Annotated in this window: 54 protein-coding genes and 1 pseudogene (1 of these 55 running past the window's edge); 18 read left to right on the forward strand and 37 right to left on the reverse strand. The window is 69.1% G+C overall.

Annotated elements, in window-relative coordinates:
- On the forward strand, positions 1–315 hold a 315-nt coding region (locus VF329_11655), incomplete at its 5' end, for a hypothetical protein (protein ID HEX7081661.1).
- 49 nt (positions 316–364) lie between these two features.
- Here the strand turns inward: VF329_11655 and VF329_11660 are convergent.
- Positions 365–742: a hypothetical protein gene (locus VF329_11660; protein HEX7081662.1), complete on the reverse strand. Its 378-nt coding sequence runs from the start codon at positions 740–742 to the stop codon at positions 365–367.
- A gap of 143 nt (positions 743–885) precedes the next feature.
- Between VF329_11660 and VF329_11665 the strand changes: the two genes are divergently transcribed.
- Positions 886–1167: a PQQ-dependent sugar dehydrogenase gene (locus VF329_11665; protein HEX7081663.1), complete on the forward strand. Its 282-nt coding sequence runs from the start codon at positions 886–888 to the stop codon at positions 1165–1167.
- Positions 1168–1182: 15 nt separating this feature from the next.
- Here the strand turns inward: VF329_11665 and VF329_11670 are convergent, their stop codons facing one another.
- Positions 1183–2367 (reverse strand): aminotransferase class V-fold PLP-dependent enzyme, encoded by a 1185-nt coding sequence (locus VF329_11670; GenBank protein ID HEX7081664.1) that lies wholly within the window; start codon positions 2365–2367, stop codon positions 1183–1185.
- Positions 2368–2443: 76 nt separating this feature from the next.
- On the reverse strand, positions 2444–3073 hold the full coding sequence (locus VF329_11675) for a hypothetical protein (protein HEX7081665.1): 630 nt from the start codon (positions 3071–3073) through the stop codon (positions 2444–2446).
- A 291-nt stretch (positions 3074–3364) separates the two neighbouring features.
- On the opposite strand from VF329_11675, the gene VF329_11680 reads away from it, so the two are divergent.
- Positions 3365–3736 carry a glutathione S-transferase N-terminal domain-containing protein gene (locus tag VF329_11680; GenBank protein ID HEX7081666.1) on the forward strand — a complete coding sequence of 124 codons (372 nt, stop codon included), beginning with the start codon at positions 3365–3367 and terminating at the stop codon, positions 3734–3736.
- Between the two features lie 60 nt (positions 3737–3796).
- Here the strand turns inward: VF329_11680 and VF329_11685 are convergent, their stop codons facing one another.
- The 9 genes from VF329_11685 to VF329_11725 form a co-directional block, all read right to left on the reverse strand.
- The gene (locus VF329_11685; GenBank protein ID HEX7081667.1) at positions 3797–4381 is read right to left on the reverse strand and encodes a peroxiredoxin; all 585 of its coding nucleotides are present in this window, start codon (positions 4379–4381) and stop codon (positions 3797–3799) included.
- A gap of 143 nt (positions 4382–4524) precedes the next feature.
- Positions 4525–5292, reverse strand: coding sequence for an ABC transporter permease (locus VF329_11690; GenBank protein ID HEX7081668.1), 768 nt, complete (start codon positions 5290–5292; stop codon positions 4525–4527).
- A gap of 1 nt (position 5293) precedes the next feature.
- On the reverse strand, positions 5294–6274 hold the full coding sequence (locus VF329_11695; GenBank protein ID HEX7081669.1) for an ATP-binding cassette domain-containing protein: 981 nt from the start codon (positions 6272–6274) through the stop codon (positions 5294–5296).
- A gap of 50 nt (positions 6275–6324) precedes the next feature.
- The gene (locus tag VF329_11700) at positions 6325–6894 is read right to left on the reverse strand and encodes a hypothetical protein (GenBank protein HEX7081670.1); all 570 of its coding nucleotides are present in this window, start codon (positions 6892–6894) and stop codon (positions 6325–6327) included.
- Positions 6895–6930: 36 nt separating this feature from the next.
- Positions 6931–8079 (reverse strand): glycosyltransferase, encoded by a 1149-nt coding sequence (locus VF329_11705; protein HEX7081671.1) that lies wholly within the window; start codon positions 8077–8079, stop codon positions 6931–6933.
- A gap of 62 nt (positions 8080–8141) precedes the next feature.
- Entirely contained in the window at positions 8142–8519 is a 378-nt protein-coding gene (locus VF329_11710; protein ID HEX7081672.1) for a carboxymuconolactone decarboxylase family protein, read from the reverse strand.
- A 37-nt stretch (positions 8520–8556) separates the two neighbouring features.
- Entirely contained in the window at positions 8557–9798 is a 1242-nt protein-coding gene (locus tag VF329_11715; GenBank protein HEX7081673.1) for an ABC transporter substrate-binding protein, read from the reverse strand.
- Between the two features lie 169 nt (positions 9799–9967).
- The gene (locus tag VF329_11720) at positions 9968–10867 is read right to left on the reverse strand and encodes an NAD(P)-dependent oxidoreductase (GenBank protein HEX7081674.1); all 900 of its coding nucleotides are present in this window, start codon (positions 10865–10867) and stop codon (positions 9968–9970) included.
- Positions 10864–11295: a VOC family protein gene (locus VF329_11725; protein ID HEX7081675.1), complete on the reverse strand. Its 432-nt coding sequence runs from the start codon at positions 11293–11295 to the stop codon at positions 10864–10866. The genes VF329_11720 and VF329_11725 overlap by 4 nt, the downstream gene beginning before the upstream one ends.
- Before the next feature lie 85 nt (positions 11296–11380).
- Between VF329_11725 and VF329_11730 the strand changes: the two genes are divergently transcribed.
- Positions 11381–12436, forward strand: a complete 1056-nt coding sequence (locus VF329_11730) for an amidohydrolase family protein (protein HEX7081676.1) — start codon at positions 11381–11383, stop codon at positions 12434–12436.
- Between the two features lie 13 nt (positions 12437–12449).
- Here the strand turns inward: VF329_11730 and VF329_11735 are convergent, their stop codons facing one another.
- Together VF329_11735 and VF329_11740 are read right to left on the reverse strand one after the other, a co-directional pair.
- Positions 12450–14078 carry a carboxylesterase family protein gene (locus VF329_11735; protein ID HEX7081677.1) on the reverse strand — a complete coding sequence of 543 codons (1629 nt, stop codon included), beginning with the start codon at positions 14076–14078 and terminating at the stop codon, positions 12450–12452.
- Positions 14079–14252: 174 nt separating this feature from the next.
- Positions 14253–14633: a DUF488 domain-containing protein gene (locus tag VF329_11740; protein HEX7081678.1), complete on the reverse strand. Its 381-nt coding sequence runs from the start codon at positions 14631–14633 to the stop codon at positions 14253–14255.
- Positions 14634–14712: 79 nt separating this feature from the next.
- On the opposite strand from VF329_11740, the gene VF329_11745 reads away from it, so the two are divergent.
- On the forward strand, positions 14713–15360 hold the full coding sequence (locus VF329_11745; GenBank protein HEX7081679.1) for a glutathione S-transferase family protein: 648 nt from the start codon (positions 14713–14715) through the stop codon (positions 15358–15360).
- Between the two features lie 43 nt (positions 15361–15403).
- Here the strand turns inward: VF329_11745 and VF329_11750 are convergent, their stop codons facing one another.
- Positions 15404–16432, reverse strand: a complete 1029-nt coding sequence (locus VF329_11750; GenBank protein ID HEX7081680.1) for an MBL fold metallo-hydrolase — start codon at positions 16430–16432, stop codon at positions 15404–15406.
- Between the two features lie 31 nt (positions 16433–16463).
- Entirely contained in the window at positions 16464–18218 is a 1755-nt protein-coding gene (locus VF329_11755) for a L,D-transpeptidase family protein (protein HEX7081681.1), read from the reverse strand.
- Between VF329_11755 and VF329_11760 the strand changes: the two genes are divergently transcribed.
- The gene (locus tag VF329_11760; protein HEX7081682.1) at positions 18207–18767 is read left to right on the forward strand and encodes a DUF882 domain-containing protein; all 561 of its coding nucleotides are present in this window, start codon (positions 18207–18209) and stop codon (positions 18765–18767) included. The two genes, VF329_11755 and VF329_11760, sit on opposite strands and share 12 nt — an antisense overlap.
- Before the next feature lie 83 nt (positions 18768–18850).
- On the opposite strand, the gene nhaA is transcribed toward VF329_11760, so the two are convergent.
- The 10 genes and pseudogenes from nhaA to VF329_11810 form a co-directional block, all read right to left on the reverse strand.
- Positions 18851–20707 (reverse strand): Na+/H+ antiporter NhaA, encoded by a 1857-nt coding sequence (nhaA, locus tag VF329_11765; GenBank protein ID HEX7081683.1) that lies wholly within the window; start codon positions 20705–20707, stop codon positions 18851–18853.
- Positions 20704–22371 (reverse strand): acetolactate synthase large subunit, encoded by a 1668-nt coding sequence (ilvB, locus tag VF329_11770; protein HEX7081684.1) that lies wholly within the window; start codon positions 22369–22371, stop codon positions 20704–20706. Before ilvB ends, nhaA begins: the two co-directional genes overlap by 4 nt.
- Positions 22372–22707: 336 nt before the next feature.
- Positions 22708–23187 carry a PH domain-containing protein gene (locus VF329_11775; protein HEX7081685.1) on the reverse strand — a complete coding sequence of 160 codons (480 nt, stop codon included), beginning with the start codon at positions 23185–23187 and terminating at the stop codon, positions 22708–22710.
- 156 nt (positions 23188–23343) lie between these two features.
- Positions 23344–23913, reverse strand: coding sequence for a prolipoprotein diacylglyceryl transferase family protein (locus tag VF329_11780; GenBank protein HEX7081686.1), 570 nt, complete (start codon positions 23911–23913; stop codon positions 23344–23346).
- A gap of 112 nt (positions 23914–24025) precedes the next feature.
- A complete protein-coding gene (locus VF329_11785; GenBank protein ID HEX7081687.1) occupies positions 24026–24643 on the reverse strand; it encodes a GyrI-like domain-containing protein in 618 nt (205 codons plus the stop codon).
- Positions 24644–25056: 413 nt separating this feature from the next.
- A complete protein-coding gene (locus VF329_11790) occupies positions 25057–25674 on the reverse strand; it encodes an HAD family phosphatase (GenBank protein HEX7081688.1) in 618 nt (205 codons plus the stop codon).
- An 87-nt stretch (positions 25675–25761) separates the two neighbouring features.
- Positions 25762–26355 (reverse strand): choice-of-anchor V domain-containing protein, encoded by a 594-nt coding sequence (locus tag VF329_11795; protein HEX7081689.1) that lies wholly within the window; start codon positions 26353–26355, stop codon positions 25762–25764.
- Between the two features lie 17 nt (positions 26356–26372).
- Complete coding sequence (locus VF329_11800; protein HEX7081690.1) at positions 26373–27392, reverse strand: lyase; 1020 nt, start codon at positions 27390–27392, stop codon at positions 26373–26375.
- 418 nt (positions 27393–27810) lie between these two features.
- Positions 27811–27930, reverse strand: a pseudogene (locus VF329_11805) (DUF6152 family protein).
- A gap of 63 nt (positions 27931–27993) precedes the next feature.
- Positions 27994–28809, reverse strand: coding sequence for a hypothetical protein (locus tag VF329_11810; GenBank protein ID HEX7081691.1), 816 nt, complete (start codon positions 28807–28809; stop codon positions 27994–27996).
- A gap of 173 nt (positions 28810–28982) precedes the next feature.
- Here VF329_11810 and VF329_11815 point away from each other — a divergent pair, with 173 nt between their 5' ends.
- Positions 28983–29507 (forward strand): hypothetical protein, encoded by a 525-nt coding sequence (locus tag VF329_11815; protein ID HEX7081692.1) that lies wholly within the window; start codon positions 28983–28985, stop codon positions 29505–29507.
- Between the two features lie 6 nt (positions 29508–29513).
- On the opposite strand, the gene VF329_11820 is transcribed toward VF329_11815, so the two are convergent.
- The 4 genes from VF329_11820 to VF329_11835 form a co-directional block, all read right to left on the reverse strand.
- Entirely contained in the window at positions 29514–30485 is a 972-nt protein-coding gene (locus VF329_11820) for an alpha/beta hydrolase (GenBank protein HEX7081693.1), read from the reverse strand.
- Positions 30486–30558: 73 nt separating this feature from the next.
- On the reverse strand, positions 30559–32409 hold the full coding sequence (gene recQ / locus VF329_11825; protein HEX7081694.1) for a DNA helicase RecQ: 1851 nt from the start codon (positions 32407–32409) through the stop codon (positions 30559–30561).
- Positions 32410–32431: 22 nt separating this feature from the next.
- Complete coding sequence (locus tag VF329_11830) at positions 32432–33940, reverse strand: BamA/TamA family outer membrane protein (GenBank protein ID HEX7081695.1); 1509 nt, start codon at positions 33938–33940, stop codon at positions 32432–32434.
- Positions 33941–34022: 82 nt separating this feature from the next.
- On the reverse strand, positions 34023–37154 hold the full coding sequence (locus VF329_11835) for a BamA/TamA family outer membrane protein (protein ID HEX7081696.1): 3132 nt from the start codon (positions 37152–37154) through the stop codon (positions 34023–34025).
- A gap of 193 nt (positions 37155–37347) precedes the next feature.
- Between VF329_11835 and murJ the strand changes: the two genes are divergently transcribed.
- From murJ to VF329_11855, 4 genes are all read left to right on the forward strand, one after another.
- Positions 37348–39111 (forward strand): murein biosynthesis integral membrane protein MurJ, encoded by a 1764-nt coding sequence (gene murJ / locus VF329_11840; GenBank protein HEX7081697.1) that lies wholly within the window; start codon positions 37348–37350, stop codon positions 39109–39111.
- Between the two features lie 295 nt (positions 39112–39406).
- Positions 39407–39694, forward strand: a complete 288-nt coding sequence (locus VF329_11845) for a hypothetical protein (protein HEX7081698.1) — start codon at positions 39407–39409, stop codon at positions 39692–39694.
- Positions 39695–39792: 98 nt separating this feature from the next.
- Positions 39793–40713: a DMT family transporter gene (locus VF329_11850; GenBank protein ID HEX7081699.1), complete on the forward strand. Its 921-nt coding sequence runs from the start codon at positions 39793–39795 to the stop codon at positions 40711–40713.
- A 221-nt stretch (positions 40714–40934) separates the two neighbouring features.
- Positions 40935–42107, forward strand: coding sequence for an alpha/beta hydrolase (locus VF329_11855; protein HEX7081700.1), 1173 nt, complete (start codon positions 40935–40937; stop codon positions 42105–42107).
- A gap of 28 nt (positions 42108–42135) precedes the next feature.
- Here VF329_11855 and VF329_11860 read toward each other — a convergent pair whose 3' ends face one another.
- Positions 42136–42813, reverse strand: a complete 678-nt coding sequence (locus VF329_11860) for a thiol:disulfide interchange protein DsbA/DsbL (GenBank protein ID HEX7081701.1) — start codon at positions 42811–42813, stop codon at positions 42136–42138.
- A gap of 271 nt (positions 42814–43084) precedes the next feature.
- Here VF329_11860 and VF329_11865 point away from each other — a divergent pair, with 271 nt between their 5' ends.
- Positions 43085–44134 (forward strand): hypothetical protein, encoded by a 1050-nt coding sequence (locus tag VF329_11865; protein ID HEX7081702.1) that lies wholly within the window; start codon positions 43085–43087, stop codon positions 44132–44134.
- A gap of 28 nt (positions 44135–44162) precedes the next feature.
- Here VF329_11865 and rdgC read toward each other — a convergent pair whose 3' ends face one another.
- Complete coding sequence (gene rdgC, locus VF329_11870; GenBank protein ID HEX7081703.1) at positions 44163–45068, reverse strand: recombination-associated protein RdgC; 906 nt, start codon at positions 45066–45068, stop codon at positions 44163–44165.
- 232 nt (positions 45069–45300) lie between these two features.
- Here rdgC and VF329_11875 point away from each other — a divergent pair, with 232 nt between their 5' ends.
- The 4 genes from VF329_11875 to VF329_11890 all read left to right on the forward strand — a co-directional run bounded on the left by VF329_11875 (position 45301) and on the right by VF329_11890 (position 49171).
- Positions 45301–46047 carry a pyridoxine 5'-phosphate synthase gene (locus VF329_11875; protein HEX7081704.1) on the forward strand — a complete coding sequence of 249 codons (747 nt, stop codon included), beginning with the start codon at positions 45301–45303 and terminating at the stop codon, positions 46045–46047.
- A 29-nt stretch (positions 46048–46076) separates the two neighbouring features.
- Entirely contained in the window at positions 46077–46796 is a 720-nt protein-coding gene (locus VF329_11880) for a hypothetical protein (GenBank protein HEX7081705.1), read from the forward strand.
- 174 nt (positions 46797–46970) lie between these two features.
- The gene (locus tag VF329_11885; protein ID HEX7081706.1) at positions 46971–48605 is read left to right on the forward strand and encodes an MATE family efflux transporter; all 1635 of its coding nucleotides are present in this window, start codon (positions 46971–46973) and stop codon (positions 48603–48605) included.
- Positions 48606–48856: 251 nt separating this feature from the next.
- The gene (locus VF329_11890) at positions 48857–49171 is read left to right on the forward strand and encodes a DUF1840 domain-containing protein (GenBank protein ID HEX7081707.1); all 315 of its coding nucleotides are present in this window, start codon (positions 48857–48859) and stop codon (positions 49169–49171) included.
- Positions 49172–49255: 84 nt separating this feature from the next.
- On the opposite strand, the gene VF329_11895 is transcribed toward VF329_11890, so the two are convergent.
- From VF329_11895 to VF329_11915, 5 genes are all read right to left on the reverse strand, one after another.
- Complete coding sequence (locus tag VF329_11895; GenBank protein ID HEX7081708.1) at positions 49256–49813, reverse strand: hemerythrin domain-containing protein; 558 nt, start codon at positions 49811–49813, stop codon at positions 49256–49258.
- A gap of 232 nt (positions 49814–50045) precedes the next feature.
- A complete protein-coding gene (locus VF329_11900) occupies positions 50046–51293 on the reverse strand; it encodes an MFS transporter (GenBank protein HEX7081709.1) in 1248 nt (415 codons plus the stop codon).
- 78 nt (positions 51294–51371) lie between these two features.
- Positions 51372–51749: a diacylglycerol kinase gene (locus VF329_11905; GenBank protein HEX7081710.1), complete on the reverse strand. Its 378-nt coding sequence runs from the start codon at positions 51747–51749 to the stop codon at positions 51372–51374.
- Between the two features lie 16 nt (positions 51750–51765).
- Positions 51766–53283, reverse strand: a complete 1518-nt coding sequence (locus VF329_11910) for a cytochrome c peroxidase (protein HEX7081711.1) — start codon at positions 53281–53283, stop codon at positions 51766–51768.
- Between the two features lie 161 nt (positions 53284–53444).
- A complete protein-coding gene (locus VF329_11915) occupies positions 53445–54020 on the reverse strand; it encodes an outer membrane beta-barrel protein (protein ID HEX7081712.1) in 576 nt (191 codons plus the stop codon).
- A gap of 418 nt (positions 54021–54438) precedes the next feature.
- Here VF329_11915 and glyA point away from each other — a divergent pair, with 418 nt between their 5' ends.
- Both glyA and VF329_11925 read left to right on the forward strand, forming a co-directional pair.
- Positions 54439–55692, forward strand: a complete 1254-nt coding sequence (gene glyA, locus VF329_11920) for a serine hydroxymethyltransferase (GenBank protein HEX7081713.1) — start codon at positions 54439–54441, stop codon at positions 55690–55692.
- Positions 55693–55711: 19 nt separating this feature from the next.
- A protein-coding gene (locus tag VF329_11925) for a prolyl oligopeptidase family serine peptidase (protein HEX7081714.1) crosses the window boundary here: on the forward strand, positions 55712–56903 show its 5' portion. The gene runs 947 nt beyond the window's last position; 1192 of the gene's 2139 nt are visible here — the first part of the coding sequence; its start codon is at positions 55712–55714; its stop codon lies beyond the right edge, outside the window.

Below are 56903 nucleotides of genomic sequence, written 5' to 3' on the forward strand. Positions count from 1 at the left end.
GGCGCAGCCGTCTGCGCCCCGGGCGGGCCGGCGGCCGCGGCGTGCGCGTTGCTCGCCGGCGCCGGGGCCTGGCTCGCCGCCGACTGGGCGCTGCTCGAATTCGAGGAGCACCGGCACCGCGCCGAGCTCGAGGCCGCGCTCGAGGAGGGGCTCGAGACGCTGCGCGCGCAGATCGAGGCGGAGCTTCTAGGCGCGTACGAGGCGATCGTCGGCGCTCACTACGACGACGTGCGGCGAGAGATCGAGCGAAGCTTCGTGCCGGCGCACGCGGGCGAGGCGGCCGCGCGGGCGGGCGACGCGGCGGCCGGAGGTTGATCGAGCGCGGCCGCGCGGTCCCCGCCCGGCCCGTCTGCCTCGATGCTTCTCAGCGGGCGTCGGCTTCCGCCGGCCGGAAGAACTCGCGCGATTGATCGAGCGCTTCCACGAGCCGCTCCAGCCGGGCGATCCGGATCTCGCAGGGCTCCGACGACGGCGCCTTCAACAGCTCGAGGGCTTGGGCGCGCCGCTCGGCGAATGCCTGCAGCTGGAGATCCGCCTCGCGCGAGTCGAGCTCTCCTCGATGGCCGGCTTCGCGAGCCAACCGCGCGGTATGGCGGCAGAGCGCCGCGATCATCCTCTCGAGCGCATGCAGCTCGAGCCGCGCGGTCGCCTGCGGGTCGGGGTTATCGACGGGCATGCGCGGATGGTACTGCACTTCGAGGTGCTGGGCGGCGTGACGCAGCGCTAATATCGAGATTCTCATGATCTCGGAGGCACGACCATGCTCCATCGTTCGAAGGCCGTCGCGTCCGCGCTGCTCCTCGCGGCGTGCGGCGCCGGGGACGACGCGGTGCTCGCGCAGAGCACGGCGTTCGCCGTCGCCGAGAAGGCTCGGTTCGACGAGCCGTGGTCGATGGCGTTTCTGCCGGCAGGTGCCGAAGGTCGAAGGCCAAGGGCACGGGCGAGGAATTTCCCGACTGGCACGGGAATGCGTTCATCGGCGGGCTGTCGTCGCAGGCGCTCGTGCGGGTCGAGATCGAAGGCGAATCGGCCCGCGAGGCGGAGCGCTTCGACGTGGGCCGCGGCATTCGTGCGGTGGAGCAGGGCCGGGACGGCGCGATCTGGATTCTCGAGCACGGGGAGCGCGGCTCGGGCGGCCGGCCGCTGCAGCTGACCGCACGCAACTGAGTTTGCCGCCGGCGCTCATCGCCGCTCGAGGATCTCGGCGAGCGCGTCCGCCGCGCGATCGATCTCGTCCTCGGTGTTGTAGTAGTGCGGCGCGAGCCGCAGCCACGCCGAGACGCTCTTGTCGTCCGCATCGAGAACGGCAGACGAGCGGGGCTGAGCCGACGTGTTGATCCCGCGGTTGCGGAGAGCGCGCACGATCTCGCCGGGGGCGCGATCCCCGGTCGCGACGGCGACGATGCCGCAGAGCTCGGCGCCGCGGTCGAGCAGCCGCAGGCCTCGGATCTGGCGGAGCCGGCCGCGCAGCCGGTCGGCCAGGAGGCGAATGCGCTCGCGGATCGCGTCGAGCCCGATGGCCGTCGCGTAACGGGCCGCTTCGCCCGTGCCGAGCACGAGCGCCCACGCGAACTCGAAGTTCTCGTAGCGCTTCGCATCCCGCGCGGGCCGATACTCGTCCGGGCCGATCCATTCCGCGCTCCAGAGGTCCATGAAGAGCGGCTCGAGACCGAGGCCGAGCGCGCGGTCGGACACGTACAGGAAGCCGGCTCCGCGGGGGCCGCGGAGAAACTTGCGCGAGGTCGCCGACAGGAAGTCGCAGTGCACGTCGCGCACGTCGACCGGCATTTGGCCGACCGACTGGCAGGCATCCACGAGATAGAGGATGCCCTCGTCGCGGCACACGGCGCCGATCGCTGCGACGTCCTGAACCAGGCCCGAGCTCGTCGGCACATGAGTGACGCAGACGAGCTTCGGCCGGCGGCGGCGAATCAGCTCCGCGGCCGCGGCCGCGTCCACTCCGCCTTCCGGGCGATCCGGCGCGCGGACCAGCTCGATCCCGGCCCGCCGCCGCAGCGACAGCAGCTGAATCTGGTTCGACGCATAGTCGTTGCGCGTGGTGACGACGACGTCGCCCGGCGCGAACGGGACGGACGACAGCGCCTGGATGTACGCGGCCGTCGCGTTCTCCGTGAACGCGACGTTCTCGGGCTTCGCGCCGATGAGGTCCGCGACGGAACGATACGCCGCTCGGATCTCGTCGGCGCGCGCGTCCGCGGCCTCGTAGCCGCCGATGCGGCTCTCGAGCGCGATGTGCGCCTGCACCGCGCGGACCACGGGGTCCGGCATCAAGGACGCGCCGCAGTTGTTCAGATGGATGCGCTCGCGACAGCCGGGTGTCTCGGCGCGCAGCTTTTCGATGTCCACGGCGGGGCGCTTCGGCGGAATCGAAACGCCCCGCGGACCGAATCGGCCCGCGGGGCGTTTGCGATGCGGCAGGCCGTCAGTCGGCGGCGAAGCAGTAGAGCAGCCCGGCGCCGCCCGTGGCTGCGAGACTCTCCATCGAGCAGCCCCGCGAGGGGTGCACCGAGTTCCACGAGTTCACGCCGGGGTCGCGGCCCTTGCGGTCGGCATGGCCGAGCATCGCTTGCGCATCGTCGCTGCCGTCCGTCCAGTCGTTGCACGTGAGCTCGTTCGCCGTCCCGTCCGGGTTCGACCCGGTGAGAATGTCGTGCTGCAGAGGCTGCGGGCCGCCGATGTAGTTCGGCGACTTGCCCTGCTCGGTCAACGCGGTCTCCGGCGTGAGGTTGTTCTCGCCGTGAAGCTGCTCGAGGTTCTCGGCGATCAGCTCCCCTTTGACGTTGTACCACGGGCCGTCGCCGATGCGATCACGAGCGTCCACGTCGCTGGTGCTGAGATAGGCGCGCCATGTCTTGTCGCCGGCGCCGACGGCCTCGGCGAGCGCCTGGCAGTGCGCGTCGGCGCCCTCGAGGCCGCCGAGGTCTCCGCCTTTCCCCGGGTTGCTGCTCGTGACGAAGAAGCTCATGTTGTCCGCCGGCTCCTGTGCGAGCGCGGCGACCGTGCCTCCCGCGAGAAGCGCGACTGCCGCCGCAAGACGTTTTACGTGAATCATTTTTCGCTTTCCCCTTCTCGTTGTTTGACTCGTTGTTCCATGAATTGCCGCGCGCGCGGCGCGGCCGGAATCCGCAAACCGGAATCGGAGTCCGCCGTTTCGCTGCTTCATCCGCGGGCCCGACGTTATAGAAGGCTCCGGACCGGGTCAATCGGGCGGCCCTTTGTGCGCAAAGGCCGCGTTCGTCCGCGGCGGCGCGGACGTGCCAAGCGTTGCGGAAGACCGGGCTGCCCGCGGCGCGGCGCGGCGTATATCCTCTCGACGATCCGCGTTCGACATGGAGGAGAAGCCGTGCCTGCTCAGCCGTTCAAGGCCAAGGCCTATCTCAAGGAAGGCTGCCCGTTCTCGTTCAAGTTCCTGCTCTTCATGACCGAGGCCGGGCTGCTCGATCGGATCGAGATCGTCCGCCTGCGCCCCGACGATCCGAGCTTCGAGGAAACGAAGGCGCGGCTCGCGGAGGGGCTCGGCAAGCGCGCGACGTTCCCGACCGTCGAGGTCGAGCCGGGCCGCTACATGTCCGACTCCGATCGGCTCATCGAGCATTTCGCCGAGCGATACGGCGCCCGGCCGGACGAGATGCCGGTGCTGTCGTTCTACAAGCAGACGATCTTCCCGCAGGTGGTCGAGCTGCACCGGCGGAAAGAGGCGGAGGGGCGGGAATAGCGCGAAAGGGGGCCGAGAAAGGGGCGGGTTCCCCTTTCCCCGGCTCCCTCGTAACTCGCGTCAGCGGCTCGCCTGCTGCTGAAGGCGCTGCACGGCCTCGAGCGACTTCTGCACGTTCTCCGCCGGCTGGATTCCGCCGATCGTCTCGGCGATCTTTCCGTCCGGCGTGACGATGAACGTCGTGCGCTCGGCGAAGCCGTGATCGATCTCCACGCCGCGCGTGTCCTTCATGCCGGGACGGCCGTCGCGCACCTGGAGCTGGTAGGACTTCGCAATCTCGCCGTCCGCGTCCGACGCGACCGCGAGCTTGCCGGCGCAGTAGTTCGGATCCGCCGAGAAGTCGTTGAGCCGCTCGATGCTGTCGAGCGACACGCCGATCACCGTGGCCCCCGCGGCATTGAACGCCTCCATGTTCTCGGCGAACTCGTGCGCCTGAATGTTGCAGCCTTGCGTGTAGGCCGACGGATAGAAGTAGACGACGACCGGACCGTCCTCGAGCGCCTCCTGCAGCGAGTAATCGAAGGCCTTGCCGTTCAGCGACGCCTTCGCTTCGAACAGCGGCGCCGTGTCACCGGCTTCGAGCGCCGCCCAGGCGGGCAATGCGACGACGGTGGATCCCAAGAGACCGAGTAGGAGCTTGTTCATGTTCGAGCCTTCGTTGTTGGGGTTGAACCGACGAGCGGCCAGGCGGCCGAGACCCAATCCTGTCGCCGCCCGCCGCTTAAGGCAAGCCCCGATGCGGAGGGCGGCCCCCCGGGAGGCCGTGGAGGCCGGGCGGGCGCGCTTCTCTACCGAACGCTGCGGGCGAAGGCCCGCGCCGCCCAGACGACCGCGAGCAGCGCGAGGACGGCCGTGATCGAGAGGCCCTGCCACACCCGGTCGTCGCCGAGCTGCCCGGCGAAGAGCGCGCGCGTGCCTTCCACGGCCCACGAGAACGGGTTGAACGCGGCGATGCGCCTGAGCCAATCCGGCGCGAGCGCGAGCGGAAGCAGGATGCCGGAGAGCAGGAACACCGGCTGCGCGATCGTGTTCATCAGCGGCGCGAGCGCGTCCTCGGACCGCACTTTCAACGACACGCCGTACGAGAGGGCCGACGTCATCAGCGCGATCAGCGCGAGCATCAGATAGGCGAGCAGCAGGTCGCCGAGCCGGACGACGAGACCGAACGGCACGGCGAGGACGGTGATGATCGCCGCCTGCACGACGAGGACCGACGCGTCGCGCAGCGACCTTCCGAGCAGCAGCGCGTAGCGGCTGACCGGGGTCACGCGGGAGCGCTCGATGATGCCCGCGCGCAGCTCCGCGATCAGTCCGAAGCCTTGAAACAGCCCGCCGAAGATCGCGATCAGCACGAGCAGCCCCGGCACGAAGACTCGATAGACGTCCGCCCGGGTCTCGAGCCCGAGCGGACCCTCCAGCGCAGGCTGGAGCAGCGGAGCGAACAGCAGCAGGTACATCACCGGCTGGAAGATCCCGATGAACACCCACACCGGCTGGCGCAGCTGCAGCAGCGCCTGACGCTGAAAGATCAGCCACGTGTCGCGAAGCAGCTTCACCTCAGCTCTCCCTCAGGGAACGTCCCGTCTTCGCGAGGAACACGTCGTCGAGGCTCGGACGGTGCACCTCGATGGAGTGCAAAGCGATCCCCGCCTGATCGAGCGCTCTCGCGATCTGCGGGATCGCGGTAGCGCCGCTGTCGACGTAGAGCCTGAGCCCCTCGTCGTGCGTCTCGAGCTTGCGCACGTACGGCTGCGGCTCGAGCGCGGCGGCCGCGGCTTGCACCCTCGCGGCCGTCTCGGCGAGCTCGGCCGCCGAGCCGAGCCCGACGGACACCACTTCGCCCGAGATCTCGCGCTTCAATGCGGCCGGCGTGCCTTCGGCGACGATCTCGCCGTGATCGATGATCGCGACGCGGTCGCAGAGCGCGTCCGCCTCGTCGAGGTAATGCGTCGTGATGAAGACGGTCATGCCTTCCGTGCGCAAGCGGCGAATCTCGTCCCACATCCGCGCGCGGCTCTGCGGGTCGAGGCCGGTGGTCGGCTCGTCGAGGAACAGGACCTTCGGCGAATGAATCACGCCGAGCGCGATGTCCACGCGGCGCCGCTGCCCGCCGGAGTAAATCTTGCACTTGCGGTCCGCATACTCCGTGAGCTGAAAGGCGTCGAGCGCCGCGGTCGCGCGCGCGTGCGCTTCGGCCTTGCCGATGCCGTGCATCCGCGCCTGCAGCACGAGCTCCTCCCGCGCCGTGACCTCGCCCCACGTGCTGCCGCCCTGGGCGACGTAGCCGATCCGGCGGCGCACCTCGCCGGGCGAACGCAGCAGGTCGGCGCCGGCGATCGTCGCGCGGCCGTCGTCCGGCGTGATCAGCGTGGCGAGCATCCGCAGCGTCGTCGTCTTGCCGGCGCCGTTCGGGCCGAGAAAGCCGAAGATCTCGCCTTCGTCGACGCGGAGGTCCACGCCGCGCACGGCTTCCACCGTGTTGACCGCGCGGCCCTGCCGCGCGCGAAAGGTCTTGCGTAAGCCTTCGGTTTCGATCATCGCCGGGTCCGTCCCGCGGGAAGGAGCGGGGCATTCTAGCGTGCAGACGGTCAGGGGCCCGAGGGTTCGAGCGGAGCGGTCAAAAATATTTCGCGGATCTCGACGTCGTCGGGGACGAGGCTCGGGTCGTGCGTTTGCCACCATCCGGGCTGCACGCGCTCGCGATCGAGGAGGAAGGTCGCCGATAGCGCCGGCACGCGAATGCCGAGGTTTCCCTCGCCGCCGATCAGGCGGCCGAGCGCGTAGCTCGCGCGCAAGTCGCCGACGGTGTCGCCCACGCCGACGCCGTGCTCCGTCTCGAGCGCGGCGTCGCGGATGCGGATGCGGAACACGCGCAGCGTGCCGTCCTGCTCGATCAGCTCGGCGACGAGCGCGTCGGGCCGAGTCGTGCCTTCCGGCATGAGCTCGAACGCGGGCGCCGGCATGCCCTCGAGCCTGAGGTCGACTCGCTGTCTGCGCTCGGGCGGATAGGCCTCCTCGAGCGCCTCGGCCGAGACGCCGATGCGCACGTCCCCGACTCCCCCGGCCTCGATCGTCGGCGGTGCTTTCGAGCACGCGGCGAGGCTCGCCGATACGACCAGCGTGATGCCTGCACGCTTCGCGGCACGGCCGAGCGTCATGTATCACCTCCCTTTGTCGACGGCGGCACGGCGGGCTCACTCCGCTGCGTCGTACGCCCGATCTTTCCAGCGCGCCCGTGTGCCGCGCCAGTAGCTCGCGGCGGAGGCCCACGTCATGGCCAGGAACAGTAGCGCCGCGGGTGCGAGCGTCAACGCCCAGAGCGGCGGCAAGCGATAGAAGCGCACCACGGGCAGATAGGCGACGCTCATCGCGGCGATCGCTGCGGCGCCCGCGGTTGCCGTTCCGGGCGACGGCGCCAGGATCAGCGCGGCGAACGGAGCGCCGAAGACGAGCGCCATCGCGGCCGTCGTCGCGAGCAGCAGCGCGGTCGAATACCGGAGCTGCGTGAACGCCGTGCGCGCCACCATGTGCCAGAAGCCCGTGAGCCCGTACGCGCGCAGGCTGCGCACGGATTGCGAGAGGCCGATCCAGATGCGAAGCTCGCGCCGCTTGACGAGGGAGGCGAGCGTGCAATCGTCGATCAGCGCGCCGCGAAACGCGGCGAAGCCGCCGATGTCGCGCAATGCCGCGGTGGCGACGAGCAGGCAGCCCCCGGCCGCAGCGGCGGTGCGCCGCTCGGGTGCGTTCGCGAGCGCGAACGGATAGAGCAGCTTGAAAAAGAACACGAACGGCGGCGCGAGGAGCCGTTCCACCGGCGTTTCCGAGCGCAGCGTCGCCATGATCGAGACGAGGGCGGCTTCGGACTGCGCGGCGCGCCGGAGGAGGGCGGCGATCATGCCCGGCGCAAGCTCGATGTCGGCGTCGAGGAGCAGCACGTGCTCGCGATCGACGGCGGCGAAGCCTTGATCGAGCGCCCACAGCTTGCCGCTCCAACCCGGGGGCCGCGGACGTCCGGCGATGACGCGCACGGTCAACGGACAGGCGTCACGGCCGCCGGCTGCCGCGTGCCGAGCGAATCGCCGGGCGATCGCGGCCGTGCCGTCGCTCGACTCGTCGTCGACGACGACGACCTCGAGGCGCGGGCCTTGGCGCGTCAAGGCCGTCAGCGTCCGCTCGATCACGGCCGCCTCGTTGCGGGCCGGGATCAGCACGGTCACGCCGCCGAGGTCCGGGCGCTCGGGCACCGCTTCGATGCGCTCGCGGACGCGGTGCGGCTGCCACGGCGCGAACAGCACCGCGAGCCACGCGGCGAGCGCGATGCCCGCTGCGACGGCGAGGATCACGTTTCGCTTCGAAAAATGGTGTCAGACACCTTTTTCGACAAAATCGTGTCTGACACCTTTTTTCATTTTTCCAGCTCGGCGAGGGCCTCCTTCGCGACCCGGAACGAGTCGACGGCGGCCGGGACGCCGGAGTAGATGCCGACCTGCAGCAGCACTTCGCGGATCTCCTCCTTCGTGCAGCCGTTGCGGATCGCGCCTTTCACGTGAATCTTGAGCTCTTGGTGCCGATTGAGCGTGGAGAGCAGCGCGATGTTGATTAGGCTGCGGATCTTCTTCGGCAGCTCCTCGCGGCCCCACACGGCGCCCCAGCAGTACTCGGTCACGAGGCGCTGAAGCGGCATCGTGAAGTCGTCGGCGGAAGCGAGCGACTTCTCGACGTACTCGCTGCCGAGGACCGATTTACGGACGGCGAGGCCGCGTTCGAACAGTTCGTCGTTCATGCGTCGTTTTCTCCTGATTGATGTGTGCGTTCGCCGGTCACCGGCTGGGCCAGACCGGCTGCGCGACCGCGGATTCGGGCGGGTAGACGGTGAGCGGCATGCCGTCCTGCCATTGGATCACGAGAAGCTCCGTATCGATGCGCCGCCCACGCTCGTCGAAGCGTACCCGGTTGCCGGGAAAGAAACGGGCCGGCCCGTCGGTGAGATCCATCGCCCGGAGCGCCTCGGCCACGGCCTGGCGGTCCGCCGCGCCCGCCGCTTCGAGCGCTTCCGCGAGCAGCGCGATGTGCGCGTACGCGCAGAGTGCGTTCTGCGTCATCCACGGCTCGCCGCTGCGCTCGACGTATTCCCGGCTCAGGTCCTCGAGCCCCTTCGCGTTCCAGTTCCCGACCGTCGACATCACCCCCTCGAGCAACGCCGCCGGCATGTTCGCGGCGAGATCCGGGTCGCCCATCGCGCTGCCGTTCGAGACGGTCGGGATGCGCCCCTGGCCCAGGCCGAATTCGCTCATCTTCTCGAGCAAGAGCTTCGCGTCCGCGGTGACGGTCGGCAGCAGCAGCAGAAGATCCGGCCGCGTGGCCCGGACGCGCTGGATCAGCGGCGTCGCGTTCGCGAGCGGCGGCGTGAAGACCTCGTCGACGACGAGGTCGAGGCCCAGCCGCTCCAGCATCCCGCCTTCCTTGATCGGCTTGACGAACGCGACCGACGCCGCGGTGCTGTCCATCACGATGCCGATCCGCTCGGGCCTTTTGCCCGACGCGCTCTCGGCGAGCTCGAGCAGGATCGGCAACGCGGCCTCGGCCTGCCTCACGCCGGTCGGCGAAGTCTGAAAGGTGTAGCGGAAACCGCGATCGGTGATCAGATCCGAGTACGACAGCGTGATCATCGGCAGCTCGGCGCGCTCGGTGACCTCCGAGACCGCGAGCGTGAACGAGCTCAAGTAGGCGCCCGATGCGCCGGCCATGTCCGGATGCTCCGCGACCATGCGTTGCGCGGCGTTCTTCGCACGCTCGACGCTGTCGCCGGCGTCGACGACGACGAGCTCGAGCTTCGCGCCGCCGAGCGACGCGATGCCGCCCCGCGCGTTGACGTGCTCGACGGCCATCGCGGCGCCGACGCGCATCACCTGCCCCTGGCGGGCCCACGGCCCGGAGAGCGGGACGATGAGGCCGACCTTGACGGACTGCGGCGGCGCCTGCGCCAGCGCACCGCCGGCGAACGCCATCAACGAGAGGCCGGCGCATACGCGCCGGCACCAGGCGTGAAGAGATCGTCTCATGGCTCGTTCCTTATCGTCTCGACGGACCGGCGCCCGGAAGCTTACATGCCGAGGTACGCGCGGCGCACGCCGCACACCCCCCGGTCGAAGATTGCAGGAAGCTCTCGAAGAGCTCTAGCGCGTCCACGGTACGAAAGGCGAGGCGTCCTCTCGAGCCGACGCCGGTCCGCTACGCGGATCCCTTGATCTCGACGCCGGCCCACTCCTCGACGACGCGCGCGATCGACGTGAAGTCCGAGTCGGCGCCGAAGCGCGCCTGGGTCACGGCGAGCATTTGCAGCACCGCGCTGCCCGCGACCATCGGGACGCCGAGGTTCTCGGCTTCGTGGATGCAGAGCTTCACGTCCTTGTACGAGAGCCCCGTGGCGAACCCGAAATCGAACGTGCGAGGGAGCACCGCGCGCGGAAACTTGTCCTGCGTGGCGCTGTTGCGGCCGCTGCCGGCGTTGATCACGTCGAGCATCTGCGCGGGGTCGAGGCCCGCCTTGACCCCCATGACGACCGCCTCGGACGAAAGCACGAGCGCCGCGGCCGCGAGCAGATTGTTCGCGAGCTTCATGACCTGGCCCTGGCCGGGCGTCTCGCCGACGTAAAAGAGCTTGCCGAACTGTTTGATCGCGGGCTCGGCGCGCTCGAACGCATCGCGCGGGCCCGACACCATGACCGCGAGCGTGCCGTTCTTCGCGCCGGCGATGCCGCCGCTCACCGGACAATCGACGTAACCGATGTTCTTCTTCGCGAGCTCGGCCGCCACGGTGCGCGCCATCGTCGGGCCGGTCGTGGAGCAATCGAAAACGAGATTCGCGCGCCCGCTCTCGTGCAAGCCTTTCGGCCCGAGCGCGACGGCGTGGACGACGTCCGGCGTCGGCAGGCTCAGGAACACGATTTCGGCGGCAGCCGCGGTCTCGGCCGGCGATCCGGCTGCCCGGGCGCCGAGCGCGACGAGCGCTTCGACGGCCCGCTCGGAGGTATCGTGCACGGTCAGCGAGAAGCCGGCATCGAGCAAGCGCTTCGCCATGTTCGCGCCCATGCGGCCGATGCCGACGAATCCGTAATCCGTGGCGTTCACGTCGCTCCTCTCCCGGATTGCACCGGGACCCGAAAGTTGAGCTCCACCTTGACGCCGCTCGGGTCGCGCACGAAAAGCTGGCGCAGCCCGATGTCGTCGAGGAGATTCTTGCGAGCCGCGATGCCGAGGCGCTCGAGGTGGGCCACCGTCTCGTCGAAATCGGTGGCATTGAACGCGACGTGGTCGACGGTGCCGCTTCCGCCCGTGCCCGAGGACATCGGAATGCCGATGCGCTCCGTGTAGCGGGCGTAGCTCTGTCGCTCCGCGACGTGAATGCAAGGCGTGTCGCCCACGTAGAGCCAATACCCGTCGAACTCGAGCTGCGGGCGAAAGCCGACGCGCATCCCGAGCCCGTCGCAATAGAAGCGCCTCGTGGCCTCGATGTCCTCGCTGATCACGAGGTAATGCTCCAGCTTCGTCAACGGCATCTCGGCGTCATCGATCGACCCGCGGCGGAGTCTACAATACCAAAAAACGACGCGAGCGCTTCTTCGCGCGTATCACGAGGCCGCCATGACCGAGACGAGCATCGACAAGCAGCGTTTTCACCGCATCGCCGCCGAAGAGGCCTACGCCCCGCCGGACCTGATCGAGCGGTACCGGAGGGCGATCCGCGACGGAAGCGTCGCCGATCCCGGGTTCAACAGCCTGATGGGCTACTTTCTGTTCAACGACAGCCCGCGGACGAATGCGATCGTCGAGCGCCTCCAGGACGTCGGCGAGCGGCGCATCCGCGACATGGACGAGAGCGGCATCGCGGAGCAGATCGTCGGGATCACGGCGCCCGGCGTGCAGATCTTCGACGCGGCGACGGCCGCCTCGCTTTCGGTCGTCTATAACGACGAGCTCGCCGAGGCGGTGGCGCGCCACCCGCGCCGGCTACATGCGCTCGCCGCCGTCGCACCGCACGATCCGGCGCACGCCGCCCGCGAGCTCGAGCGGGCGGTCACGCGGCTCGGCATGAAGGGCGCGATCGTGAACTCGCACACGCAAGGCGAGTATCTCGACGACGAGCGCTTTTGGGATCTTTTCGCCGCTGCCGAAGCTCTGGACGTTCCCGTCTACATCCATCCGCAGACGCCGCCGGCGTCGATGATCGGCCCGTTCCTCGAGCGCGGACTCGACGGCGCGATATTCGGCTTCGCCGTCGAAACGGGCCTTCACATGCTGCGGCTGATCGTCAGCGGCGTCTTCGACCGCTTCCCCAAGCTCAAGATCGTCGTCGGCCATCTGGGAGAAGGGATTCCCTACTGGCTCTTCCGCATCGACTTCTTCCACCGCGGCATCGTTCAGACGGGCCGCTACGAGAAGGTGAAGCCGCTTCGAAAGAAGCCGAGCGACTACATGAAGGAAAACTTCTTCGTGACGACGAGCGGCATGGCTTGGGAGCCGCCGATCCTTTACGCACGGCAGGTGCTCGGCGCCGACCGCGTGCTCTACGCGATGGACTATCCGTACCAATACGTGCCGGAAGAGGTCGCGGTGACCGACAACCTCCCGATCAGCGACGCGGAGAAGGTCGCACTCTATCGGCGCAACGCCGAGCGCGTGTTCAAGCTCGCGAGCTGACGCCCGTCCCTTCTCAGCTCTCCCGCTCCGCGCGCAGCGCCGCGAGCGCCTCGCGCTCGGCGCCGTGCGGGTCGTCGACGACTCGGCACTCGTTGTCGAAAATCATCGTCGCGCGCCGCTCGAGGTCGAACGCCGGCCACTCCGGCAGCTCGTCGGTGGCGGGGTTGCCCGTGCGCGCGAAGCTCGCAAAGGCCGAGCTGACCTTCGTCGCGAGAGCGTAGCGGTCCTGGCCGGCGCCCGTCATCGACGCCGCGATCTCGACGTTGTCGAACGCGAACGGAATGTCGAGGCAATGGTAAGCGCGCAGCTTCCCTTCCCGGACCGGCGATTCCCACGTGAAGTAGTACATGTACGCGGGCGCGCGCCCTTGAGCGGCTTTACGCTCGGCCTCGGTGATGACGCCGACGCGGAAGGAGTTGTCCGACGCGAGGATCTGATAAAGCTCGGTGTTGCCGATGCCCGGCCGCCCTTTGCGATAGAGCGCGATCAGATCGCGCGCGGCCGCGTCGTCGGCGCCCGTGGCGCGCTTCACGTTCGCCAGCAGCGCGTCGTCCTCCATCGGCTCGAGCGGCGTCGTCGGGATGAAGTTCACCTCGTGCTCCGTGGTGCCGAACATCATCGGCACACTCGCCGACATCGCGGGCGCGCCCGGCGACCACGGTCCGGCCGGCAGCGTGCGCCCGTCCACGGTGGGGGACAGCCGGAGCCCGCGCGTCTCGGCCATGACGTCGCGTAGGCGCTCCATCGGCAGCTGCCGCATCGCCGCGGCGTCGGCGACGCCGAGCGCCGCGATGAACCGCTCCGCCGTCTCGGTCGCGGCGTCCTTCGACACGCCTTCGACGAGCGCGCCGCTCATCGCGATCGCGCGATGGAAGAGACCCTGCGCGGCCGGCATGCCCATCAGCGCGCTGACCTTCCCGCCGCCGCCCGACTGGCCGAAGATCGTGACGTTGCCCGGGTCGCCGCCGAACTGCTCGATGTTGTCGCGCACCCATTCGAGCGCGGCGACGATGTCGAGCATGCCGACGTTGCTCGCGCCGGCGAATTCCTCGCCTCCGATCTCCTCGAGATACAGATAGCCGAACACGTTCAGCCGGTGCGTGACCGGGACCACGACCACGTCCTGCCGACGGGCGAGGCGCGCGCCGTCGTACAGGAGCCAGTTGCCGGAGCCGCTCGAGTAGCCGCCGCCGTGCAGCCACACCATGACCGGGCGATCGCCGCGGCCGAGGGCCGGAGTGAAGACGTTCAGGTTCAGGCAATCCTCGCCCATCGGCTCGCGCCGATCGAGCGCGAAGACCTCGGAGATCGGGCCCGCGAAATCCTGCGGCGAGCGATGCCCGACCGTCGTGGTCTCGCGCACGCCGCTCCACGGGACCGGCGGCTTCGGCGGCATGAAGCGATTCTCGCCGCCGGTCGACGCGCCGTACGGCACGCCGTAGAAGGCGTTCACGCCCCCGTCGAGCACGACGCCCTGGATCCGACCGGCCGTCGTTTCGACGACGCGGCTTCGGCTCGCGCCGCGGATGTCCTGCGCCCAAACCGTGCCGAAGGGGCCGGCCGCGAGCATTCCGGCACCGGCGATCGTGGAGCCGACGAACGTGCGGCGGTCGATTCGGTGACGATGGAGCAGTGACTTCATTGGCCTTCTCCGTACCCGTGATTTTTAATTGAAAAACCTTCGGTTGAGCGTCTTTATTAATGTTCTAGACGAAAATATGGGGCGGGGCTCTCGACGCTCGGAATGGCGCATTTTTCCCGCAAGGGCGGAAAGCGGTCAAGGCGCGGCGGCCGGCTCCCGTCGCTTTCGTCGCCCCTACTTCGAGCGGCTCAAACGGCGCTCGAGCAAATCCTTCAGCACGACGGCGTTGTTGTGCCGCTCGTCGCGCGCGCCGAAGACCAGAGTGATCGTGCCGCTCCGTGCGAGCGCCACGAGCTGCTCGAACGGCTCCGGATTGGCCGCGAGCTCCGCCTCGTAACGCTTGCGGAACGTCTCCCACCTCGCCGGGTCGTGGCCGAACCACTTGCGAAGCTCGGCGCTCGGCGCGACGTCTTTCAGCCAGCATTCGAGCGCCGCGTCTTCCTTGCTCACGCCCCGCGGCCAGACGCGGTCGACGAGGACCCGCTTGCCGTCGGAGCGCGCCGGCTCGTCATACGCGCGCTTCAGCTTGATCCGCGGTTGCTTGGCTTGCGGCATGGCTCCTTAACAAGGGCGCTTCCCGGCGGCCCCGCCTTCACTCATGATAGGGCCTCGAAGGCCGGAAGGCGACGATCGAATGAAGCGTTTGAAACTCCTCGGCGAGCCGAGTTTCGGCTCCGCCATCGTCGAAGCGCAGCTCGACTGGTACGGGTTCGACTACGACTTCGAAGCGGTCGGGGATCTCTTCCAGTCGGAAGCCGCGCGACAGCGCGTGGGCGGATTCAACCCGCTCGCGCAAGTGCCGACGCTCGTGCTCGCCGACGGCACGGTCATGACCGAGAGCGCGGCGATCACGCTGCACCTCGCCGACGTCGCCGGCGACGCATCGCTAGTCCCGGCGGCCGGCGAGCCCGAGCGGCCGCGGTTTCTTCGCTGGCTGATCTTTCTCGTCGCGAACGTCTACCCGACGTACACGTATGCGGACGACCCGTCGCGCTTCGTGCATCGCGAGGCCGCCGCGCAGGACTTTCGCCGCGCCGTCGACGACTACGCGAAGAGGCTCTATGCAATCCTGGAAGGGGAGGCGTCCGCGCCGTGGTTTCTCGGCGAGCGCTTCTCCGCGCTCGACCTCTACGTATGCACGATGACCCACTGGCGCCCGCGGCCGCCGTGGTTCGCGGAGCACACGCCGAAGCTCGCCGCGATCACCGGCGCGGCCGAGAAGATACCGAAGCTCGAGCGCGCGTGGCGGCGCAACGGGTTCTTGGATTCGACGGCCGCATGAGACTCGGCGTCGACGCGCGCCCGCGCGGCGGGCTCGCGAGCGCTCAAAGCTCCATGAAGTCCCGGCCCACGACGACCTCGCCGGCGAACTGCTTGCGCACGCCCGCGATGTAAGCCTCGTCCGGCAAGTCGGAGAGCGCGCCGGGGACGAGGTGATTCAGCACCAGCATCCGCACGCCGGCCTCGTCGGCCATGCGGCCGACGTCCTCCGTGCTCGAGTGCGTCTCGACGATATGCTGCCAGATGCCTTCGGGGTTGTCGGCATACGCGCCTGCGGCGACCTTCGCGTCGAACGCGCGGCGCTGGGCCGCGATGTCGATCGTCTCGCAGACGAGCACGTCGGCGCCGCGCGCGAGCGTCACGAGCGCTTCCGAGTAGGCCGTGTCGCCCGCGAACACGATGGAACGCGACGGGGTCTCGAAACGATACGCGATCGAGCGATAAGGCATCCTCTCGCGGGCGCTCTCCGGGAAATGCGTGTTCTCCGCGGCCGTGACCGCGACGCGCTCGTCCTCGAAGACGTCCACCGGCGCGCGCGAGGCTTCCACCTCGACGGCGCGGAAAAGGTCGCGCGGCTGCACGCTTCGATCCTCGTCGAGGAGCCGAATCGCGGCGTTCGCCGCGCCGAACTCGATCGCCGCGTCGACGAGCGCGCGTGTCCCGAACGGGCCGTGGACGGTCGTCGGCTCGACCCGTCCGCCCGTCCACTGCCGGCCGAGCAGCGCTGCGAGATCCGCGGTGTGATCGTCGTGCAGGTGCGTGAGAAAGATCTGCGCGACGCCGAGATATCCGAGCCCGCTTTCGATCAGCGCGCCGAGCGTGCCGTAGCCGCAGTCGACGAGATACGGTATGCCGTCGACGACGACGGCGCTCGCCGTCTCGCCGCGCTCCGGCCGGTAGTTCGGTCCGCCTTGCGTGCCGAGCAGGATCAGCCGATCGGATCGGCCGTTCGCCCCCCGTGCGTCCTGCCCGAAAGCGAAGCGGACCGGCGCGCCGGCCGCGAGCATCGCGGACCAGCCCGCGCATCCCAGGAGCTCGAGTGCAAAGCGGCGCCGTGTTCGTCGCATGTTCATCCTCTCTCTTCTCGAAGGCACGGGGCGCGTCTCACGGCGCGGAGGGCGCGAGCGACGCCTCGTAGCCCGCGGGTGGAACGAAGCGAAATTCCTCCTCGAGCGCCTCGAGCACGCGGCCGTCGCGGCCGTAAACGTCGGGCAGCAGGTAGAGCTCTCCGTCCTCGGGGACGACGGTCGCGTAAGTCAGCAGCACGGTCAACGGGCGCGGCAGCGTGATCGTGCGCGAGCGTCCGTCCGCGAGCACGCGGTCGATCGCGGCGCGGTCCCACTCGCCGCTCTCCCGGAGCAGCAGCTCCGCGAGCTCCAGCGGGTTCTCGAGGCGTATGCAACCGGAGCTGAAGGTGCGATCCGATCGCGCGAAGAGCTCGCGCGACGGCGTGTCGTGCATGTACACGTGGTACGGATTCGGGAACATGTACTTGACCTGGCCGAGCGCGTTGTCCGGGCCGGGCAGCTGTCGCAGGATGTACGGAAAATTACGCGCGTTCCAATCGACCTGCTCCGGATCCACCATGTTTCCGGACGTGTCCAGCACGACCATGTTGCGCTTCGCAAGCGCCGTGCGATCGCGGCGAATTTCCGGCAGCAGATCGTTGCGCAGAATGCCGGGCGGCACGGTCCACGAGGGATTGAGCACCAGATAGGTCATGCGCGCGCGGAACATCGGCGTCTGCCGATAGGGCCGCCCGACGACCGCGCGGGTGGTCCACACCTGCCGATCGTTCTCGATCAGCGACACTTGAAAACGTGCGACGTTGGCGACGATGTAGCGCGGCTCCAGGTCGCGAAAGATCCAGCGCACGCGCTCGAGGTTCACGCGCAGCTGATCGATGCGCGCTTCCACCGGCACGTTCAACGCGGCGCGCGTGCGCGGACCCGCGGCACCGTCGACTTCGAGCCCGTGCAGCCGCTGGAATTTCTCGAGCGCCTCCCGCAGGCGTGCGTCGAACACTTCCGCACCCCGGGCCGCTTCCTCCTTCGGAAAGTAGCCCTCGGCGGCCAGGCGGCGGGCAAGCGCCGCAACGGCCGGCGAGCGCATGCCCTCGCGCAACGTTTCCCCGTCGGTGAGCGGATCCCAGCCGCCTGACCGAGCGATCGCGCGATAGTCGGCGAGCGCGCTCATCAGTGCCGCGTAGCGCTCCTCCTGAGGGGCGAGCGCGCGGAGCGCGACGGCCATGTCCGGCGCGTCGATCAGGTTCTGCAAGGCGCTCACGGCGTCGATGCCTTCGAGCGTGCGTGTGAAGTTCCACGTCGGCTCGATCGATTGCGGGTCGACCTTGCCGAAATGCAGATGAAACGCATAACGCGCGAGCGCATCCGTCGCGAGGAGCTCGAGATGCAGATCGGTCCGGGCGGGCAGCTCGTCTTCCGGCCGGTACCGGTGCCGGCGTATCAAAGCCACGTGGTAATCGGCCGGGTCGAGCCCGTGGTCGACGCTCGCGTCGAGCACACGGAGGAGCTCGTCTAGCTTTTCGCCGTTCCAGGCCGGACGAAACCTGCGCCGCTCGTAGAAGCGAATCAGGAAATTCGCGTCGGCGACCGGCACGCCGTCGATCCTCGGCTCGACCGCAAGCGCTTCCACGCGCAGCCGCAGCGGCTCCGACGGGTCGCTCTGCGCATGCGCGCCCGGCCCTCCGAGCAGCGCCCACGTGGCGAGCAGCACGCCGCCGAGCCCCGGCCCGCGGGAGGACGGGCTTGCGAAGCGGGCGCGCTTGCGCGGACGATGAGCTGCACGGGGCGAGGCCCGAAGATCGCCGAGGGAGGTATCGGATCGATGTGCCGTCATTGTCCCGACCTTTCCGAGCGCCGCGTGATCGGGCGCCGCGCGTTGCTCGCGGGCGCAGCGTCCGCGGCCGCTCTCGCGCTCGTTCCGCCGGCGCGGGCAACCGAGGCCCGAACGCTCGCGCTGTATCATACGCATACGCGCGAGCGGCTGCGCATCACGTACTCGGCGAACGGCGTCCACATCCCCGAGGCTTTGCGGGAGATCAGCCGCTTCCTCCGGGATTTCCGCACCGGCGACGTGCATCCGATCGACCCGGCGCTGCTCGACGCGTTGTATGCGCTGCGCGCGCGCACCGGCGGGCGCGGGACTTACGAGATCATCTCCGGCTATCGCTCGCCGAAGACGAACGAGATGCTGCGCAGGACGCGAGGCGGCGGCGTCGCGAAGCGCAGCCTGCACATGGAAGGCAAGGCGATCGACGTGCGCCTGACGGGCGTGCGCACTTCGCGGCTGCGCGCCGAAGCGCTCGCGATGAAGGCCGGCGGCGTGGGCTTCTATCCGGATTCGGATTTCGTGCACGTCGACACCGGCCGCGTGCGGCAGTGGTGAGCCGCGCGCGGAGCGCGTCGGCTCGACGAGATCGCGTCGCCGCTTGTCTGCTCACGTGATCGCGCCGCCGCTCCAACTGCCGGTCAGCTCGCGCCGACCGCGACGCGCTCCTTTTCCTCGACGTCGGCGGACGCGCGCCAGAGCAGCAGCGTGCCGATCGCGGCCGAGAGGCCGGACGCGGTGAACACGGCGATCTTCGCGGCCGTGAAGTCGCTCGCGGCGGGGTAAGCCTCCCCGGCGATGAAGAGCGACATCGTGAACCCGATGCCGGCCAGCGCGCCCGCGCCGGCGAGCTGCCGCCACGTGTAGGCGCTCGGCTTCGCCGCGAGGCCGATGCGCACGGCGGCCGCCGAGAACAGCACGAAGCCGGCGGGCTTACCGACCACGAGACCGAGGACGATCGCGAGCATCAGCCCTTCGTGGCGCGCAACCACGTCGCCCGACAAGGCGACGCCGGCGTTCGCGAGCGCGAAGAGCGGCAGCACGACGAAGCTCGAGCGCGGTGCTGCGTTTCGCAGCAGTCGGTCGGCCGGGCTCAGCAGCCGGTCGTGGATCGCATCGAGAGCGCGAAGCGCCGGCCCGGAAGGGCCGAACCGAAGCTGCTCGCCGCGATGGCGCGCTTCCTCCGTCAGAATCGAGTCGGCCTGCATCGCGAGCGTCTTGTAGTCCGGCGGCGGACGCGTCGGAATGCATGCCGCGAGAATCACGCCGGCGAGCGAAGCGTGCAGCCCGGCGGCATGCACGGCCGCCCAAAGCACGGCGCCGATCGCGAGATAGGGCGAAACCCAATAGACGCCGGAACGATTCAGCAGCACGAGCAGCGCCGTGAGCAGGGCCGCGGCCGACAGAAAGAGCGGCTGCAGGTCGGTGGAGTAGAAGAGGGCGACGACGAGAATCGCGCCGATGTCGTCGACGATGGCCGCCGCCGTCAGAAAGATCCGGAGCTCGATCGGCGCCCGGCTGCCGAGCAGCGCGATGACCGCGACCGCGAAGGCCGTGTCGGTGGCCATCGGCACGCCCCAGCCTCGACTCCAGTCGCCCGTCGGGATCGCGAGCAGATAGAGCACGGCCGGCAAGATCATCCCGCCGATCGATGCGGCGATCGGCAGCGCCGCGGACGCGCGCGAAGCGAGGTGCCCGACCGTCAGCTCGCGCTTGATCTCGAGGCCGACGACGAGGAAGAAGACGGAGAGCACGGCATCGTTCACCCAGTCGCGGATCGACATCGCGAACGACGAGTCGCCGACCGTGAAGCCGAACGGCGTTTGCCAAAAGGCCTCGAAGTCGTCGCCGAGAGCGGAATTCGCGATCGCGAGCGCGAGCACGGTGGCGAGCAGCAGCAGGAGGCCGGCGGCCGGCGCCCACCGCGCAAAGTCGAGCGCGGCCCTGCGGACGCGATAGCCGAGCGTGCCGAGCATCGCGTCGGTGAAGGAGCTTTCGTCCCAAGCCCCGTCATAGCGATGGCCGTTGATGAAGAACGTCGGCGTGTAGCGCACGCCGCTCGCCTGCGCGCTCGCGATGTCGCGATCGACGCGCGCCTTCGCGATCTGCGGCACGTGCAGCGCCCCGTCGTGCGCCGCGCCGAGCCTCTCCGCGACGACGCGGAGGTCGTCGTCGGTCAGCGTCTCCGAGCGGGTCATCAGCGTGACGTGCGCATCCCAGAACTGCTCGGGCGTCCGCGCGGTCTCGACCAGCTCCGCGGCCCGCCGCGCGATCGCGCTGCCCGGGATCGGCCGATGCCGAAACACGTAGCGCAGGCGGCTGCCGAGCTGCGTGCGGACCTCGGCGATGCGCTCGTTGGCCGCGCGGCAATGGGGGCAGTCGTAGCTCCCGTACTCGACGAGCGTGATCGGAGCGTTGGCCGCACCGAGCACATGGTCGTCGTGGTCGTCGACCGGCCGGTCGAGGCGGGCGGTGGCATCGAGCTCTGCGTCGCTCATCCTTCGATCATCTCGCGATTCGCCGCGCCGGGCGGCACCATCGGAAAGACGCGCTCGTCGGTATCGATGCTCGCATGGATCAGACAGGGGCCGGGCGCCGCGAGCGCGGCCGCCAGGGCAAGCCTCGGATCCGCCGCATAATCGAGATCCACCCCGTGCACGCCGAAGGCCTCGGCGATCTTCACGAAATCCGGCGTGGCGCCGAACTTCGCGGCGATGCTGCGGCCTTCGTAGAACAGGCTCTGTTGCTGATGCACGAGGCCGAGCGCGCGGTTGTTCATCAGCACGATCTTCACGTTCGCCTGCTCTTCCGCGGCGGTCGCGAGCTCCTGAAGATTCATCAGGATAGAGCCGTCGCCGGAGAAGCACACGACCTTGCGCTCCGGCTCCGCGAGCGCCGCGCCGATCGCGGCCGGAAGCCCGAAGCCCATCGTGCCGAGGCCGCCGGAGGTGAGCCATTGCCGCGGCCGCGCGAACGGGAACGATTGCGCGACCCACATCTGATGCTGGCCGACGTCCGTCGTGACGATCGCGCCGTCGTCGAGGCATTGCGCGACCGCGGCGACGAGGCCGTACGGCCGGCGAAGGTCGTCGCGGCCCGGCATCCGCAGCGGAAAGTCGGCCTTCAGGGCTGCCACCCGGGCGAGCCACGCGCTGCGCCGCCGGCGCGCGACGCGGCCGGCGATCGCGCGCAGCACGCGGCCTACGTCGTCCGCGATCCCGATCTCCGGCGGTCTGATCTTGCCGAGCTCCGAGGGATCGATGTCGATGTGGATGACTTTCGCGCCCGAGCAGAACGTTGCCGCCTTGCCGGTCGCGCGGTCGTCGAACCGGGCGCCCGCGGCAATCAGCAGGTCGCATTCGTCGAGCGCCATGTTCGTGCAGCGCGCGCCGTGCATCCCGAGCATGCCGAGCGACAGCGGATGCCGAGTCGGAATCGCGCCGAGCGCCGTCAAGGTCGTCACCGCCGGTGCGCCGATCTTATCGGCAAGCTCGACGGCCGTCCCCGCGGCGCCCGACTGAATGACGCCTCCGCCGAGATAGAGGATCGGGCGCGCGGCTGCGTCGATCATCGCCGCGGCCCGCTCGATCGCGTCGTCGTCGAGCGGCGGCAGCGGACCGGGCCCGCCGGGCGCAGACCATTCCGCGACGGCGGCGCGCTCCGTCTGCACGTCCCTCGGCACGTCGATCACGACGGGACCGGGGCGCCCGGACGAGGCGATCGCGAAGGCTCGGGGCACGACGTCGAGCAGCTCCGCGGCCGAGCGCACGAGGAAGCCGTGCTTCGCGACCGGGATCGAGAGCCCGAACGTGTCGACCTCCTGGAACGCGTCGGTGCCGATCAGCGCACGGGGCACCTGGCCCGTGATCGCGACCAGCGGGATCGAGTCGAGCTTCGCGTCGGCGATCGCGGTCAGAAGGTTCGTGGCACCGGGGCCGGAGGAGGCGAGCGCGACGCCGGGCTTGCCCGTCGCGCGCGCGACGCCGTGGGCGATGAAGCCCGCGCCCTGCTCGTGCCTCGCGAGCACGTGACGGATGGACGTCGATCGCGACAGCGCGTCGTAAGTCGGCAGGATCGCGCCGCCGGGTATTCCGGCGACGACCGCGACGCCTTGGCGCTCGAGCAGTCGAGCGATGATTTCCGCTCCGGTCAAGGATTCCATGTCGGCTCCTCGTCGAGGCCGGACGCGAGCCGAGGGGACCGATGCACAACGAAAAAACCCCGCTCGGCTCACGCCGGCGGGGTTGATGATTCGCTGATGTTCTAGCCGTCAGTCCCGCGGGCGCGCTGCACCGAGTGCTCGTACGAGTACGAGCACGAGCGAGACGACGACGAGCGCGGCCGCGCCGCGGCCGGCCTGGAGACGTCGTGCATCGATCGTGGAGCGGGACATCGGGAAGCGGTAACGATTAAGAGCGGTGCATTATCATCGAATGCCCGCGGGCGGGCAACCGATTCGTGAGGGCCGACCGAAGTGTCGCCTATGTCGCGCGGCCGCTCACGCGCTCGCTCGCCCTGTCGAACGACTCGACGTCGCACCCTGAGTGGGGGAGCGGCTAGGTTGACTTTTGCTCGCGCGACGAGCGTTGAGCTCGCGGACAAACAGCTCCTTGTCCTGCGGCGAAATCATGATCGAGCTGCCGCGGCCGTAGTCGATTCGCAATCGGTCGAACGAGAGCGCAGGACTCGACAGCGGATTGCGAGTGGGCGTGACGGAACGGACTTGATGCAGCGGAACTCGCCAACCGAAAGGTCCGCACCGAACAGCGAGATATGAATCCGTCAAAGTGTAGTACGTGGCGCGCAGCATCCAGACGGGCAAACCGACCGGAACAATGAGAAGTGGAATCGCAACGAACGCGAGCGGACCTGCGAAAACCGCCGCGACCACGACCCCGGTTACCGCCGTGACGGCCGTGCCAACGAACACGACTTTGAGCCACGCGTCGACCTTCGAGCGAAAGACCAGCTCCGTCATGACTGCGTTTCCGTGCAACTACAGCCTTCTATATGGGCACGCATGCGGACAGCGCTGCCGAAACGCCGGCAGCAAAGAGTGCCTTGACCCATAGCCTCCGCCCGCGCCAGCAAAGGAGCACACCGACGGATCCCGCCACGATCAGAATCAGCGAGATCATCTCGGCCTGAGTGAGATAGACGCCGAGCATGTCGTGTTCGACGTCCATAGCCAATCGGGAAGCCAGTCGGGTTTCAGCGCCATGTTCGCCGGGATACCCCAATCCCCGTCTCCCGCGAGCTGACACCCGATTCGACCAATCCCGTAGCCCAGCATCATGGCCGGAGCCACGGCATCCAACATTGGTGCTATAGGGATTCCGCGCACCTTCAGGAACGAAATCCCGGCAACGGCGCCGAAGCAGATGCCCCCATATATCGAGAACCCCCCTCGGCTGAAGATCATCGCTAGCGGGTCAGCACTGAATTCACTCGAGTGATCGAAAATGTAGAAAACTCGAGCCCCGACGATGCCCGCAATCGCGGCGACGCCGGCGAGATCCAAAACGATGGTGTGCGTCGCCCGGGCAAGGCTGCCGAGCGACTCCTGCCTGAGTACCTCCCGCCGAGCAACAAGAGCCGCCGATAGTATCGCCGCTGCAACCAGCAACCCGAACGTCGGCAACGGCAGATGCCATTGTGTGCCCAGCACGGCGTTCGCGACGTCTGTGATGTATGGGAAGGTCATTTAGCCTCGCGTCTCACCGCTGTCGCTGTTGCACAGAGCTACGCGCCGCGCGAACGCAGCTGACCAAATCGCGGCGGCGGCATTCGGTTGTTTTGCAGCGCCTCCAGTACCTCTAGGTGCGCTCTGAAAATGGCTGCCGTATCACGGTCCCTAGCTTCTCCGGCGAAGTCCTCCTGAAATCGCTCAGATAAATTTCATGATGTTTACCCGACAACTGCCGCCCGGAGGCCGAGATGAATTCATGTAGCGCCTCTACAGCAGGACCTTCGTCGGCAAAGGACCCGACATGCAGACATTGTGCTGCCTTGCCTTCCTTAAAGCGCTCGAATCGCACTCGCGCTAGTCCGGCGGGGGCCTTCTTCTTGCGAACTCTGGAGATCGCCTTCTCGACAAGACCTTCGGAAACGATATCCGGCTGCATTATCAGTAACGTCCACTTCCAGTTGTCCCTATCTCCTTGGACAAAGGCGCTCATGTCATTCGCCCACCAGAGTCCTTCGAGGGGCATCACGACGTAATCGATGCCATGCGTTTCGTTCTTCACCATGAACTTCAGAGTGTAAGCGACAGAAAACAGCGCTTCGATGGCTTCTGCAAAGCTTTCGGACGCACCCGGGCTACCTTGGCCATCGACCATTAGAAAGCTCATCTCGGGGACATCCACTTCGACGATCTTTTGGGCCGCCGGCCGGTAGAGCGCACTCAACTCCCTCTTATAATCGATCTTCATCGTCGCCAGGGAACGTAGAAGCTGAGTGAGCGCTCGGATCGTTAACGAAGAACAAGGTCCGTTGAGTTGACTTTGTCCGGCTGCATCGCGTCGTCATGCGCCTCGACTAGTTAGGATCAGACGCGACCGTTGATTGAATCCGGTCCGCAAAGTAGGAGACGCGAGGGTAGTACTCGAGCACGCCATAGCGCCCGCGCAGCCCGCCTGTTGGACGCGCGCTCTGCGCCGAGCTTACGCCAACGACGAACAACAGCCCGTCACGGACGAGATACGCAGGCCCGCCGCTGTCCCCTGGACCACTAATTCCTTCAAGTTCCGTGACGTCTGGATAGGTAGGTCCGTCGAATCGAAAACGCAGAATACTCCCCTCGGCGAGTTCCACTCGATTTGTAGCGGCTCTCTTCAGCGACTTGTTAGGCGCCATGCGACAGCAAGTCGAACTGCGCTGCAATACCATCAAGAGCATCGCCCCTCCTGAACTGCATTGCGTGCCAGCCCACTCCTTCTGCGGCGACGACATTCGCCTCGCGGTCATCCAGAAAGAGAATTTGCTCTGGCTCCACGCCGATTCTGCTCTGCACGAGCCGAAAGTACGCCGGATCCGGCTTCCTTAGTCCAACACGGCATGAAAAGAAGCTTCCATCGAAGCGATTCCCCAAGCCCATTTGTGACTCGAGATACGCTGCCCTGTGTTGCTCCTGCGTTGAGGCGAGATAGCAGCGAAAGCCATTTGCGCGGAGCTTCTCGATGAACTTCAAGCAGGGTGAATCAAGATCAGAGTCTGACTCGAACCAGAACTTCAGAAATTCATCCACGGTTCCTGACCACTTCCAGGCTTCCAAATACTGTGGCAACTTGTCGCGGAGGTCTGCTTTCCCCAGGAGACACTCGACGAATGGGCCAGTGAAGAACGGCTGGGTTTCTTCCGCCGTCATTCCAAGAACTCTCGCAAGCTCCGTTCGGAACCGCGACCGCACAATGACGCCGTCAACGTCGAATACGGCCGCTCGGATGTCGACGTGGCTAATCATGGCGCGTAACAGCCGGATGGACCGGATAGACAATTCACCGTATCGCCCGCAGAGGTCGTTCGCGTTCTTCGCGAGATTCTGGCGACTTCAATATCGCGGCGCGCCCGCGGGCGCCGGTCGAATCGTCCACACGCGGCGATGCGTGGCGTCCCCGAACGGAGACTGGTCGTTGTTCCCGGCGTTCGCCCAGAGCTCGACGACGATCGGACCGTCGATCGTTGTCGGGGCGGTCCACTCCACGGACCACTCGGCGACGCCCGGCGTCTCGACGACGGAACCGGCTTCCGTCGATCGCACCTGCGCGCCGTTCGCGGTCGTCTTGGCATCGAGCGCAGCGAAAGCACCGGCGCCGTCGTGCTGGGCGGGAGACTCGGCGTCGCCGGTTGCCGGCGGCGCCGCTTCGTGCCATGCGGAAAGCAGAAACCCGGCGATCGCCATCTCCGGTGCGGTCAATCGCACGGTGAGCCGGTAGTGCGATCCCGGCGTCACCTCTGAAGGGAGTCCCGCGAGGCTCAGCGCCTCGGAGTCTTCGGTCGCCGGCGCGTCGAAGTGGCACTGCACGCAGCCTTCGTTCCCGGCGACCTCCCAAGGCGGGCCGTCCGGAAACGCGGCGGCGAGCGCGGGGCAGGCAAGCGCGGCGGCGGCGATTGCCGCCGCCGGCGCGGCGGACGACGATGTCACGGTCGGTGCAGCCTGCGCTATTCGCTGCCGACGACGGCGCGTGCGAGCGTCTCCTCGTCGGTTCCGAACCAGATGCTGGCCGACGGCATGTGATAGTACATGTGACGCACGGAGCCGCCGCCGGACGGGATCTCGGTCACGGAGATGACCTGCTCAGTCCGCGTGTCGAAGCCGACGAACTGGTTCGGCGTGACGCCCGTCTCGACGACCCAGACGCGATCGCGCTCGTCCGACGCCATGCCGTACGGCCGCGAATCTTCGCCGGAAGGCAGCGCCCATTCAGCGAATTCGTCCGTCTTCGGATCGTAGCTGCCGAGGTACCCCCGCGCGAAGTCGGCGTACCAGATGCGTCCGTCGCTCGTGATCTCGAGCCGCCGCGGCCGCGCGCCTTCGGCGGGAATCACGTGCTCGGTCAGCTCGAGGGTCTCGGGATCCACGGACGCGAGCTTGTTCGTGCCGAGCAGCACGATCCACGGCGTGCCGTCCTCGGCGATCTTGATCCCGTAGGGGCGTGCCCGCGGCGTCGGCACCTCGATCAGATCGACGGAGCGGTCGGCGACGGTGAGCCGGCCGACGAAGTTGCCGCCCTGCACGGTGAACCAGATGTGCTCTTCGCCGTCGTCGAAGACGAGGGTATGCGGATCGCGCGCGGCCGGATTCGGCATCGCGATCATCTCGATCTCGTCCGTCTTCGGATCGTATCGGCCGATGTAGCCTTTCAGGTTCCCGCTGTACCAGACGATCCCGTCCGACCCGACGATCAGGTTGTGCGGGCCGGGCTCGTCCGCAAGGTCGCGTTTGAAGAACTCGCCCGTCGACGGCGTGAAGCGGGCGAGGTAGTGCCCGCGCTGCCCGACGAACCAGACCTCGTCCGGCCCGACCGCGAACGGATCCCGCGCGCGGCCCTCGAACGGAACCTCCCACTCGTCGATCTCTATCGGATTCATCTCCTCGGCCCCGACGCCGGGAGCCGCAAGCCACGCGAACGACAGCGCGGCCGGCGCAACGATACGGAGCGCCTGTGACTTATCGATCATCGAACGACCCTCCAAGCTGCGGTGACGCGACCGGCGCCGAAATACGCCGGATGGCCCGACGGTACTACAAAGCGGTGCCGCTGTCCGCTCCGGTCACGCCGTGCCGCGCGGCGCAAGATCGGAGCGTCGGCTCTGGCGCCGGGACGGCGCGAAGGCTAGACGCCATGGGCCTCACCCGGGATCGCACGAAGGCCAGATCCCGTGGACCCCACCTGGGGCGACGCGAAGGCCAAGCCCCGCGGCCCACTCCCGGGACCGCGCGAAGGCAGGCCCCCGACGGGCCTCACTCCCGGGGCGACGAGAAGACGCGCGTGCCGTCGCCGAGCGTCACCTTGCTCGCGTTGGCGACCTCCGGTGCGTTCCGGGCGCGGAATCCCTCAACGGTAACCCGGTCGCCGGGCTTCAGCGTGTCGTGCTTCTAGCCGCGGCGCATCAGCGTGTTCGGGCTCGCGAGCTCGAAGTCCCAGCTCACCGCCCGGCCGTCCTCGGCGTTTGCGTCGACGTAGAAGCGGGCATGCGGATTCAACCACTCGATCTTCGTGACGGTGCCGACCTCCGGCCGCGCACGGCACGTGCTTCAAGATTTCCAAAGCCGGACTTGCTACGGATCGTAGTGCTGCGACGACTTCTCGTTCTCGTTGCAAATGAACTCGATCAGCTCGGTGTCGAGCATGATCCGCTGGTTCACGCGCACGGTGAACGGCTCCGAGTAGGCCTTCGGGTCGACGATCGTGACGTCGATGTGAAGATGGCCGTAGTCGGGGCGCGTGAAACGCTCGATCATGCGGCCCTCGCTCGTGATCGGGCTGCCGTTCACGTCGAGCCAACCGAGATCCTTGAGCCTCACGGTCTCGACGACGAGCGTGTCGCCTTCCCAGTGACCGACGGAATATCCGTACCACCACGGCAGAACGTCGGGCGGCGGGAGCGGCCGGCCGTCGAGAAAGATTTGCCGGATACCGGAATTGCCCTCGTAGAGGATGACGATGAGATCGTCGGTCTGGATGATCTTGCGCGGCTGCGGATGCATGTGGAGCTGCATCAGACCCATCGGCAGGCAGTGCGCGTCCGGGTTGTCCTTGCTGTCGTTCGCGACCCGCTCGTCGCGCAGCTCCCGGGCCCAGTCGAGGTACGGCAGCTGCCCGCCCTCCATGTTCGCGCCGAGATTGAAGAACGTGGCGCGCGGCGGCGTGCCGGGCGGGGGCTCCTCGTCCCTCGACCCGCGTTCGTTCTCCCAGATGCCCGAGAGATCCGGCTTGCCGTTCGGCATCCGCGGCACCGGCCCTTCGAGATCGGGCTCACCGTCCGCCGTGCGGGGGACGTTCGGCGTGGGATAGGCGGGCCATTGCGCCGATACCGGCGCCGAGAACACCCCGGCGACCGCGATCAGGCCGAGGCAGCCGAGAAATCGTTTCATGGTGCGACCGTGCGACTGAACCCGAGCGAGAAAATACCGTATCCTCGCGCGCAATGCGACTCGGCCGGGCTCGACTATTTTTTAGGCGCCACGCTCTGACGAGCGGCGCTCGGCTTTCCTTCCTCGCGTGGATCTTGTGCTGCGCCGGGGCGGCCGTTGCGCAGCAGACCGACGTGATCGTTTGGAGCGCCGGCCGGCCGCTCGTGTGGTCGGACTTTCGCGGTCCCGTGGATCCGGACGCGCCGCCGCGCACCGCGGCTTCCACGTCGTCGTCGCTCACGCTCGGGTACGAGCTCGAGGTTCGGCAGGATCGACGCTGCACGTTCGTGATCACGAGCATCGAAACGCTTGCGACGTTCGAGCCTTCCGCCTCGTGGGTGAAGCCCGGCCAACGCACCGCGGAGGTCCTCGAGCACGAGCAGGGGCACTTCGACATCACGCAGGTTCACAAGATGATCCCCGATCGGGAGGCGCGCGGCCTCGTCGGCGACGAGCGCCGGTGCCCCAGCGGTGCGGCGATGGAGGCGATTCAGGCCCGTGCGGCCGCGATCGTCGCCGAGGTCCGCGATCGGGTCTGGGCCGACCTTCGCGACGTGCAGGAGCGCTACGACGCGGAGACCGCGCACGGCACGCAGCGCGCCGCGCAGCGCGAATGGAGCGCGCGGATCGAGGAGGCGCTGCGGCGCGGGCGCTGGTAGACGCGCTCAGGCGCGCAGCACGCGCCGCAGCACGGCGTTGCGGTCCGCGACGAACTGCTGCGAGATCTTCGCCTCCGGCCCGAACACGTCGAACGCATGGAACGCGCCGGGATAGACATGGAGCTCGGTCGGCACGCCCGCGTCGATGAGGCGGCGCGCGTAGTCGATGTTCTCGTCGAGGAACGCGTCGATCGAGCCCACCGGGATGTACGCGGGCGGCAGCCCGGAGAGGTCCCGGGCGCGCGCCGGGGCGGCGTACGCCGGGACGTCGCTCGCGCCCGGCGGGCGGCCGACGTACGCGGCCCACGCGTCGATCGCGTTCTGGCGGCTCCAGAACAGCGCGTCCGGCAGCTCCGCGCTCGCGGGCTTCGCGGTGCGATCGTCGAGCGCCGGATAGACGAGCAGCTGGAACGCGGGGCGGACCTCGCCGCGGTCGCGCGCGAGAAGCGCGAGGCCCGCGGCAAGATTCCCGCCGGCGCTCGCGCCGCCGACGGCGATCCGTGCGGGGTCCACGCGGAGCGGGCCGCTTTGCGCCGCGAGCCAGCGCAGCGCGGCATAGCAGTCGTGGAGCGCGGCCGGGTGAGGGTGCTCCGGCGCGAGGCGGTAGTCGACCGACACCACGACGCACCCGACGTCCTTCGCGAGCTGCGCCGTCAGCGCGTCGTCGAGCTCGATGTTGCCGAGGACCCAGCCTCCGCCGTGCATCCAGAGGACCGCAGGCAGCGGCTCGGCACGGCCCGCCGGCCGGTAGACCCGCACCGGGACCTCGGGGTCGCCGTCGAAGCCCGGCGCGCGGCGGTCCTCGGTCTCGACGCCTTCGATCTTCGGCGCTTCCGCCTTGTGCGCGGCGATCATGCCGTCGACGAGCTCGCGCATGCGGGGAATGTCGCCGAGATCGAATCCTCCTCCGGTCGCCTCGAGGAAGCCGTCGAGCGGCGCGACGAGCTCGGGATCGAGAAGCTCTCGGGGGCTTTTCATCGTTCTTCTCCGTGTGGTGCCCGTGTTGTGCTCATCTTGTTCGACTGCACGGAAAAGGCAAGCGCCGCGTCGATCACCCGAAGCGGCGGATCACGTCGAGGAAGCGCTCGCCGTAACGCTCGAGCTTCGCTTGCCCGACGCCGGTGATGCCGAGAAGCTCGCGCTCGGACGCGGGGCGCAGCTCGCTCATCTCGCGCAGCGTCGCGTCGTGGAAGATCACGTAAGGCGGGACGCCTTGCTCGGCGGCGATGACGCGCCGGCAGTCGCGCAGCGCGTCCCACAGCGGGCGATTCTCCGTCGCGAGCTGCTCGATCGGCGCGCGCGCTTTCTTTCGCGGCGCGGCGTCCTTGCGGTCCTCGCGCAGCTCGAGCACGATCTCGCCGCGGAGGAGCGGGCGGCTTTTCGGCGTGAGCGTGAGCGCGCCGAATCGCTCGGGATCGGACCTCACGTACCCGAGGACCGCGAGCTGCCTGACCACCGAGCGCCATTGCCGGCTCGACAGCTCCGTGCCGATACCGAACACAGACAGGCGCTCGTGACGGTGCTGTGCGACCTTCTCGGTGGCGTTGCCGAGCAGCACGTCGACGACGTGAGCCGCGCCGAAGCGCTGACCTGTGCGGTAGACGGCCGAGAGGAGCTTGCGCGCCGCTTCCGTTCCGTCCCATGTGGCAGGCGGGCTCAGGCAGTTGTCGCAGTTGCCGCAGTCCGCAGCCGCCTCCTCGCCGAAATACTCGAGGAGCGGGCGGCGCCGGCACTGCGTCACCTCGCACCACCCGAGGAGGGCGTCGAGCTTGTGACGCTCGCGGCGCTTGTGCTCCTCGTCCGCGGCCGACGACTCGACGATCTGCCGCAGCTGCACGACGTCCTGGAGGCCGTAGACCATCCACGCATCGGCGGGCTCGCCGTCGCGCCCCGCACGGCCCGTCTCCTGGTAGTACGACTCGATGCTCTTCGGCAGGTCGAGATGCGCGACGAAGCGGACGTCCGGCTTGTCGATCCCCATTCCGAACGCGATCGTCGCGACGATGATCACGGCGTCGTCCGTCACGAAGCGCCGCTGGTGCGCGGCGCGCGTCTCCGCGTCGAGACCCGCGTGATAGGGCAGCGCGTCGAAGCCTTGCTCGCGCAGCCATTCGGCGACGCTTTCGACCTTCTTGCGGGAGAGGCAGTACACGATGCCGGCCTCGCCGTCGTGCCCGCGGAGGAACGCGAGGAGCTGGCGGCGCGGATCGGTCTTCGCCTGCACGGTGTAGCGGATGTTCGGGCGGTCGAACGCGCCGACGCAAAGCTCGGGATCCGCGAGCGCGAGGCGCTCGACGATCTCGTCGCGCGTCATCGGCGTGGCCGTGGCCGTCAGCGCGATGCGCGGGACGCCGGGAAAGACCTCGACGAGCCGGCCGAGCGCGAGGTAGTCCTGGCGGAAATCGTGCCCCCACTGCGACACGCAGTGCGCCTCGTCGATCGCGATCACGGCGATCGGCAGGCCGGCCAGGAGCTCGAGCGTGTGCGGCTGCAGGAGGCGCTCGGGCGCCACGTAGAGCAGCGCGAGGGATCCGCTTCGCAATGTGTCGACGATCGTCCGCTGCTCTTGCAGAGGGAGCGTCGAGTTCAGGAACGCGGCCGGAATGCCGAGCTCGCGCAGCGCGCGCACCTGATCTTCCATCAGCGCGATCAGCGGCGACACGACGAGGCCGACGCCCGGCCGCAGCAGCGCGGGAATCTGGTAGCACAGCGACTTGCCGCCGCCGGTCGGCATCAGCACGAGCGCGTCGCGCCCTGCGAGCACGGCCGCGATTGCCTGCTCCTGGCGCCCGCGGAACTCGGCGTAGCCGAACACGTCGCGCAGCAGCCTGCGGGCGTCGTCGAGTGAGGGCGGCAGGACGCTGCGGAGAGGGTCGGGCTGCATGCGGCCGGATGATGCCATACGCGGCGCCGGACATGCGCGCTCAATAGTCGACGCCGATGCTGATTTGGAAGCGCTCGACGTCGTCGCGGAGGAAGGGGTTCGGATGATCGTCGTCGGCGTCGAGCGGGATGCCGTAGCTCACGCGGAGGATCCCGAGCGGGATCGCGACCTCCGCGGCGAGCCCGACGGAGGTGCGAAGCGCCGACGCGTCGAACCCGTAGTCGAGGCGGCGGCCCGCGTCGTCGGTGAAAGCGACGTCCTCGGTGGAGAAGACGTTACCGGCGTCGAGAAAGAAGCCGACCCGCGCGCGGTCCCGCCAGCGCTCCGGCCACGGCGTGAGCAGCTCGAGCTGCGCGCTCAGCAGGAGGTTGCCGCCGTACGGGCGGCCGTTGCCGTCGCGCGGACCGAGCCCGTTCTCGCGGTAGCCGCGCACGGTGAGCGGGCCGCCCGCGAACCAGTTGAGATACGGCGGCAGCGAGGTCGTGTCGCCGCCGTAGGCCGCGCCGAAGCCGAGCCGGCCGCGCAGCCGCGCCGTCCAGCGTGCACCGAGCGGCCGGTAGGCGGTCACGTCGTAATCCGCCACGTAGTACTCCGCGTCGCTGCCCGGCAACGCGAACCCGAAGCTCAACGTCTGCTCGATGCCGCGCTCGGCGAAGATCGGGCGGTCGCGCGTGTCGCGGCGCCAGCCGACCCGCAGATCCGCTTCCGCGATCTGCGTCGTGCGCCCGGCGTCGTCCCGGTCGCCGTTCGCGGCGACCCACTCGAGGAGCTGCGGGCCGGCGCCTGCCGACGGAGCGAGCTCCGCGCGCCGGAGATCGAGCCCGAAACGGATGCTCTGGCAGCAGGCCGTCGTTTGCAGCGATTCGAGGATCTCGTCGAGCACGGGCGAACGGTCGCGTACCTCCGCCGTCGGGAGCCGCGCACGCGCATCGCGGACGAGCCGGCCGAGAGGGCCGGCACTGCGCCCGGCGTCGCCCGAGAGCGCCATCGGGTAGCCGTACTCGAGCGTCACGCCGGCGAGGTCCGCGTCGAGCGGCGACGCGTCCGTCGTGAGGCGCTCGATCCGGCGCGACTCGAGCGCGATCGTCCGGCTGACGCCGCCGCGCCGCGCGTACGGGTCCGTGTACGAGAGCTCGGCGCTCGATCGCAGCTCGCTGCCTTCGAGCGAGAACGCGAGACGCCGCCCGGCGCCCAGAAAGTTCTCGTCGATGTAATACGCGTGCAGGCTCGTTCGAAGCGACTCCGAGTAGCCGCCTCCGCCGCCGTACCGCCGCGCCGGCGACTCCTCGATCGTCACGACGATGTCGACGACGCCGTTCTCCACCGGCCGCAGCGCGGCGCTCGCGCTCGCGACGTACGGCAGCCCTTCGAGGCGACGCAGCGACTCGTCGAGGCTGACGGTGTTCAGATAGGCGCCCTCGAGCTGAAGCATCTCGCGGCGGAGCACGCGATCGTCGATCCCCGTGACGCCTTCGAACTCGATCCGCCGCACGTAAACGCGGCCCTCCGCGACTTGTGCGAGCGCGCCGGCCGCGGGCAGGATCGTCAAGGCGGCGACCAGCGCCGCCCGAGCCGCGCGTCGCCAAGACGCGAATGCGCGCCCGGGCGCCCGCCCGCAGCGCCGCGCAAGCTCACCAGCCGACGCCGAACCGGAAGCCGAACACCGCGTCCTCCTCGGGGCGCTGAAACGGGAATGCATAGTAGAGCTCGAGCGGCAATGCGCCGAGCAGCACGGTGCGCACCGCGAGGCCGGCGCTGACGACGGGGACTCGCTCGATGGTATCGCGCTCGAACGCGAGATCAACCGACTGGCCCGAGCTCCAGGCCGCTCCGGCGTCGATGAAGAAGAGCGCCTCGGTCGGCGCGGCGGGCACGTCGAACAGGCCGAAATCCTCCGTGCCGAGCAGCGCGAGCCGCATCTCGAAGTTGACGACCGCGATGCGGCTGCCGACCAGCCGGTCGAGCTCCGCGCAGGAGGTCATCTCACCGTCGTTCGTGCACTCCGACAGATCGAACGAGTCGAGCTCGTAGCCGCGCATTAGAAATGGGCTGCCGATGTCGAGGAGCGGCAATCGCGGGTCCTCCGCACCGGGGCCGTGACGTCCGACGTGCAGCACGCGCAGCGCGAACGTCAGCGGCTCGTGCAGGAAGTAACGCCGGTAATCTACGAGCGCGGTGTTGAAACGGAGGTCGCCGGACGTCCACTGATTCTCGACTCTGAGGCGAGTGCCGCGTGCCGGGGACACGAGCCCGAAGGTCGAGGTATCGCGCACGAAGGCGAGCGATGCATTGCGGAGGTCGAGCTCGTCCGGCGACGGCAGGCCGATCGTCTCGTGAAATGCCGGCGCGCCGATCGGGAAGACGAACCGCTCGAGCTCGCGCTCGAAGTCGATTCTCGACATGCCGAGCGACACCTCGAGCCGGTTGTTCAGAGAGAACGGATACCGGCCGAGCAGCGAGAGGCTGCCGACCTGCTCGGTGACGATCAGCTGCTCTTGGACGTCGGCCGGAAAGACCTCGCCGTCGATCTCCACGGGCTGCCGCGAGAAGAGCGTCGTGCCCGTGACGTAGGGAATCCGCGAGAGGCTTCCGCCCCATTCGAAGCGGCGCGCCTGGTTCAGGTACGTCACGTCCGCGCCGAGCGTGTCCTCGAAGTCCAACGCGCCGCTCGTGCTGCTGCCGCCGCGGAAGGTCGTCACGATCTGATGGCGGTTGAGCGGATCGTTGAAATAGGCGCTGAACGCGCCGCCGAGGCTCGCGCCGCGGCCGGCCGTGCTGACGACGCCGACCGTGGCCGGCGCGATGTCCGCGAGCCGAATGCGGCCGCGATAGTCGCGGGTCGGATAGTCGCGGTCCGGCGGGGGAAGCCCGAGCGTCGCATCCGCGAGATAGCGTTGCACCACGCTCGGCTCGGCTTCCGCCTCGATCGGCGGCAGCAGCGCGGCCGTGAAGCTCGGCTCGGCTTCGATCGGAACCCCTTCCGGCGCGCGGATGCGGAAGATCTCGAACCCGCCGTCCTCGAGCACCGAGAAGGCGAGGGTGCCGTCCGCCGCGACCGAGAGCGCGGGCGACGTTCCGGTGATGCCCGACACGCCGGTCTTCAGATTCGTGATGCGGACGGTCCGGCCGGCGGCGAAGTCGTACCGGAAGACGTTCGGAACGCCGTCCGGCTCCGCGATGAAGTAGAGGCTCGCGCCGTCCGGGGAGAACTGGGGATCGATGTGCTTGCCGCGCGCGAACAGCGGCAGCACGTCGATCGCTCCGGTCTCGACGTCGAGCACCGCGATCCCGAGGTCGCCGAAGCTCAGCGTCTCGAGGTCCGTGCCTCGTCCGCGGTCCGTGACGAAAGCGATGCGCCGTCCGTCAGGGGAGACGCCCGGCTCGATCGCCGTGTACGGGTCGTTGGTGAGGCGCGTGAGCGCGTTCGTCTCGAGATCCAGCCGATACAGATCGCTCGCGCCGGCAACGATCGCCGAGAACACGATCGAACGCCCGTCCGGGAACCAGGCCGGGTGGCGCATGGCTTCGATCCCGGGGAGATCGATGACGCGCGCGACCTTGCCGCGCTCGACGTCGTAGATCGCAATTCGGCGCTCGCCTTCGTCGAAGACCCCGAGCGCGAACCGTGCGCCGTCCGGCGACCAGGCGACGCTCGACTCGAGGAAGCTCAGATTCTGGAAGTGCCGGTCGGCCTCGGCGTGCAGCAGCCGCTTCGTGATCTTGCCGGTCTCGGTATCCGCGAGGTAGAGCTCGAGCTCGAGCTGGCGCGTGGAGAGGAAGGCGATGCGGCGCCCGTCCGGGCTGAGCGACGGCGCGAGATTCACGGAAGCGCCGGTCGTCTCCGACGTGAGGAGCGGTTCGGCCTCGGCGGCCGGATTCTCGCGCGCGGCGAGGATCGGCGCGTAGGCGTCGCGCAGCGCGCCGTGAAATTCCGCGAGAAGCTCGTCCCGGGAGAGGCCGAGCGTGCTCTCGATGCCGCGCTCGAGACCTCGCGTGAGCGCGCCGAGATAGAGCCGGCGCACCTCGTCGTCGCTCCACCGCCCGGCGACGTATGCCCATAGCGCCTGGCCGTACTGATAAGGGGAGGGCCGCCGCTGCACGAGCCGGTCCGGCTTCGGGAGCAGGTCGTGCCGCACGGCGTCGCGCATCCACAAGGCCGTCGCCGGGTCCACCCGCCCTTGCGACAGATACTCCGCGAGGCCTTCCGTCATCCACAGCGGCAGCTGCTGGATTTGCACGTTCTGGTTGCGCTCGGCGAGCGTCTTCGCGATGTCGAACTGAAACACGTGCACGAGCTCGTGACCGATCACGTGATCGTTGTCCGCGTTCACGCCGGTGAGCGGAAGCACGACTCGATCGAGCAGCGACTCGGTGAAACCGCCGGTGCCTTCGCCGATCAGCCCCGGCGTGACGGTCGTTTGCTGAAAGTCGGCGTGATTCTGATAGACGATGATGCGCTTCTTCTCGCTGAGCTCGTGGTCGAAGAACCGCGAGAGCCGCCCGTACCAGCGTTCCGCGAGCGCGGCGACGTACTCCGCGTGCGGCGCTCCCCGAGGGTAGTAGTGGATCAAGAAATGTTCCGTCTCGAGGATCTCGAACTCGAACCGCTCCCAGAGCACCTTGTTGCGCCCGAAGTATTGGGCCTCGGCGGCGACGGGAAGGAGCGCGGGCAGCGCCGCCGTCGCGGCGAGCAGCACGCCGATGATCACGAGCGGGACCGGACGACGCGGGCGTCCGGTCTGTCGGAGTCGTCGCGGCAGCACGGCATTCCCTCGTAATGTCCCAGCGGTCCTTCGCCGTCGTACGAGCGCGGTGCAGAGCCTCTTGTTCCGATACATGCAAGCGATATGCCTATTGGACCTCGAGTCGACCTCCGGTTCTCCGGTGCGGGCGCGCGACCCGGACTTTTACCCGACGGATCGCTTACTCTTCGGCGTCGCTGTCGAATCAGGTCGAATGATCGAACGGGGAAAATCGCCGCCGGCGCTGCCCGATCCGGTCTTCGGGGCGCCCGAAAACGGGGGCACCGCCGGTACGGGCGCGGCCAGTGCGGCCGGAGCACGCGCCGCTGCCGCGGGCCCTGCCGAGTCGGACGCGGGCGCTGCCGCGGCGGCCGATGCGTCTCGGGGCCGTGCGGCGCTCGTCGCTGCGGGCATCCTGCTCAGCCGTGTCGCAGGCTTCGCCCGCGATCGCGCGCTCGCCGTCTATTTCGGCACGGGCTTGCACGCGGATGTCTTCAGCGCCGGTCTGAGGATGCCGAACGTGCTGCAGAACCTGCTGGGGGAGGGCACGCTCAGCGCGTCGTTCATTCCGGTCTATTCGGAGCTGCTCGAGCAGGGGCGCCTGAAGGAAGCCGGGCGCGTCGCCGGCGCCGCCTTCGCGCTGCTGCTCGTGGTCGCGGCCGCCGTCTCGCTTGTCGGCATCACGCTCGCGCCGTGGATCGTGACCATGTTCGCCCCGGGGTTCGAGGGGGAGCGGCGCGAGCTCACGATCGCGATCACGCGCATTCTCTTCCCGATGACGGGAGTGCTCGTGCTGTCGGCGTGGGCGCTCGGTGTCCTGAACAGCCACCGCAAGTTTTTCGTTCCGTACTTCGCCCCGGTGCTGTGGAACGCGGCGATCGTCGCGGCGCTGATCGCGTTCGCGGGACGGCTCGACCTCGACGGCTTGCTGCTCGCGGCCGCGTGGGGCGCGCTCGTCGGCGGCGGGCTTCAGCTCGCCGTGCAGCTCCCTTGGGTCGTGCGGCTCGACCGCGAGATCAGGCTCGGCGCCGGGCGCGCCGAGCCGGCATTCCGCGAGGCGGTGAGGAACGCGCTCCCGGCGATCGCGGGACGCGGCGTCGTGCAGCTCGGCACGTACGGCGATCTGATCCTCGCGAGCCTGCTCGCGGTCGGGGCGCTCACCCGGCTGCGTTACGCGCAGACCCTCTACATCCTGCCGATCAGCCTCTTCGGGATGAGCGTCGCCGCGGCCGCGCTGCCCGAGCTCGCGCGCGAGCGCGCGAGCGCGGTGAACGCGCTTCGCGCACGAACGGCCGGTGCGGCCCGGCGGGTCGCGTTCTACGTCGTGCCGAGCTTCGTCGCGTTCGCGCTCCTCGGCGACGTGCTCGTCGCGGGCCTCTATCAGGCCGGCCGCTTCGGCTCCGCCGATGTCACGATCGTCTGGCTCACGCTCGCCGCGTACGGCTTGGGGCTCCCCGCGTCGGCCACCACGCGCGTCTACCAGTCGGCGTTCTTCGCGCTCCGCGACACGACGACGCCGGCGCGCGTCGCGGGAATTCGCATCGCGGCGGCGGCCGCCGCCGGCGCCGTGCTGATGACGCAGTTCGAGCCGGTGACGATCGGCCCGATCACGATCCCCGCGGGGATCTTCGGCGGCGCGACGGCCGGCGGCTTGCCGCTCGGGCCCGTCGGCCTCGCGCTCGGCTCCGCCGTCGGCGCGTGGATCGAATGGCGGCTGCTCGCGACGCGGCTCGAACGGCGAATCGGCCCGGTCGCGGCCGGCGCGGGCGCGCTCGCCCGGATGCTCGTCGCGGCACTTGCGGCCGCGGCCGCTGCGCATGCCGTGCGGCTCGCGCTCGGCGGCCTGCATCCGCTGCCCGCGGCCGCGATCGTGGCGACGGTCTTCGGCGCGGTGTATCTCGGCGCGGCTTCCGCGCTCGGCCTCGACGAAGCGCGCGCTCTCGCGGAAGGGATTCGCCGGCGGCTGTCCCGCGGGTGACGCGCGCGAGCTCGCAGACGCGCGAGCTCGCCAGCTACTTCGGCTTTCCCGGTATCGGTGCGATACGGCTACTAGATGACTCGAGGTATCGCCTTCGCGAATGCCTGCTCGTTCCAAGCATCGACGACGGCGCCCGCCGCGATGCATCGAAAAATGTGACGAGCTTCAAACTTCCAAAGACGGTCCTCACGCAAATAAGTCAATCTCCAGGTTTCTCGATGGAGTCAGTCCTTACCGCGGCCGAGAATGAGTGCCATCGGAAAGCTGCGCCCTTCCAGGCGCTGGAGCGAGGACGATGAAGTCGACACACCTGTTTGGCATTGCGCTCGTCGCGGTGTTTTCCTCGGCGGCCGCCTTCGGCGCCGATGCGCCCGCGGGGACTGCCGCGGAGGAGACCGTCGTCACGGCGGCGCCCGAGCCGGATCCCGCGATCGAGGAGATCGTCGTGATCGCCCGGCGTCCGGCCAAGCTCGAGGAGACGATCGCGGCGCCTCCGCCGGTGAACGTGCTCGAGGACCTCGGCCGGCCGAGCGAGCTGGAGGAGCATATCGCGTCGGAGCTCGAGGTCACGCTGAGCTTGTAACCGCCGCTCGCGGCGAATGCCCTTCACGGGCCGGCCTCGCGCCGGCCCGTTTCGTTTCCGGCCCGCCGATCCTTCCCGGCCGGTACAATGCGCGCCCCATGAGCGCCGCACCCCAGACCGCCGCCGCCCGGCCGTCCGCGACTCCCGCCATGCTCGCGGGAGTCGGCACGCTGCTCCTTTGGAGCGGAACGCCGATCGCGAACGAGATCGTCGTGGAATACATGGACGCTTTCACGGCCGGCCTCCTGCGGTCGATCGTGGCAGGCCTGGTCGCCGTCGTGATCGCGCTTGCGCTGCGGCTGCCGTTCCCGAAGTCGCGGCGGGACCGAGCGCTCCTCGCGGTCGCTGGCCTTGCGAGCTTCGCGGCCTGGCCGGTGACGCTGAGCCTCGGCATCGAGCGCACGACCGCCGGCCACGCGGCGCTGATCCTTGCGACGATTCCCGTGATCGCGGTGCTGCTCGCGGCCGCTCTCGAGCGCCGCGTGCCGTCCCTCGGATGGTGGCTCGGCGCGGCGGTCGCGCTCGCCGGGTGCGTCCTCGTCGTCTCCGTCCGGAGCGGCGGGTTGCGCAACCCGGGGGCGGGGCCGACCGCGCTCGGCGATGCGATCGTCTTCGTCGGCGGCGCGATCTGCGCCGTCGGATACGTCGTCGGCGGGCGTCTCTCGCCGCGCCTCGGCACCGCGCCCACGACGTTTTGGGGCCTCTCGCTCGCGATGATCGTGCTGGTCCCGCTGCTGCTCGCGGTGCGGTCGCGCACCGCATGGGCCGACGTGCCGCTCGACGGCTGGCTCGCGATGGGCTGGCTCTCGCTGTTGTCCTCGTGCGCGGCGTACGCCCTGTGGTTCTATGCGCTCGGCCGGGGCGGGATCGGCCGAATGTCGTCGCTGCTGCTCGTGACGCCGGCGGTCACGCTGCTCGGCGCGGCGCTCGTGCTCGGCGAGCGTGTCGGCGGGCTGCTGCTCGTGTGCTGCGCGCTCGTGATCCTCGGCACCTATCTCGCGCAGCGGCACGCGGGCTAGTGTCCTTCTCCGGTCACACGCGTTCGTTCGAAGCGGTTGCGCGAGCGCTGCCGCGGCTCGCGAGCGAGCAACGGCCGTCCCCGCGCGCGCCGATCGCTCGGGGTAACCCCGGGGTGGACATCGACGGCCCGGCGGCCGATGCTATCGGTCGAGACGTCGCCGGCACCGCCGTCAATCGCACTCGACCGCGAGCCCGGACGCGAACGGCCGAAAGCGAAGCAGTGAAGACATCCGCCCGTATAGCGCTCCTCGCCGCGACGTCGCTCGCCCTCGCCGCCGTGCTCTCGAGCTGCGGCGATTCGGCCGTGCCCGGCGCCCGAAGCTGCACCGCGCCCGAAGGTACCGTTCCGTTCGTCTTCGAGTCCGCAGGGCGGGAGCTTTTCGGCTTCGTCGACGTTCCGGACTCGCCCGGCCCGTATCCCGCGATCCTGCTGCTCCATGACAGCGGCCGGACCGACGTCACGCGTGGGCTCGGCGATTTCGCGGCGCTCCGCGACGCGTTTCGGGCCGCGGGCGTCGCGTCCGTCGTCTGGGACAAGGCCGGGAGCGGCTGCAGCGGCGGCCGGTACCGCGGCCTCGCCGATCTCTACGTGCGCGCGGACGACGTGCTCGCCGCGCTCGACGCCCTCCGCGCGATCGAGGCGGTCGACTCCGACCGCGTCGGCGTCTGGGCGCTCGGGGAGGGCGGCTGGGTCGCGCCGATGGCCGCGGTGCGGACCGACGCGATCGAGTTCGTGATCCTTGTCGGCGGCCCGGCCGGCGATCCGATCGACCGGCTCGGCTATACCGTCGGGCGCCGGCTGGAGCGCGCGGGCTACGCGCCGGAGGAGTCGCGCGATATCGTGGACCGGCTCGTGCGCGCGCTCGCGGCGATGCGCGATCAGGCGCCTTACCGAGACTACCAGGCCGCCGTCGCTCCGCTCGCCGAGCATCCGTTGCTCCCGCCGCTCAGCGAGGCCGGCTCCGACGTCTATCCCACCGAGCGACGGTACGACGAGCTACGGGAATCGGCGGCCCTCCACGTGACGCCCGAAGTTTTCCTTCCGGCAGTCGAAGCGCCCGTGCTCGCGATCTGGGGCGATCGCGACAGCGAGGTCGACTGGCGCCGGGCGATGCGTGCGTATCGGGAGGCGTTCGCGAGAGGCGCGAACGCCGATGTCACGATCCGGGTGTTCGAGGGCGCGGACCACGCGATCTGCACCGGCCCCGCGGCGCCGGACGAAACGAGCGAAGCCGACGGCTCGGCGCCGGCCGCGGCGCGATGCCCGCTCGCGGAGGATTATCTCGAGACGATGACGAGCTGGCTCGCCGCGTACGGTTTCACGCGATCGAGCGGCCCGCGGCAGACTCGGGCCGACGCCTCGCCCCGTCCGATCGAGCCGTCGGCCGAATGACGGCCTCCCGCAAGCCGGGATCGTCGGACTAAGGGCTCTTCTCGTGCTCGCGGGCGGCGAGCGCGTCGATGATCGCGAACCAGCGCTCGTACGAGCCGGCCATCGCGCCGTCCGTCAGATACTTTCCGTCGACGATGATGTTCGGCGTGGCCCCGACACGATAGCGCCGGATCAGCTCGTCGGCGCGCTGCACCTTCGTGTGCACGCTGAACGAGTTGAACGTCTTCCTGAAGGTGGCCTCGTCGACGCCGAAGCGGGCGAAGAAGTCGGCGAGCCCGTCCTCCGTATCGAGCAGGTTGTTGTTCACGTGGATCTCTTTGAAGAAGGCCTGGTGCATCTCCTCGACCTTCCCGAGGGCTTCCGCCGTGTAAAACGCCCGCGCGTGAATCCGCGACAGGTCGCTCCAGCTCGCCGGCAGAAGGACCAGGTTGACGTAATCCGCCTTCTGCGCTTTCCACTTCTCGAGATACGGCTCCAGATTGAAGCAGTGCGGGCAGCTGTACTGAAAGACCTCCGCGACCTCGACCTTGCCGTCCGGCGTGCTCGTCGGCTGCGCCGGGTTGATCGCCCTGTAGTCGCGGCCCGCTTCGAGATCGGCGGCCGTCGCCGATTGAGCGCCCGCGATCGGCGCGGCGCCGAGGGCCGCGAGTAGCAGGCCCGCCGCCGCGAAGCGCGACGGGGATGCGAACGGACGAAAGAGCGTCATGGGCGGATTCTCCTGACCGGATGCGCAAGCGGGGCCGATGCTACCCCAAGCCGGCCGGCATAAGAAGGCGAGCAGCGCTCGTCTCGAGCCCCGCACCGGGCGCCGGCTGCCCAGGCCCCGCCGCGGGGCGGCCGAAACCGTTCGAGCGCCAGGCCGGGGCGGCGCTGTCGGCGCGCGGCTACACCTTGTCGCCGGGGGCGAGCGTGTCGAAGATGCGCCACCGTCGAGAGCGGCGCGCCGCCCAGCCGGCGCACGTCGCAGGGAGGAGGGGATGACCGGTCCGTTACGACGGCGTGGTGCGCTGATCGTGCTCGTCGCTTCGATCGGCTGTGCGCGGGCGCAGACCGTGACCTACTCGGATTCGTCGTCCGCGGAGAAGCTGGAGAGCCAGGTCGGCTTCGCGATCGGCGAGGAGGCGTTCTCGCTCGAGGCGGACATGACGCTGGTCGGAGAAGGCGGCGCGACGAGGGTCCTGCCGCGCGTGTCGTCGTCGTGGAGCGGCGGCGACTTCCTCGACGTCGAGACCGTGCTCTTGTACGAGGACATGAACCGCACGCTCGGCCTTTCGAGCTCGGCGCTCGAGACGCGTGTGCAGATCGCTCCCTCCATTCCGTTCGTCGAGCGGCTCGACGCGGAGCTGCGCCGCTCCGCGGGCGCCGCGAACGACACGTTGAGTGTCGCGTTCTCCGAGCTCGAAACCGCCTTCAGCGTGCTCGGCGGCGATCCGCTCGATATGCGCGCCGACGTGACCCTGCTCGCGACGGGGGAAGAGTCCGCAGCCGAGTCGCGCTTGACCTCGACGTGGGGCCTGGGCGAGACGGTCGACGTGAAGTCCGTGCTGCGCGTCGCGGAGGATCCGTCCGTCGCCGGCCCGACGCTCGATACCACGCTCGTCTACGACGCGCCGGTCGCCTTCATCGACAAGATCGAGGGCGAGGTTCGCCGCACGTCGATCGGCGCGGAGCGGCAGTCGCTCGCGCTGCTGTTCCCGGAGCTCTCTACCGGGGACGCCGTTTCGGCGTTCACGATCTCGAGCAAGGCCGTTCTCGAGGAGATGCTGCAAGCGGACGGCGTCGAGACCGTGAGCATGGGGGTCGAGACGAAGCTCTCGGGCTTCATGCCCGACCTCCTCGGCGGGCGCAACGCGCTCAGCTTGAAGCTCGAGCGCATGCTCGACACGCAGATCGCGACCTCGTCGCTCGCCTACGATCACTCGTGGTCGCCGAGCGAGGCCGCGTCGATCGGCTTCAACCTGAAGGTGCTTCGCAATCCGGACGACGTCGAGCCGTCGATGGGCCTCACCTGGTCGACCGAGTTCTGAGCACGCGCGGCTGCGACGCGCGGCGCGTCTACGCAGCCGCGTGCGAGGCGCCGGCACCGAGCGCGCGGCCGATCGCCGCGAGAAGCTCTCGCAGCGCGCCGCTGAGGAGCGCGAGCTCCGCGTCCAAGCGCGCGAGAGGATCCTCGCCCGCCTCGTCCGCGGCAGCCTCCATGCCGTTCAGCTTCAGCTTGCCGAGACCCCCGTTTCGGTCGATCACGCAGCTCAGCATGTTGCCGAACTCGACGCCGAGGTGCGTGAGCTCCATGCCTTCCTTGACGTGCTTGCGGACGGCGGGGTCGGCGAGGTCCATGTCCGCGCAGCGCACGGTGGCCTTCGGGTCGGACGGGTCCTGCATCCGGCATTCCCGGCCGAGCACGAAACCGCGCGGGGCGTCGCCGAGGAAGATGCGCGCGAGCAGCTCGCCGACCGGCCGGTCGAAGGCGAGCGGCGCGACGTCGAGACTTCCCATCGCGGCGCGGACGTGATCGAGAAAGCGCTCCGCGCGGGACTCGGACAACGTCGCGACGGCGATCAGTCCTTCCGACCCGAGGACGAGCCCCGCCGTGCGCTCGGACCGCACGAGCGCCTTCGGCAGGAGCTCGTCGCGGGTTTGCTCGCGAAGCCTGCGCTTCTCGCGGCGGCTCGGCTCTTCCTGCGTCCGCGCGCGATATTCCTCGAGCCGGCTTTCGAGCGCGTCGTCGATCGCGGCAGACGGCAGCAGCCGGGACTGCGTGCGCAGCCTCAGGAGGTCGGCGCCCGCGACACGTCGGCAAAGCGCGCCTTGCGGATCGCCAGTCGGCGGCTCCCACCCGGCGCTCCGTTCCGTGTAGGCGCCGCACGGCCGGAATGCGGCGGCCGCGAGGCGTTCCGAGAGCTGCTGCTCGGAGTCCGGCCAATCACTGCTCAATCGATAGAAGCGAACGCTGCGAAACATCTCGATCCGAGGAAAGCTCGAGGGTAAGGCCGCGCTCCCGCGGGCCTCGAAAGGCCGGGGAGTATCGAGCCTCGCGGCCTTCCTGTCACTCTTGAAAATCGCGGCCAGTTCGCGCAAGGACGGGAAGCGCCGGGCGGCCGCCGCACGTTGATTAACGTGCGCCGTCCTGAGATGCTTGCGCTCGTGCGACCCGTCGCGCCCGCGACGCCCGGCGCCGCCCGTCGAACGAGCCATGCCCGAACGTGCCGTCACGAAGCTCAGCGTCAACCTGAACAAGGTGGCGCTGCTGCGCAACCAGCGCGACGTCGGCTATCCGAGCGTCGTCGAGGCGGCGCGCATCGTGATCGACGCCGGCGCCCATGGCATCACGGTTCATCCGCGGCCGGACGAGCGTCACATTCGCCGCGGCGACGTTTTCGACCTCGCGTCGCTGCTCGAGGAGTACAACGGGCGGATCGAGTTCAACATCGAAGGGAACCCGACCGAGGATTTCATGCGGCTCGTGCTCGACGTGCGGCCCACGCAGGCGACGCTCGTGCCGGACTCGCCGGAGCAGCGCACGTCGGATCACGGCTGGGATTTCCCGGCGCACGGCGGCGCCCTCCGGCCGATCGTCGCGCGCTTGCGCGAGGCCGGCGTTCGCGTTTCGTTGTTCGTCGATCCGGAGATCGACGCGGTAGCGGGTGCGCGCGCCACGGAAGCCGATCGCATCGAGCTCTACACCGAGCCCTACGCCGCCGCGTTCGCGTCCGGCCAGTACGACGCCGTGCTGCGCGCCTACGTCCGCTGCGCGGAGGAAGCGCAGCGCCTCGGGCTCGGCGTGAACGCCGGGCACGATCTGAATCTCGAGAACCTGCCCGCGCTGCGGGCGGCGATTCCGATGCTGGCCGAGGTCAGCATCGGTCACGCGATCACGGCGGACGCGCTGAAGCTCGGCTTCGCCGGCGCCGTGAAGGCTTATCTCGAGGCGTTGCGGTAAGAGCAGAGAAATCTCGAGAGGAGGCGACCATGCGCGGACGAACGCTGATCCTGGGTGCCGCATCCCTCGCCGCGGTCGCGGCCGTCGCCCAGCAAGCCGAGCGCGGGCCGAGGACGCAGCCCGGCACGCAGATGGGCTTGTACGCTCCTCGCCAGCACGAGCTCTACGACGGCCGCTTCATGATCACCGGCCGCGGGGTCTACCAGGTCGGCACGCTTCGGGACGAGCCGCCGTGGGATCACATGGGCAACGACGCGAGCAATCTACGGCCGGTCGACGGCGAGATTCTCATCGACGTGGACGAGATCCGGAACACCGGTACCTTCCGCGCGGAGCTTCAGTTGCCCGAGGGCGACTACGTCGTCGAGCTCGATCGCTTTCACGAGTTCTCGCCTTGTCAGGACGGCGGGATCGCCGCGTACCTGTTCGAGCACGGCAATTCCGGCTGCGGCGACATGAACTGGCCGAAAAGCCTGCTGTTCGTCGCCGGCTGGGGCTATGGCCATGCGACGCTGAACGGCGATCCGCTGTACGAGGATTACGAGATTCACTTCATGGTCACGCAGGGCATGCGCGATCGAGAGACGCTCAAGGTCATGCTCGAGCCGAGCTCCGGCGAGGCGGGAGCGGTGAATCCGGCCGCGCAGCAGCTCGACTTCTACATTCGCAGCCCCGAGCACGACGACCGCAATCATCCGGATCGCCGGGTGTTCGATCATTTCTTCGCGACCGAGGTGACCTGGCGCTGAGCGCTTCCTTCCGCGATGCGGCGTGCGGCCCGGCTTGACCGGCGGCCGCACGAATTGACGCCGCGCCGGCGCCGCTTCACGATACCCGCTTCCGGCCGCCGCGTTCACGCGGCTCCCTGATCCGCCAAACGGGGCTGACGCCGAGAGGCGCTCGTCCCAAGCAAGCCGTTCGCCATGAGCCCGCGGACCCGTCATCGTCCGAGCGCCGCAGATCTTGCGGATCTGCTGAAGCTCGCCGCTCCGATCGTGCTGATCCAGGTCGGCATGATGCTGATGGGCGTGGTGGACACGATCATGGTCGGCCGCCTCTCTGCGGTCGCGCTCGCCGCGGTCGCGCTCGCCAACCTGTACAGCTTCGGGATCATGATCTTCGGGCTCGGTGTGCTGCTCGGGCTCGACCCGATCGTGTCGCAGGCGCTCGGCGCACGCGACGAGGAGGCGGTCGGCCGGGCGCTTCAGCGCGGGCTCGTGCTGTCGGCCGTGCTGACCGTGCCGATCTCGCTCCTGCTGACGACCGTGGAGCCCGTGCTGACGCTCGCCGGGCAGCCGCCGGAGGTGGTGCCGCTCGCCGCGGGTTACGTGTATCGAGTCCTGCCCGGCGTGTGGCCGTTCTACGCGTTCGTCGTCCTGCGTCAGACGCTGCAGGCGCACCGGCGCACCGCGCCGATCGTCGTGACGATCGTGGCGGCGAACGTCGTGAACGCCGCGTTGAATTACGTTTTGATCTTCGGCCACTTCGGGTTTCCGGAGCTCGGCGTGCTCGGCTCGGCGTGGGCGACGTGCATCAGCCGCTGGGTGATGGCTCTTCAGCTGCTCGCGCTCGGCGGGCGGCACCTGAGCGCCCACTTGCGGCGCGTCGCGCCGCACGTGCTCGACCCGAAGCCGCTCGGGCGGATGCTGTGGATCGGCGCTCCGATCGGCGCGCAGATGATGCTCGAGTTCGGCGCTTTCGCGGCGGTCGCGCTGCTGATGGGGCGGCTCGGCGTCGTCGAGGTCGCGGCGCATCAAGTCGCGATCAATCTCGCGTCGTTGACCTTCATGGTTCCGCTCGGCGTCTCGTCCGCGGCGGCCGTGATCATCGGCCACGCGGTCGGGAGGCAGGACGCGCCCGGCGTTCGGCGGGCGATGCTCGCCGCGCTTCTCGTCGGCGCCGCGTTCATGTCGCTCACCGCCGCGCTGTTCATCGGCGCGCCCGGCCGGCTCGCGGCGCTGTATACGAGCGATGCCGCGGTTCTCGCGCTGGCCGCGGTGCTGCTGCCGATTGCGGGCGTGTTCCAGATCTTCGACGGATTGCAGGTCGTCTCGCTCGGGCTGCTGCGCGGTCTCGGCGATACCCGCGTTCCGATGATCGTCAACGTCGTGGGTTTCTGGTGCTGCGGGATCCCGGCGAGCCTCGTGCTCGGCTTCGGCGTCGATCTCGGCGCCGTCGGTCTGTGGTGGGGCCTCGTGCTCGGGCTGGCGGCCGTGGCCGCGATTCTCGTGCTGCGGTTGAGGCACAGGGCGTCGCGCGAGCTCGTGCGCGTCGTGATCGACGATCGGCCGGTCCCCGCGGCGCAAGCGGGCCGTGCGCGGTCGCACCCGCAGCGCGGCGCGCGACTCGAGACGACCGGTGCGTCGGCGAGCGCGGGCGCGTCAGCGCCGATCGAGCAGGTCGATGTCGCGCAGCCGGCCTTGGTCGAAAACGAGGTAAGCGCGGAACTGCCCCGGCGAGCGGTCGTAGGTCCAATATTCGACCGAGGTCGTGCCGACGACGTATGTGGCGCCGAGCACGCCGCGGGCTCTGATCGGCACCGACGAGACCTCCCGTGAATCCGGCTCGCCGCACCTCGCGAGCACCTCGGAAGCGGTCATACCGGTGTCGACGATCGAGCCGTTGCAACGAAAGACGTCCCGGGCGTCGGCGGTCGCCGCGACCGCCGCAAACGCCGCGAGCGCGCAGCCGACCCAAAGCTTCGCTGCATGCATGGCGCCTGACCTCCTACGCTTGACACCGCCCCGGCACGAATATTGAGATAGGGCGGACGCGCGAAAGTTGCGGACGACGAAAAAGTCGAATCACGATGCTGGTGACCTTCAAGACCAAAGCATACGCGAATATCACGATGTTCGGGGACGTGGCCGTGAAGCTCCTGCGGATGATGGGCCACAGCGGCACCGTCCCGAGCGCGATCCTCGCCGACGACGTGCCGGCCGCGCTCGAGCGGCTGAAGCGGGCCGTCGCCGAGGAGAAGAGCAGAGCGGCGGCCGAGCCCCGGGACGAGCGGCCCGACGACGAGCAGGAGCCGCCCGTGAGCCTTGCCAACCGTGCGTTGCCGCTGATCGAGCTGCTCGAGGCCGCGGTGGAGCGGCATGCCGACGTGATGTGGGAGAGCTGACGCGGCCCACGCGAACGGGATTGCGGCGCCCGTCCGTGGACTCCGACGACGGCTCCGGCCCCGATGCGCGGGAGCGCGGCCGGCTCAGCCCCGATCCAGCATCAGCGGAATGATCAAGTCTTCCTCGTCGTCGAGGTGGCGCGCGAGCCGGCGAATCAGCAGCAGGCTCGCGTCCGAGTAGCGCTCGGCCGCGCCGCGCACGTGGTGGCGATCGTGCTCGGATGCCGCGACGGCGCCGAGCAGTGCGTTGACCGCTTCCACGACCGCCGCCATTCCCGCGTGCAGCGTCTGGTGATCGCGCTCGAGCGTCTCGAAGCCTCGCGCGAGGCTCGGCTCGGCCGCTCGAAAATATGGGAAGTAGTGAAAATCTTCGATCTGATGGTGGCCGTGCAGATGCGCAAGCAGATTCTGCAATGCGGGCGCGGTGCTCGCCGCGAATCGCCGCGCGTCGAGCCGCTCGGCCCGGTATTCGGCGGCCAAGGACTCGAGCGCATCGCACTGGCGGCGAAACGCGTCGTGCCGTTCCAGCCAGAACTGCGCGATCGCGGAGCCGCGCGCTCTCCAGGTTTCGCGCGGATACCGCCGCAGCAGGTCGAGAAGCTCCTCCGGCCAGCCCGCGCGCTCGTCGATGTCCAAGCTCAATCGATCACCCGTGACGCAACGGACGTCCGAGCAGGCGAGCGAAAGTCTCGCCGCCGGACGGGTCGACGGATTCTGCCAGAACCAAGGCGCCGGGGTGCCGTGCGACGTCGGAGAGAAGGGAGAGGCAAGAGCGACGGCGCATCGGGGGAAAATCGGGGGGGAGACGATTTGGACGCGGCCGCCGCTCCTGCCCATATCGGCATGAGCAAGGATCGTGCCATCGTCCGCGCGCTCACGGCTGCGATGGTGTGCCCGGCTCGTCGGCCGGCGCGATCATCTCGAGCGCGCTCTGGGACGTGCGTGCGAGCATGACGAACGGCTCCTGCTCCTCCGGCGGGCGCGCGCGCCGCAGCCGCATTCGCACGAGGATGAAGACCGCAAGGGCGCTCTGCATCGCCGCGAGGAACCCAAGATATCCATACCCGGCGAGATATTGGATCAGCGGTCCGGCGAGCAGCGGCCCCGCGGCGGCGCCGATGCCGTAGACGAGCAGCAGGCCGCTCGCGGTCGCGACGAAATCGGCCGGCGCCGCGAAATCGTTCGCGTGGGCCACGCAGAGCGGGTAGAGGCTGAATGCGCCGCCGCCGTAGAGGAACATCAGCGCGAGCAGGCCGGGCACCGATTGGCGGGCGAGCATCAGCGCGAGCGCTGCGAACAGCGCGGCGCCGAGCGCCACGGTCAGGATGACCGTGCGCCGGTCCCAGCGGTCGGAGGCTTGACCGATCGGCCACTGGAGGGCGACGCCGCCGAGCAGCACGAGGCTCATGAACAGGGCCACCTGGCCCGTGCCGAGGCCGACGCGCGTCGCGAAGACGGGCCCGAGCGCGAAGAACGCGCCGTTCGCGAGGCCCGCCACCAGCGTGCCGGCGACGCCGAGCGGCGAGATTCTCCACAGCCGCGCGAGATCGAGCTGCACGGACGAGATCAGGGCCGGGTGAGGGACGCGCGTCAGCACGACCGGCACGAGCCCGATCGACAGCAGCGCGCCGGCGATGATGAAGGCGGTGCTGATCGAGTCGGCGCCGAGCAGGATCAGATATTGTCCGCCGGCGAGCGCGACCAGCGAGATGACCTGATAGAGCGCGAAGACGCGCCCGCGCGCCTCGTTCGTCGCGCGCTCGTTCAGCCAGCTCTCGATCACCATGTAGAGCCCGACCATGCACCCGCCGGTCACGAAACGCAGCGCGGCCCAGACGGCCGCGTCGATCAGCAGCGGATGCAGCAGCACGGCCGACGCCGCGGTCGCCGCGAACGCGGAGAACGCGCGTACGTGGCCCGCGTCCCGAACGATCTTCGGGCAGACGTACGTGCCGACGACGTAGCCGACGAAATACGCGGACATCACGAGACCGGTGAGCGTGCTGGAGAAGCCCAGCTGGTCGGCGCGCAGCGCGAGCGCAGTGCCGAGCAATCCGCTGCCGGCGACGATCAGGCACGTGCCGAGCAGCAGCGCGAGCAGCGCGTTGACGACGGCAGTCACCTTCGTCCTCCACGGCGTCGCGGAGCGCGCGTCACCGGCGGAGAGGCGGGGCGGGGCGGGCGGCGAAGCAGCACGGGCCTAGCGGAGCCGTTCCCACAGCAAGACGCCCCAGACCACGGCCGCGAGCACCAGGCTCATGAAGACCGCGGCCGAGCCGAGGTCCTTCGCCCGTGCCGCGAGCAGATGGCGGTCGGTCCCGACGCGATCCACGGCCGCCTCGACGGCCGAGTTCAGCAGCTCAACGATCAGCACGAGGAGGCAGGAGCCGATCAGCATGAGCTTCTCCACGGCGCTCGTGCCGACCCACGCGGCGGCCGGGATCAGGAACGCCGCGGCAATGCACTCCTGTCTGAACGCGGGCTCGTGGAGCCACGCCGCGCGCAGGCCGGCGAGCGAGAACAGCGTCGCGTCGAAGACGCGGCGGAGGCCGGTGTTGCGAGGCTTCGCGAGCGTCATGGCGTGCCCGGCACCTCTAATGCACCTCTGCGACGGCGGGCGGCGAGCGGTTCGCGGCGGCGTCGCGGGCGGTCAGGCGATAGCGTGCGCCGGGCGCGCCTTCGGGATCGATGTAGGAGGAGCGCGTCGGCAGCGCGATCACGCGGCCGTCGCGCTCGAGCACGTAGTCGACCACGCCGGTGTCGTCGGCCGGCTCCCGCCAGCGAAGCCGCACGCCGCCCGCGGTGATCGCGGCGGTGAGCTCGGAAGGCCGTTCCGGCGGCGCCGTGTCGTCCGGATGCCGTTCGCTGCGCAGGCGCGGACGGTCGAACGGAAAGCGCTCGTCGCGCACGCGCGGGTCGGTCAGCGCGTTCTCGAGGAATGCGAGAATGTCCCGCTCCGTGATCGAGCTCATGTTGAACGTGTACGTGCCCGCGCCCGGGATGTCGTCGCGCTCGGGGAACGGCGTTCCCGCGACGTAGAAGCCTATCGCCGCGCCGAGATGCGCGAATTGCCCGGTGTGCATGAAGCGCTTGCGCAGTCCCACGTTGCGCAGGCTCGGCACCTTCATGTCGCCCGCATCTTCCGGGTCGCCGGTGACCGCCCCGCGGCCGAGGTCGTACTCCGCGGGGCGCACGCCGATGTTGAAGAAATCGTTGTTCGTGAAGAGCGGCGGGGTGTGGCAATTCGCGCAGCGCAGCGACTGAAACGCTTCCCAGCCGTAGATCTCGCTTTCGCTCATCGCGTCGGCATCGCCCGCGCGATAGCGATCCCAGGGCGTGCGGTCGGCGACGAGAGTGCGCTCGTAGGTCGCGATCGCGAACGCGATGCGCGCGGGCGTGATCGCCGGATCGCCGAACGCGTGCGCGAAGAGAGAGGGGTACCCGTCGTGCGAGCGCAGAGCGGCCGCGACGTCAGCGGGCAAATCCGTGGCGAGCGCGAGCGGCTCGACGCGACCGAGCTTCGTCGTGAGCTCTTTCCACGTGCGCCCGGCTTTGGCCATCTCCGCGTCGTTCATCAGCGTGGCGACGACCTGGCCCTCGAGCGCGCCGTGCCGGTCGATCAGCACGGCGCCGGTGCTCGGATCCATGAAGCGGCCGCCGACGCGGCCGTCCCAGAAGAGCTCTTCCGCCCACAGCGCGCCGAAATTCGACGGGCTCGTGCGGCCGGTCACTCGAGGTGCGCGCCCGAAGAGCGGGTCGTCGAGCGGCTGCCCGAGCGCATCGAGACTCGCGATCCCGGGCGAGCCGAGCACGTCGTCGACGGTTCCCGGGTCCCGCCCGGGATGTCGTCCGGCGCGAGGGTCCGCGCCGCCGCTCGCCGGACGGTGGCAGGTTCCGCACGCGACCGTGTTGTCGCTCGAGAGCTGCTCGTCCCAGAACAGGATCTTGCCGAGCACCCGCTTCGGCTCGGTGATCGGGTTCGCTGCGGGCACGGGCACCGGAGGCAACGCCGCGGCCGTCACGACGGGAAGGATCGCGGCGAGCACGACGAACGGCGCCGGACACGAGCTTCCCAGCTTTTTCCAGGACGACGCGAAAGGCGGCGCGATCATCGTGCCGCATTGTATGGGCGCCGCGCGTTCAAGCCGAACCGAATCGACGCGGATTTCCGAGCCGGCAGAAAAAAGAACGCCGCGAGGGCCGAGGAGGCCGCTCGCGGCGAGATCCGGCGCCGGCGCGCGCGACGGCGCGGCCGGCCGGGAGGGTCAGTGACTCAGTTACCGAACTCGGCGCGGATGCCGAGGTTCCAGCCGGTCCAGTCGTCGTTGAAGTCGAGCCCGAAGCCGGCCGCGACGCTGTCGGTGAAGTAATAACGGCCGCCGAACGACAGGAACGTATCCGAGTCGTCGAAATCGACGTAGCGGAGGCCGCCCTGAAGCTCGATGTCGTCGTGCACGCGGCTGCGCAGGCCGACGCCGAGCCCGAGGCCGTCGTCATCGGCGCTGATCGCGCCGGCGTCCGCCTCGGCGTGCATCCAGGCCAGCTCGCCGACGAGATCGAGCCGGGGGTTCAGCCCCCAACGCATGCCGGCGCCGAGGTCGTACTTGGTGCCGTCGACGTCGACATCATCGTAGTCTTCGGTCGCGTAGCCAGCGAACAGGAAAACGCTGTCCGACACCGCCAACGAGCCCTTGACGCCGAAGCCGTTGCCGTCGATGTCCACCAGACCGAAGTCCTCCTCGACGCTCGTGTACGTCGCCTCGACGTACGTGTAGTCCAGGCTCTGCTCCTGCGCGACGGCGGCGAGCGGCAGCATCGCGCCGGCAAACAACAACTTCCGAATTCCCATTTCCTTCTCCCTTGGCCGCATCCTGATTGGGCGGGCGCGGAATCCTAGCCGCGCCGCATGGGCCGTCGATGTGACCGCCGTCGCAATGCCTTCGCCGCGGTTGCCTTTCCGCACCGATCGGCCGAAAGCCCGCGCCGGCACTCGCCCTCGGGCGCATCGCACCGGGACTCGGCGGGTGAAAAAAACGTGAATTCGTACGCATTTCCGGCGACCGGCCGATGCGCAGCCGGCGTTATGTCACCGGCGACCGCGGCGCCCGTCCATGTTGTACGATTGCGACAACGCGCTTCCGCGGCGCACGCGGAGAGAGCCCCCGGGGCGCCTTTTTCCGCACCGGTGCCGTTTCGTTAGAATGGCGCTCCCCGCCGGCGGGCCCGCCGCCGCCATTTGCCAAGGACTCGTCAAGCAGAGGAGCCATATGTCCGAGATGCCCGCCCTTGCCGCCACGGACCCGGAAATCCACGCGCTGATCCTCGAGGAGACTCGCAGACAAGCCGAATACATCCGGCTGATCCCGTCCGAGAATTACGCCTCGCAGGCGGTGATGGAGGCGACCGGCTCGATCCTGAACAACAAGTACTCGGAGGGATATCCGGGCCGGCGCTACTACGAGGGCCAGGACTACATCGACCAGGTGGAGAGGCTCGCGATCGAGCGCGCGAAGGCGCTTTTCGGCGCGGAGCACGCGAACGTCCAGCCGTACTCCGGCTCGCCGGCGAACCAGGCCGTCTACCTCGCTCTCGTGAAGCCCGGCGAGACCGTGATGGGGCTCGGCCTGCCTTTCGGCGGCCACCTGACGCACGGCTGGGGCGTGAATTTCTCCGGCATTCACTACCGGTCCGTCCAATACGAGGTCGACCGCGAGACGCATCGCGTCGATCTCGACCACGTCGAAGCCCTCGCGCGCAAGGCGCGGCCGAAGATGATCATGTGCGGCGGGACGGCGTATCCGCGCTTGTGGGATTTCGAGGGCTTCGCGCGGGTCGCGGATGCCGTGGGCGCGATCCTCGTCGCCGACATCGCGCACATCGCCGGTCTCGTCGCCGCGGGCGCCCACCCGAGCCCCTTTCCGCACGCGAAGATCGTGACGACGACGACGCACAAGACGCTGCGCGGGCCTCGCGGCGGCATGATCCTTTGCGATGCCGAGTACGCGAAGGAGATCGACCGCGCGGTCTTCCCGGGACTTCAGGGCGGTCCGCACAATCACACGACGGCCGCGATCGCCGTCGCGTTGAAGGAAGCGGCTGGCGACGACTTCAAGCGCTACGCGCACCAGGTCGTTGCGAACGCGAAGGCCCTCGCCGAGGCGCTGAAGGAGCGCGGATTCGACTTGATCTCGGGCGGGACGGACAATCACCTCATCCTGATCGACGTGACGCCTCGCGGCATCAACGGCAAGCCGGCCGCGAAGGCGCTCCACCGCGCGGGCATCGAGTGCAACTACAACACGATTCCGTTCGATCGCCGCAAGCCGTTCGACCCGAGCGGGCTGCGCATCGGCACGCCGTCGATCACCTCGCGCGGGATGAAGGAGCGCGAGATGCCGCTGATCGCCGATTGGATCGATCGCGCGATCTCGGCCGCGAGCGACGAGGCTGCGCTCGAGACGATCCGTGCGGAGATCAGAGAGTTCTGTGCCGGCTTCCCGGCGCCCGGCATTCGAGTTTGACGATGCTGACGGAGCGAACATGACGACACCGCCGATCGAAAAGGGCACGCGAGCGCGAATGGCCCGGCCCGCCGCGGCGCTGCTTGCCGGCGGGCTGCTCGCGGGGCTCGCCGCGCACGCCCAGGACGACCCGTACTTGTGGCTCGAGGAGATCGACGGCCCCGAAGCGCTCGAATGGGTGCAGGCCGAGAACGAGCGCTCGCTCGCCGTGCTCGAGGCCGATCCGCGGTTCGAGCCGATGCGCCGCGAGGCGTTGTCGATCCTGACCTCCGACGCCCGCATTCCGCTCGGCGCGATTCACGCCGGATACGTCTACAACTTTTGGCAGGACGCGACGCGAGTGCGCGGCGTGTGGCGGCGGGCGAGCATCGAGAGCTATACATCGGGCTCGCCCCGGTGGGAAACGCTGATCGATTACGACCGGCTCGCGCGGGAGGAGGGCGAGAACTGGGTCGCGGGCTCCCGCGTTTGCCTGGAGCCCGAGTACCGCCGCTGCATGATCGCGGTCTCGCGCGGCGGCAAGGACGCCGCGGTCTTCAGGGAATTCGACACGTCCTCGAAGACGTTCGTCGACGGCGGCTTCATGCTGCCCGAGGCGAAGTCGGACGTGGCCTGGGTCGACGAGGACACGCTGCTCGTCGGCACCGATCTCGGCCCCGGGTCGCTCACGGATTCCGGCTACGCCCGCACGATCGTGCGCGTACGCCGCGGGCAGCCGCTGGACGAGGCCCCGCTCGAGTTCGAGGGCGAGACGCACGACGTCGGCGTCTTTCCGCTCGTGGAGCACGACGGCGACCGCGCCTATGTCTTCATCGCGCGGGCGGTCTCGTTCTTCGAGACCGAGTATTGGTACGCCGACGACGGCGAGCGAGTGAAGCTTCCGCTGCCGCCGAACGCCGACCTCGAAGGCGTGCTCGACGGCCGCGCGCTCTTCTTTCTCCGCGAGCCCTGGCCTTATCGCGGGACCACGTATCCGGAGGGCAGCGTCGTGGCGTACGATCTCGCGTCCGGCGCCGCGGAGCGCGTGTTCTCACCGACGCAAGCTCAGGCCGTGCAGGACGTGGCAGTCGGCGAATCCGACGTCCTGATCCAGTACCTCGAGGACGTGTCCGGAAAGGCGGCGCGCGTCGAGCGCGACGAGGGCGGGTGGACGGCCGAACGGATCGGTCTGCCCGAGAACGGCGTAGTCAAGATCGTGTCGGCCGGCGGCG

The sequence above is a fragment of the Gammaproteobacteria bacterium genome (genome assembly GCA_036381015.1).
Taxonomy (GTDB): Bacteria; Pseudomonadota; Gammaproteobacteria; order Steroidobacterales; family Rariloculaceae; genus ZC4RG20.

Bases quoted from the DNA above. Each gene is read 5' to 3' on its own strand.
- murJ (HEX7081697.1), top strand. From the start codon at position 37,348: ATGATCGAACGGGGAAAATCGCCGCCGGCGCTGCCCGATCCGGTCTTC.
- VF329_11685 (HEX7081667.1), bottom strand. From the start codon at position 4,381: ATGAACAAGCTCCTACTCGGTCTCTTGGGATCCACCGTCGTCGCATTG.
- VF329_11845 (HEX7081698.1), top strand. From the start codon at position 39,407: ATGAAGTCGACACACCTGTTTGGCATTGCGCTCGTCGCGGTGTTTTCC.
- VF329_11810 (HEX7081691.1), bottom strand. From the start codon at position 28,809: ATGAAACGATTTCTCGGCTGCCTCGGCCTGATCGCGGTCGCCGGGGTG.
- VF329_11875 (HEX7081704.1), top strand. From the start codon at position 45,301: ATGCCCGAACGTGCCGTCACGAAGCTCAGCGTCAACCTGAACAAGGTG.
- VF329_11800 (HEX7081690.1), bottom strand. From the start codon at position 27,392: ATGATCGATAAGTCACAGGCGCTCCGTATCGTTGCGCCGGCCGCGCTG.
- VF329_11780 (HEX7081686.1), bottom strand. From the start codon at position 23,913: ATGACCTTCCCATACATCACAGACGTCGCGAACGCCGTGCTGGGCACA.
- VF329_11760 (HEX7081682.1), top strand. From the start codon at position 18,207: ATGTGCCGTCATTGTCCCGACCTTTCCGAGCGCCGCGTGATCGGGCGC.
- VF329_11915 (HEX7081712.1), bottom strand. From the start codon at position 54,020: ATGGGAATTCGGAAGTTGTTGTTTGCCGGCGCGATGCTGCCGCTCGCC.
- VF329_11730 (HEX7081676.1), top strand. From the start codon at position 11,381: ATGACCGAGACGAGCATCGACAAGCAGCGTTTTCACCGCATCGCCGCC.
- VF329_11865 (HEX7081702.1), top strand. From the start codon at position 43,085: ATGACCGGTCCGTTACGACGGCGTGGTGCGCTGATCGTGCTCGTCGCT.
- VF329_11695 (HEX7081669.1), bottom strand. From the start codon at position 6,274: ATGATCGAAACCGAAGGCTTACGCAAGACCTTTCGCGCGCGGCAGGGC.
- VF329_11820 (HEX7081693.1), bottom strand. From the start codon at position 30,485: ATGAAAAGCCCCCGAGAGCTTCTCGATCCCGAGCTCGTCGCGCCGCTC.
- VF329_11885 (HEX7081706.1), top strand. From the start codon at position 46,971: ATGAGCCCGCGGACCCGTCATCGTCCGAGCGCCGCAGATCTTGCGGAT.
- VF329_11745 (HEX7081679.1), top strand. From the start codon at position 14,713: ATGAAGCGTTTGAAACTCCTCGGCGAGCCGAGTTTCGGCTCCGCCATC.
- VF329_11785 (HEX7081687.1), bottom strand. From the start codon at position 24,643: ATGAAGATCGATTATAAGAGGGAGTTGAGTGCGCTCTACCGGCCGGCG.
- VF329_11775 (HEX7081685.1), bottom strand. From the start codon at position 23,187: ATGACGGAGCTGGTCTTTCGCTCGAAGGTCGACGCGTGGCTCAAAGTC.
- glyA (HEX7081713.1), top strand. From the start codon at position 54,439: ATGTCCGAGATGCCCGCCCTTGCCGCCACGGACCCGGAAATCCACGCG.
- recQ (HEX7081694.1), bottom strand. From the start codon at position 32,409: ATGGCATCATCCGGCCGCATGCAGCCCGACCCTCTCCGCAGCGTCCTG.
- VF329_11860 (HEX7081701.1), bottom strand. From the start codon at position 42,813: ATGACGCTCTTTCGTCCGTTCGCATCCCCGTCGCGCTTCGCGGCGGCG.
- ilvB (HEX7081684.1), bottom strand. From the start codon at position 22,371: ATGGAATCCTTGACCGGAGCGGAAATCATCGCTCGACTGCTCGAGCGC.
- VF329_11790 (HEX7081688.1), bottom strand. From the start codon at position 25,674: ATGATTAGCCACGTCGACATCCGAGCGGCCGTATTCGACGTTGACGGC.
- VF329_11910 (HEX7081711.1), bottom strand. From the start codon at position 53,283: ATGATCGCGCCGCCTTTCGCGTCGTCCTGGAAAAAGCTGGGAAGCTCG.
- rdgC (HEX7081703.1), bottom strand. From the start codon at position 45,068: ATGTTTCGCAGCGTTCGCTTCTATCGATTGAGCAGTGATTGGCCGGAC.
- nhaA (HEX7081683.1), bottom strand. From the start codon at position 20,707: ATGAGCGACGCAGAGCTCGATGCCACCGCCCGCCTCGACCGGCCGGTC.
- VF329_11700 (HEX7081670.1), bottom strand. From the start codon at position 6,894: ATGACGCTCGGCCGTGCCGCGAAGCGTGCAGGCATCACGCTGGTCGTA.
- VF329_11850 (HEX7081699.1), top strand. From the start codon at position 39,793: ATGAGCGCCGCACCCCAGACCGCCGCCGCCCGGCCGTCCGCGACTCCC.
- VF329_11660 (HEX7081662.1), bottom strand. From the start codon at position 742: ATGAGAATCTCGATATTAGCGCTGCGTCACGCCGCCCAGCACCTCGAA.
- VF329_11735 (HEX7081677.1), bottom strand. From the start codon at position 14,078: ATGAAGTCACTGCTCCATCGTCACCGAATCGACCGCCGCACGTTCGTC.
- VF329_11710 (HEX7081672.1), bottom strand. From the start codon at position 8,519: ATGAACGACGAACTGTTCGAACGCGGCCTCGCCGTCCGTAAATCGGTC.
- VF329_11890 (HEX7081707.1), top strand. From the start codon at position 48,857: ATGCTGGTGACCTTCAAGACCAAAGCATACGCGAATATCACGATGTTC.
- VF329_11880 (HEX7081705.1), top strand. From the start codon at position 46,077: ATGCGCGGACGAACGCTGATCCTGGGTGCCGCATCCCTCGCCGCGGTC.
- VF329_11905 (HEX7081710.1), bottom strand. From the start codon at position 51,749: ATGACGCTCGCGAAGCCTCGCAACACCGGCCTCCGCCGCGTCTTCGAC.
- VF329_11755 (HEX7081681.1), bottom strand. From the start codon at position 18,218: ATGACGGCACATCGATCCGATACCTCCCTCGGCGATCTTCGGGCCTCG.
- VF329_11740 (HEX7081678.1), bottom strand. From the start codon at position 14,633: ATGCCGCAAGCCAAGCAACCGCGGATCAAGCTGAAGCGCGCGTATGAC.
- VF329_11750 (HEX7081680.1), bottom strand. From the start codon at position 16,432: ATGAACATGCGACGAACACGGCGCCGCTTTGCACTCGAGCTCCTGGGA.
- VF329_11675 (HEX7081665.1), bottom strand. From the start codon at position 3,073: ATGATTCACGTAAAACGTCTTGCGGCGGCAGTCGCGCTTCTCGCGGGA.
- VF329_11715 (HEX7081673.1), bottom strand. From the start codon at position 9,798: ATGAGACGATCTCTTCACGCCTGGTGCCGGCGCGTATGCGCCGGCCTC.
- VF329_11725 (HEX7081675.1), bottom strand. From the start codon at position 11,295: ATGCCGTTGACGAAGCTGGAGCATTACCTCGTGATCAGCGAGGACATC.